This window comes from Clostridium paridis (assembly GCF_016765615.1).
Taxonomy (GTDB): domain Bacteria; phylum Bacillota; class Clostridia; order Clostridiales; family Clostridiaceae; genus Clostridium_T; species Clostridium_T paridis.
On record NZ_JAESWA010000023.1, the window covers coordinates 441,107 to 498,777 of the forward strand.

General features: G+C 29.5%; 67 protein-coding genes (2 of these 67 running past the window's edge). 56 read left to right on the forward strand and 11 right to left on the reverse strand.

Annotated features, from left to right (window positions below; all coding sequences use genetic code 11):
- The 4 genes in view from JK634_RS15265 to JK634_RS15280 are tightly spaced (at most 31 nt apart) and all read left to right on the forward strand, a layout consistent with a single transcriptional unit that may run on beyond the window.
- On the forward strand, positions 1-383 hold the 3' portion of the coding sequence (locus JK634_RS15265; protein ID WP_202768531.1) for a GNAT family N-acetyltransferase. 142 nt of this gene lie to the left of the window's left edge; 383 of the gene's 525 nt are visible here — the last part of the coding sequence; its start codon lies beyond the left edge, outside the window; its stop codon occupies positions 381-383.
- A 7-nt stretch (positions 384-390) separates the two neighbouring features.
- Positions 391-1,053: a B3/B4 domain-containing protein gene (locus JK634_RS15270; protein WP_202768532.1), complete on the forward strand. Its 663-nt coding sequence runs from the start codon at positions 391-393 to the stop codon at positions 1,051-1,053.
- Between the two features lie 14 nt (positions 1,054-1,067).
- Positions 1,068-1,766, forward strand: a complete 699-nt coding sequence (locus JK634_RS15275) for an alpha/beta hydrolase (RefSeq protein ID WP_202768533.1) — start codon at positions 1,068-1,070, stop codon at positions 1,764-1,766.
- A 31-nt stretch (positions 1,767-1,797) separates the two neighbouring features.
- Positions 1,798-2,058 carry a TfoX/Sxy family protein gene (locus JK634_RS15280; RefSeq protein ID WP_202768535.1) on the forward strand — a complete coding sequence of 87 codons (261 nt, stop codon included), beginning with the start codon at positions 1,798-1,800 and terminating at the stop codon, positions 2,056-2,058.
- Positions 2,059-2,065: 7 nt separating this feature from the next.
- On the opposite strand, the gene JK634_RS15285 is transcribed toward JK634_RS15280, so the two are convergent.
- Entirely contained in the window at positions 2,066-2,566 is a 501-nt protein-coding gene (locus tag JK634_RS15285) for a hypothetical protein (protein WP_202768537.1), read from the reverse strand.
- Between the two features lie 185 nt (positions 2,567-2,751).
- Here JK634_RS15285 and JK634_RS15290 point away from each other — a divergent pair, with 185 nt between their 5' ends.
- From JK634_RS15290 to JK634_RS15315, 6 genes are all read left to right on the forward strand, one after another.
- Positions 2,752-3,978, forward strand: a complete 1,227-nt coding sequence (locus tag JK634_RS15290; protein WP_202768538.1) for a WYL domain-containing transcriptional regulator — start codon at positions 2,752-2,754, stop codon at positions 3,976-3,978.
- Positions 3,971-4,912, forward strand: coding sequence for a WYL domain-containing protein (locus tag JK634_RS15295; protein ID WP_202768540.1), 942 nt, complete (start codon positions 3,971-3,973; stop codon positions 4,910-4,912). The genes JK634_RS15290 and JK634_RS15295 overlap by 8 nt, the downstream gene beginning before the upstream one ends.
- Positions 4,905-6,800, forward strand: a complete 1,896-nt coding sequence (locus JK634_RS15300) for a protein kinase domain-containing protein (RefSeq protein WP_202768542.1) — start codon at positions 4,905-4,907, stop codon at positions 6,798-6,800. The genes JK634_RS15295 and JK634_RS15300 overlap by 8 nt, the downstream gene beginning before the upstream one ends.
- 132 nt (positions 6,801-6,932) lie before the next feature.
- Entirely contained in the window at positions 6,933-7,202 is a 270-nt protein-coding gene (locus tag JK634_RS15305; protein ID WP_202768544.1) for a hypothetical protein, read from the forward strand.
- Between the two features lie 30 nt (positions 7,203-7,232).
- Complete coding sequence (locus tag JK634_RS15310) at positions 7,233-7,508, forward strand: hypothetical protein (RefSeq protein WP_202768546.1); 276 nt, start codon at positions 7,233-7,235, stop codon at positions 7,506-7,508.
- Between the two features lie 19 nt (positions 7,509-7,527).
- The gene (locus tag JK634_RS15315) at positions 7,528-8,136 is read left to right on the forward strand and encodes an SLAP domain-containing protein (protein WP_202768548.1); all 609 of its coding nucleotides are present in this window, start codon (positions 7,528-7,530) and stop codon (positions 8,134-8,136) included.
- A gap of 59 nt (positions 8,137-8,195) precedes the next feature.
- On the opposite strand, the gene JK634_RS15320 is transcribed toward JK634_RS15315, so the two are convergent.
- The 3 genes from JK634_RS15320 to JK634_RS15330 form a co-directional block, all read right to left on the reverse strand.
- Complete coding sequence (locus JK634_RS15320) at positions 8,196-8,684, reverse strand: zinc-ribbon domain-containing protein (protein ID WP_202768549.1); 489 nt, start codon at positions 8,682-8,684, stop codon at positions 8,196-8,198.
- Between the two features lie 192 nt (positions 8,685-8,876).
- Positions 8,877-10,373 carry a sialidase family protein gene (locus tag JK634_RS15325; RefSeq protein WP_207753653.1) on the reverse strand — a complete coding sequence of 499 codons (1,497 nt, stop codon included), beginning with the start codon at positions 10,371-10,373 and terminating at the stop codon, positions 8,877-8,879.
- A gap of 222 nt (positions 10,374-10,595) precedes the next feature.
- On the reverse strand, positions 10,596-11,876 hold the full coding sequence (locus JK634_RS15330) for an O-acetylhomoserine aminocarboxypropyltransferase/cysteine synthase family protein (RefSeq protein ID WP_202768551.1): 1,281 nt from the start codon (positions 11,874-11,876) through the stop codon (positions 10,596-10,598).
- Between the two features lie 351 nt (positions 11,877-12,227).
- On the opposite strand from JK634_RS15330, the gene JK634_RS15335 reads away from it, so the two are divergent.
- The 7 genes from JK634_RS15335 to JK634_RS15365 all read left to right on the forward strand — a co-directional run bounded on the left by JK634_RS15335 (position 12,228) and on the right by JK634_RS15365 (position 18,925).
- Positions 12,228-12,503: a CD3324 family protein gene (locus JK634_RS15335; RefSeq protein WP_202768552.1), complete on the forward strand. Its 276-nt coding sequence runs from the start codon at positions 12,228-12,230 to the stop codon at positions 12,501-12,503.
- Between the two features lie 260 nt (positions 12,504-12,763).
- On the forward strand, positions 12,764-14,314 hold the full coding sequence (locus JK634_RS15340) for an ABC-F family ATP-binding cassette domain-containing protein (RefSeq protein ID WP_202768553.1): 1,551 nt from the start codon (positions 12,764-12,766) through the stop codon (positions 14,312-14,314).
- 107 nt (positions 14,315-14,421) lie between these two features.
- Positions 14,422-15,195 carry an MBL fold metallo-hydrolase gene (locus tag JK634_RS15345; RefSeq protein WP_202768554.1) on the forward strand — a complete coding sequence of 258 codons (774 nt, stop codon included), beginning with the start codon at positions 14,422-14,424 and terminating at the stop codon, positions 15,193-15,195.
- A gap of 77 nt (positions 15,196-15,272) precedes the next feature.
- Positions 15,273-16,163, forward strand: a complete 891-nt coding sequence (locus JK634_RS15350) for an AraC family transcriptional regulator (RefSeq protein ID WP_202768555.1) — start codon at positions 15,273-15,275, stop codon at positions 16,161-16,163.
- Positions 16,164-16,259: 96 nt separating this feature from the next.
- On the forward strand, positions 16,260-17,072 hold the full coding sequence (locus JK634_RS15355; protein WP_202768556.1) for a helix-turn-helix domain-containing protein: 813 nt from the start codon (positions 16,260-16,262) through the stop codon (positions 17,070-17,072).
- Positions 17,073-17,090: 18 nt separating this feature from the next.
- Positions 17,091-17,759 carry a methyltransferase family protein gene (locus tag JK634_RS15360; protein ID WP_202768557.1) on the forward strand — a complete coding sequence of 223 codons (669 nt, stop codon included), beginning with the start codon at positions 17,091-17,093 and terminating at the stop codon, positions 17,757-17,759.
- Between the two features lie 68 nt (positions 17,760-17,827).
- Complete coding sequence (locus JK634_RS15365) at positions 17,828-18,925, forward strand: L-dopachrome tautomerase-related protein (RefSeq protein WP_202768563.1); 1,098 nt, start codon at positions 17,828-17,830, stop codon at positions 18,923-18,925.
- Between the two features lie 53 nt (positions 18,926-18,978).
- Here JK634_RS15365 and JK634_RS15370 read toward each other — a convergent pair whose 3' ends face one another.
- Positions 18,979-19,698 (reverse strand): DsbA family oxidoreductase, encoded by a 720-nt coding sequence (locus tag JK634_RS15370; protein WP_202768565.1) that lies wholly within the window; start codon positions 19,696-19,698, stop codon positions 18,979-18,981.
- Positions 19,699-19,828: 130 nt separating this feature from the next.
- On the opposite strand from JK634_RS15370, the gene JK634_RS15375 reads away from it, so the two are divergent.
- Positions 19,829-22,981 (forward strand): alpha-mannosidase, encoded by a 3,153-nt coding sequence (locus tag JK634_RS15375; protein ID WP_202768567.1) that lies wholly within the window; start codon positions 19,829-19,831, stop codon positions 22,979-22,981.
- A 120-nt stretch (positions 22,982-23,101) separates the two neighbouring features.
- Here the strand turns inward: JK634_RS15375 and JK634_RS15380 are convergent, their stop codons facing one another.
- Positions 23,102-23,512 (reverse strand): hypothetical protein, encoded by a 411-nt coding sequence (locus JK634_RS15380; protein ID WP_202768568.1) that lies wholly within the window; start codon positions 23,510-23,512, stop codon positions 23,102-23,104.
- Positions 23,513-23,767: 255 nt separating this feature from the next.
- Here JK634_RS15380 and JK634_RS15385 point away from each other — a divergent pair, with 255 nt between their 5' ends.
- The 16 genes from JK634_RS15385 to JK634_RS15460 all read left to right on the forward strand — a co-directional run bounded on the left by JK634_RS15385 (position 23,768) and on the right by JK634_RS15460 (position 36,559).
- The gene (locus tag JK634_RS15385; RefSeq protein WP_202768570.1) at positions 23,768-24,082 is read left to right on the forward strand and encodes a nucleotide pyrophosphohydrolase; all 315 of its coding nucleotides are present in this window, start codon (positions 23,768-23,770) and stop codon (positions 24,080-24,082) included.
- Between the two features lie 82 nt (positions 24,083-24,164).
- Positions 24,165-24,905, forward strand: coding sequence for a DUF3784 domain-containing protein (locus JK634_RS15390; protein ID WP_202768572.1), 741 nt, complete (start codon positions 24,165-24,167; stop codon positions 24,903-24,905).
- A 146-nt stretch (positions 24,906-25,051) separates the two neighbouring features.
- Entirely contained in the window at positions 25,052-25,855 is an 804-nt protein-coding gene (locus JK634_RS15395; RefSeq protein WP_202768574.1) for a molecular chaperone DnaJ, read from the forward strand.
- A gap of 1 nt (position 25,856) precedes the next feature.
- Positions 25,857-26,252 carry an HIRAN domain-containing protein gene (locus JK634_RS15400; RefSeq protein WP_202768575.1) on the forward strand — a complete coding sequence of 132 codons (396 nt, stop codon included), beginning with the start codon at positions 25,857-25,859 and terminating at the stop codon, positions 26,250-26,252.
- An 86-nt stretch (positions 26,253-26,338) separates the two neighbouring features.
- A complete protein-coding gene (locus tag JK634_RS15405) occupies positions 26,339-26,638 on the forward strand; it encodes a hypothetical protein (protein ID WP_202768576.1) in 300 nt (99 codons plus the stop codon).
- A gap of 62 nt (positions 26,639-26,700) precedes the next feature.
- Entirely contained in the window at positions 26,701-27,000 is a 300-nt protein-coding gene (locus tag JK634_RS15410; RefSeq protein ID WP_202768577.1) for a hypothetical protein, read from the forward strand.
- Positions 27,001-27,040: 40 nt separating this feature from the next.
- On the forward strand, positions 27,041-27,379 hold the full coding sequence (locus JK634_RS15415) for a DUF3784 domain-containing protein (protein WP_202768578.1): 339 nt from the start codon (positions 27,041-27,043) through the stop codon (positions 27,377-27,379).
- Positions 27,380-27,415: 36 nt separating this feature from the next.
- Positions 27,416-27,778, forward strand: a complete 363-nt coding sequence (locus JK634_RS15420) for a PH domain-containing protein (RefSeq protein ID WP_202768580.1) — start codon at positions 27,416-27,418, stop codon at positions 27,776-27,778.
- Between the two features lie 186 nt (positions 27,779-27,964).
- Positions 27,965-28,120, forward strand: a complete 156-nt coding sequence (locus tag JK634_RS15425; protein WP_202768582.1) for a hypothetical protein — start codon at positions 27,965-27,967, stop codon at positions 28,118-28,120.
- A gap of 86 nt (positions 28,121-28,206) precedes the next feature.
- Positions 28,207-28,527, forward strand: a complete 321-nt coding sequence (locus JK634_RS15430) for a hypothetical protein (RefSeq protein ID WP_202768584.1) — start codon at positions 28,207-28,209, stop codon at positions 28,525-28,527.
- 31 nt (positions 28,528-28,558) lie between these two features.
- Positions 28,559-30,631 carry a DUF262 domain-containing protein gene (locus tag JK634_RS15435; RefSeq protein WP_202768586.1) on the forward strand — a complete coding sequence of 691 codons (2,073 nt, stop codon included), beginning with the start codon at positions 28,559-28,561 and terminating at the stop codon, positions 30,629-30,631.
- A 94-nt stretch (positions 30,632-30,725) separates the two neighbouring features.
- Positions 30,726-31,568 (forward strand): DUF1643 domain-containing protein, encoded by an 843-nt coding sequence (locus JK634_RS20670; RefSeq protein ID WP_202768588.1) that lies wholly within the window; start codon positions 30,726-30,728, stop codon positions 31,566-31,568.
- Complete coding sequence (locus JK634_RS15445) at positions 31,565-31,768, forward strand: hypothetical protein (RefSeq protein ID WP_202768590.1); 204 nt, start codon at positions 31,565-31,567, stop codon at positions 31,766-31,768. Before JK634_RS20670 ends, JK634_RS15445 begins: the two co-directional genes overlap by 4 nt.
- Positions 31,769-32,092: 324 nt before the next feature.
- A complete protein-coding gene (locus tag JK634_RS15450) occupies positions 32,093-32,404 on the forward strand; it encodes a nucleoside triphosphate pyrophosphohydrolase (RefSeq protein ID WP_202768592.1) in 312 nt (103 codons plus the stop codon).
- A complete protein-coding gene (locus JK634_RS15455) occupies positions 32,397-33,551 on the forward strand; it encodes an HNH endonuclease domain-containing protein (RefSeq protein WP_202768594.1) in 1,155 nt (384 codons plus the stop codon). Before JK634_RS15450 ends, JK634_RS15455 begins: the two co-directional genes overlap by 8 nt.
- A 110-nt stretch (positions 33,552-33,661) precedes the next feature.
- On the forward strand, positions 33,662-36,559 hold the full coding sequence (locus JK634_RS15460; protein WP_202768596.1) for a DEAD/DEAH box helicase: 2,898 nt from the start codon (positions 33,662-33,664) through the stop codon (positions 36,557-36,559).
- A 47-nt stretch (positions 36,560-36,606) separates the two neighbouring features.
- On the opposite strand, the gene JK634_RS15465 is transcribed toward JK634_RS15460, so the two are convergent.
- Complete coding sequence (locus JK634_RS15465; protein ID WP_202768598.1) at positions 36,607-37,002, reverse strand: (deoxy)nucleoside triphosphate pyrophosphohydrolase; 396 nt, start codon at positions 37,000-37,002, stop codon at positions 36,607-36,609.
- 457 nt (positions 37,003-37,459) lie between these two features.
- Here JK634_RS15465 and JK634_RS15470 point away from each other — a divergent pair, with 457 nt between their 5' ends.
- Entirely contained in the window at positions 37,460-38,914 is a 1,455-nt protein-coding gene (locus JK634_RS15470) for a hypothetical protein (protein ID WP_202768600.1), read from the forward strand.
- A gap of 243 nt (positions 38,915-39,157) precedes the next feature.
- On the opposite strand, the gene JK634_RS15475 is transcribed toward JK634_RS15470, so the two are convergent.
- Positions 39,158-40,783: a DUF2075 domain-containing protein gene (locus JK634_RS15475; protein ID WP_202768602.1), complete on the reverse strand. Its 1,626-nt coding sequence runs from the start codon at positions 40,781-40,783 to the stop codon at positions 39,158-39,160.
- Between the two features lie 177 nt (positions 40,784-40,960).
- Here JK634_RS15475 and JK634_RS15480 point away from each other — a divergent pair, with 177 nt between their 5' ends.
- The 12 genes from JK634_RS15480 to JK634_RS15535 all read left to right on the forward strand — a co-directional run bounded on the left by JK634_RS15480 (position 40,961) and on the right by JK634_RS15535 (position 50,500).
- Positions 40,961-41,275 carry a nucleotide pyrophosphohydrolase gene (locus JK634_RS15480; protein WP_202768604.1) on the forward strand — a complete coding sequence of 105 codons (315 nt, stop codon included), beginning with the start codon at positions 40,961-40,963 and terminating at the stop codon, positions 41,273-41,275.
- A 352-nt stretch (positions 41,276-41,627) separates the two neighbouring features.
- A complete protein-coding gene (locus tag JK634_RS15485) occupies positions 41,628-42,635 on the forward strand; it encodes a ParB/RepB/Spo0J family partition protein (protein ID WP_202768606.1) in 1,008 nt (335 codons plus the stop codon).
- Position 42,636: 1 nt separating this feature from the next.
- A complete protein-coding gene (locus tag JK634_RS15490) occupies positions 42,637-43,050 on the forward strand; it encodes a hypothetical protein (RefSeq protein WP_202768608.1) in 414 nt (137 codons plus the stop codon).
- Positions 43,047-44,534 carry a DEAD/DEAH box helicase gene (locus JK634_RS15495; protein WP_202768610.1) on the forward strand — a complete coding sequence of 496 codons (1,488 nt, stop codon included), beginning with the start codon at positions 43,047-43,049 and terminating at the stop codon, positions 44,532-44,534. Before JK634_RS15490 ends, JK634_RS15495 begins: the two co-directional genes overlap by 4 nt.
- Entirely contained in the window at positions 44,531-45,517 is a 987-nt protein-coding gene (locus JK634_RS15500; RefSeq protein ID WP_202768612.1) for a ParB/RepB/Spo0J family partition protein, read from the forward strand. The genes JK634_RS15495 and JK634_RS15500 overlap by 4 nt, the downstream gene beginning before the upstream one ends.
- Before the next feature lie 54 nt (positions 45,518-45,571).
- A complete protein-coding gene (locus JK634_RS15505) occupies positions 45,572-47,425 on the forward strand; it encodes a radical SAM protein (RefSeq protein WP_202768614.1) in 1,854 nt (617 codons plus the stop codon).
- A 63-nt stretch (positions 47,426-47,488) separates the two neighbouring features.
- Positions 47,489-47,713: a hypothetical protein gene (locus JK634_RS15510; protein ID WP_202768616.1), complete on the forward strand. Its 225-nt coding sequence runs from the start codon at positions 47,489-47,491 to the stop codon at positions 47,711-47,713.
- A 92-nt stretch (positions 47,714-47,805) separates the two neighbouring features.
- Complete coding sequence (locus JK634_RS15515; protein WP_202768618.1) at positions 47,806-48,402, forward strand: TetR/AcrR family transcriptional regulator; 597 nt, start codon at positions 47,806-47,808, stop codon at positions 48,400-48,402.
- A gap of 112 nt (positions 48,403-48,514) precedes the next feature.
- Positions 48,515-49,306, forward strand: coding sequence for an EFR1 family ferrodoxin (locus JK634_RS15520; RefSeq protein ID WP_202768620.1), 792 nt, complete (start codon positions 48,515-48,517; stop codon positions 49,304-49,306).
- 23 nt (positions 49,307-49,329) lie between these two features.
- Positions 49,330-49,812 (forward strand): flavodoxin, encoded by a 483-nt coding sequence (locus JK634_RS15525; protein ID WP_202768622.1) that lies wholly within the window; start codon positions 49,330-49,332, stop codon positions 49,810-49,812.
- Between the two features lie 137 nt (positions 49,813-49,949).
- Positions 49,950-50,144 (forward strand): hypothetical protein, encoded by a 195-nt coding sequence (locus tag JK634_RS15530; protein ID WP_202768623.1) that lies wholly within the window; start codon positions 49,950-49,952, stop codon positions 50,142-50,144.
- A gap of 170 nt (positions 50,145-50,314) precedes the next feature.
- On the forward strand, positions 50,315-50,500 hold the full coding sequence (locus JK634_RS15535; protein ID WP_202768624.1) for a hypothetical protein: 186 nt from the start codon (positions 50,315-50,317) through the stop codon (positions 50,498-50,500).
- A gap of 99 nt (positions 50,501-50,599) precedes the next feature.
- Here the strand turns inward: JK634_RS15535 and JK634_RS15540 are convergent, their stop codons facing one another.
- Positions 50,600-51,121: a GNAT family N-acetyltransferase gene (locus JK634_RS15540; protein WP_202768625.1), complete on the reverse strand. Its 522-nt coding sequence runs from the start codon at positions 51,119-51,121 to the stop codon at positions 50,600-50,602.
- 61 nt (positions 51,122-51,182) lie between these two features.
- The gene (locus tag JK634_RS15545) at positions 51,183-51,737 is read right to left on the reverse strand and encodes a Type 1 glutamine amidotransferase-like domain-containing protein (protein WP_202768626.1); all 555 of its coding nucleotides are present in this window, start codon (positions 51,735-51,737) and stop codon (positions 51,183-51,185) included.
- A gap of 243 nt (positions 51,738-51,980) precedes the next feature.
- On the opposite strand from JK634_RS15545, the gene JK634_RS15550 reads away from it, so the two are divergent.
- From JK634_RS15550 to JK634_RS15590, 9 genes are all read left to right on the forward strand, one after another.
- Positions 51,981-52,208 (forward strand): hypothetical protein, encoded by a 228-nt coding sequence (locus JK634_RS15550; RefSeq protein WP_202768627.1) that lies wholly within the window; start codon positions 51,981-51,983, stop codon positions 52,206-52,208.
- Positions 52,198-52,389 carry a helix-turn-helix transcriptional regulator gene (locus JK634_RS15555; protein ID WP_202768628.1) on the forward strand — a complete coding sequence of 64 codons (192 nt, stop codon included), beginning with the start codon at positions 52,198-52,200 and terminating at the stop codon, positions 52,387-52,389. Before JK634_RS15550 ends, JK634_RS15555 begins: the two co-directional genes overlap by 11 nt.
- Before the next feature lie 268 nt (positions 52,390-52,657).
- Positions 52,658-52,834: a 30S ribosomal protein S21 gene (gene rpsU, locus JK634_RS15560; protein ID WP_202768629.1), complete on the forward strand. Its 177-nt coding sequence runs from the start codon at positions 52,658-52,660 to the stop codon at positions 52,832-52,834.
- Positions 52,835-53,011: 177 nt separating this feature from the next.
- Complete coding sequence (locus tag JK634_RS15565; RefSeq protein WP_202768630.1) at positions 53,012-53,788, forward strand: EFR1 family ferrodoxin; 777 nt, start codon at positions 53,012-53,014, stop codon at positions 53,786-53,788.
- A 21-nt stretch (positions 53,789-53,809) separates the two neighbouring features.
- Positions 53,810-54,253, forward strand: coding sequence for a MarR family winged helix-turn-helix transcriptional regulator (locus JK634_RS15570; protein ID WP_202768632.1), 444 nt, complete (start codon positions 53,810-53,812; stop codon positions 54,251-54,253).
- 113 nt (positions 54,254-54,366) lie between these two features.
- A complete protein-coding gene (locus JK634_RS15575) occupies positions 54,367-55,326 on the forward strand; it encodes an endonuclease/exonuclease/phosphatase family protein (protein ID WP_202768634.1) in 960 nt (319 codons plus the stop codon).
- Between the two features lie 113 nt (positions 55,327-55,439).
- A complete protein-coding gene (locus JK634_RS15580) occupies positions 55,440-56,114 on the forward strand; it encodes a response regulator transcription factor (RefSeq protein ID WP_202768636.1) in 675 nt (224 codons plus the stop codon).
- Positions 56,111-57,145, forward strand: coding sequence for a sensor histidine kinase (locus JK634_RS15585; RefSeq protein WP_202768638.1), 1,035 nt, complete (start codon positions 56,111-56,113; stop codon positions 57,143-57,145). The genes JK634_RS15580 and JK634_RS15585 overlap by 4 nt, the downstream gene beginning before the upstream one ends.
- A gap of 57 nt (positions 57,146-57,202) precedes the next feature.
- The gene (locus tag JK634_RS15590; protein ID WP_202768640.1) at positions 57,203-57,394 is read left to right on the forward strand and encodes a hypothetical protein; all 192 of its coding nucleotides are present in this window, start codon (positions 57,203-57,205) and stop codon (positions 57,392-57,394) included.
- A 117-nt stretch (positions 57,395-57,511) separates the two neighbouring features.
- Here the strand turns inward: JK634_RS15590 and JK634_RS15595 are convergent, their stop codons facing one another.
- A protein-coding gene (locus JK634_RS15595; protein ID WP_202768774.1) for a hypothetical protein crosses the window boundary here: on the reverse strand, positions 57,512-57,671 show its 3' end. Its footprint extends 290 nt past the window's final position; the window shows 160 of its 450 coding nt (coding positions 291-450); its start codon lies beyond the right edge, outside the window — the gene reads right to left on this strand; the stop codon is at positions 57,512-57,514.

A 57,671-nucleotide genomic window follows, 5' to 3' on the forward strand; every position in this document is an offset into this window, starting at 1 on the left:
TTGAATTCAGAGCACAAAGTGATGAGTTCTACGCAATTGAATTAAAAAAAGAGCATAAGGTTATTGGGAATATTTATTTAGGAAAGAGGGACTTTAATACAAGAGAACTCGGATATGTATTAAATGAGAACTATCAGCATAAGGGTTATGGAAGTGAAGCTAGCAAAGCTGCAATTGAATATATGTTTAAGCAAGGGGTTCATCGAATTTATGCAGAATGTGCACCTCAAAATATACCTTCCTGGAAGCTATTAGAGAAGATTGGAATGAGGCGAGAAGCACATTTTAGAAAAAATGTTTCTTTTCATCAAGATGAGAACAAGAATCCTATATATTGGGACACCTATGTATATGCAATATTAAACCCAGAAGAAGGAGCATGAATATATAATGATAGAGGTTAAAATCAGCGAAGAACTAAAGAAAATTTGTCCTGAAATAAAGCTAGGCTGCATTGAAGCACAAGTGAATGTACAAAGCAGTGATGATGGGTTATGGAAGGAAATTAATTATTATTGTGAAGTACTAAATAAAGAAATAAAAATTGAGGACTTAGCCTCATTATCTAGAATTAAAGATGGGAGAGATACATATAAAAAACTAGGTAAGGTTCCTAGTAAATATAGGCTATCTTCTGAAGCATTGTTAAGAAGAATACTTCAGGGAAAAGGAATGTATAAGGTAAATAATATTGTAGATATAAATAATTTAATATCAATAAAATCAAAATTTCCAGTAGGCTCATACAATATTAAAAATCTTCATTCCCCAATTAACTTAGTAATAGGTAAAGAAGGGGAACAATATAAAGGTATCGGTAAAGAAAATATAAATATTGCAAACCTTCCAGTATTAGCAGACTCTTTAGGTAGTTTTGGAAGCCCTACAAGTGATTCAGAGAGAGCTATGATAACTGATAATGTAAGCGAAATATTAATGTGCATTTTCTGTTTTAGTGGCAAAACTAATATGGAAGAATACTTAGAATATGGCAAAGATCTTTTAGAAAGATATGCAAATGGAAGAGATATTAATACCAAAGTAATTGAATAAAAAGAGGGGAACTTATGGTAGAGAGAAAGAGAGAATTGATAGATGAAATACCAGCATTAATATGGGGACCAGCTTCAGATAAAGTATACATTTATGTTCATGGAAAAATGGGACGTAAAGAAAATGCTGAACATTTTGCGGAAATTGCAATAGAGAGAGGATATCAAGTAATAAGTTTTGATTTGCCTGAGCATGGGGAAAGAAAAAATGAAGATTATCCTATTATGGCATGGAATGCAGTAAAAGATTTGAAATGCATAAGAGAGTATGTATTAAACAAGTGGAAATATGTTAACTTATATGCTTGTAGTTTAGGGGTATATTTTAGTCTTCTAGCTTATAATGATATGGATATAAAAAAGGCTTTATTTCAATGCCCTGTGCTAAATATGGAGAGATTAATTTTTGATATGATGAAGTGGTTTAATATAGAAGAGGAGCGGTTAAAAGCTGAAAAAGAAATTGCTACACCTATGGGAGAAACTTTAAGTTGGGATTACTTAACATATTCAAAGGAACATCCAGTAGATAGGTGGAAGTGTCAAACCTATATTTTATATCCATCAGAAGATAAGTTAACTCCAAAGGAAATTGTAGATGAGTTTAAAAATACACATTCAGTTAATCTAACAGTATTGAATGGAGCTGAACACTATTTTACTGAAAAGGAATACTTGGACAAATTAGAGTTTTGGTTACGGAATAATATATAAACAAATTCCAACTTGAGAGGGAGGCCTCACTATGGGAGAACTATCAAAATTACCTAACATAGGAAAAGAAGTTGAAAGACAGCTAAATGAAATAGGTATATTTACTTATGATGAATTAAAAGATATTGGTGCAAAAAAGGCGTGGGTTAAAATACAAGAGATAGATGAATCAGCATGTATTCACAGATTACTAGCGTTAGAAGGTGCAATTCAAGGTGTTAGAAAAACTGAATTACTACAGGAATCCAAAGCAGAACTAAAAGATTTCTATAACATAAATAAAATCAAATAGAAATTTATCATTTTAGATTATTTTTAATAAATTCTATTTCTGAGACTAGAGAATTAATACGGTTTTCTAGTTCTTTTATTTTACTCATTTCATCATTAGAAGTGGGGGGACTAGGATTATTTGAAGTGGTATTTTGAGGTGTATTACAATTGTTGTTATTTACATTATAATTTTTAGGGTTAAAGTATAATCCAGGACCAGCTTGAAAATATTGTTGTTGTGCATTATATGTTAATATCACTTGACCGAGTAATTCAAACCAATTGCCTAGGGCATTTTGAACGTTAAAGGGAATATTTCCAGCCAATATGTCTCCGAGAATTGTTCCTATAATAACAAATAGCTGGGGGTCTAAGCTTTGAAAACCGTTTGGTATATCATCACAGCCCATGCTTGTAGAGCCACCTTGGCTGCTAGTATTGCTTGATTTATTATTAGTATTATTTGAATTGGTATATCCACAAGCTTTCGCGAAATCTTCAAAATTACTCCAACCGTTAAAATTCACAGTGCCCTCTCTATAAAATTACTATAATTCATGATATTCCTTGCAATTAATAGGTGATACTTTATATTGATTATGCTTAGTAAAATAAGTTTCAATTAAATTTCCCAAGAAACTGGAAATAAAGGAGATTAAACTTAATTTGAAAATTATGTACAATCTGTAAGCCTCTAAGTATAATTATATTGATGATGATTAATAGCATTAATGATATGGAAGAAAGGGAATACTTAACATTGGGGATTAAGGAGAGAAGAATTAATAAACTTATTGCACTTTTTAATGAAAGAGAAGTCCTTACAGTTGAAGAAATTAAAGAAGAGCTTGAAATAAATGATAGAAGTGTAAAAAGCTATATTGGATTTCTTAGAGAATATGGGATTGAAATTATACCTATGAACAAAAGGTATAAGGCTATAAAAGAAGAAAAACTAACGGGAAATCTTATAAATAAACAAGAACTTAGAATGATGAAAATTATGCTTACTGTTTCAGAAAACAGTGGATGTTTTGATAGAAAAAGTTTAGTTGATAATGTAAATAAAAGTTTATTTGATGAGGAAAGCGTTAGCAGAAAAACTATAGAAAGAGCAATAAAGAGCTGTGAAGAGAAAAAATATATTTACTTAGATGAAAATAATAAATATAGAACATCTATTGTAACAGATAGTTTTTATTTTACTAATGATGAAGATATATTTAAATTTATAGAGCTATGTGAAATATATAAAGTAAGCATGCCTTTTTATAAGGAAGTTAATAATTTAAAAAATAAAATAGTGACTCAGTTAGACTATGAAGATCCAAGCTATAACATATACTGCATTGGTAGAAAGTATAGTGAGGAAGCTATTTCGAAAGATATAATTAGGCAGTTTGAAAGCTTGAATTATAGGAAGAAGGCCATAACAATTTCATATAATTCAAAAATAGGTGAGCTTACTGAAAGTATTCAAGTTGTTACTTTTTTATATAATTGGGAAAAAGATAAGAGCTATGTTATAGGAATGGTAAAAGATAAGCTCTATTTTATTGATGTTAAAACCATAATATCAATTGTTCCTTCTGATTTAGAAAATGAATTTTTTAATCATAAGGAAACCTTAGACAAACTCGATTTAATGTTTGGAGCATCATTAGATGAGTTTTATGAAGTAAAGGTTGAATTTGTAAATACTTTTAACATAAAGGAAAAAGTAACAAGACTACATAAACATAGAAAAAGTAGCAAGCTAATTAAAGATGGAGACAAGCTTATATATAGTGATAAATTATATGGCATATATGACTTCGCTAGATATCTTAGAAGTTTTGGTTCATATTGTAAAGTTCTAGAACCAGTAGAGCTTAAAGATATTATGAGGAAAACTTATGAGAAAATACTTTTAAATTATGGGGAGATTAAAAATGAATAATGTAATGAATGATATATTAAAGCTTCTAACCATAATTGCTAATAGTGAAGAGGGTGCTAGTATAAGAGAGCTCCATGAAAAGACTAAAATGCCTCTAGAAGTTATAAAAGATAACTTAGAAAATCTTTGGTATAATGCAGAGTTATATTTAATTGACATAGCACCTGAAGATGAGGAAGAATATGAAGCTCAATTAGATAATTATGAGGATTTAAAATGGACTATTGAAAACTTCTCTGAGGATACTAAAGTTCTAAATCTTAATTATTTTGAAAAATATCTATATAAGAGCATTCTAACTAAGAGTGAAAAAAGAGATGGAGATTTTTTAGGCATTATAAACAAATCTACTTATGATATAGAAGATTATAAATACAAGCTATTTCAAATCAGTATTGCTGCTGAAAATAAAAGAGCATTGAGTGCAAAATATAAAACTAGAAATAATAAGGTTGAAGAATTTGTTATAGAGCCATTAGGTATCGTTTTTTATGAATTTGAAAATCTGTTTTATGTAGTAGGGCAGTACAATAATACAATTGTAAATTATAGAATAGATAGAATTCTTAGTATTAAAGAAACAAAAAATAATTTTGTGCCATTAGAAGATTTTGATTTAGAACAATATTTAGCTAATATATGGGGTATGGAACAAGGGGAATCTATAAAGGTTAAAATCAAATTTATGAAAGAAGCAAATGTAATCTATAGAGTTAAAAGAGACTTAGAATATAGGATTAATAAGAAGCTTACTGAGTATGATGGTTATTTTATTTATGAAGATATTATAATAGGGGTAAATAGTTTTAAAAGCTGGCTTAGATCTTTTGGTAGTTCAGTTATAGTACTAGAACCAAAAGAACTTAGAGAAGAGATGATAGAGTCAGCAAGACGAAGTTTTGAATATTATGCAGGGGGAATGACAAATGAATAGAAGTAATAAGGGACCAACTACCAAAGAAATTAAAGCACAATCTTTAGAAAGATACAACAATAAGCATGAAGTAACAAGAAAGTGGATATCGCTTAATAAAAAGTTAAATCCAAATAGAGATAATAGGGCTTATAATGGATTAATTATTGAAGCTATAAGCATTATGGAATATGTTATTGAAAATATATTAAAAGATGAATTGGAACAAAATAATTTTCCAGGAAATGTCCGAAAGCTTAAAGAAAAAGGTTATAAAATTGAGCAAAATGAAGAGTATAAATTGGGAAGAATAAAGTGGTATAGAAATATGGGAGCTCATAATACTGAAACCTCCCTGCAAGAAGTTATAAATTATGAGGCAGCTAAAGACGTATATTGGGGAATAGGAACATTATTAAGTAAACTTGGAATGCTAGAAAAAGATGATATTGAACCTTCTTCAGAAAAATTACATGCAAATGTAGGGGAAGTAATTGGTGAGACATGCCTTCTTCAAGAATTTGTTGGAGGAGGGGGAAGTTGTAGAGTGTTCAAAGCTCATCATCAACGTCTTGATTTAACTGTTGCAGTTAAAGAAATAAAACATGAAATTATTGATAGGCTAGATGTGGCAAATGAGAAGAACATGCTACTATCCTTAAGACATATAGGCATACCAAGAATATATGACATCATCCAAGATAATCATACATACTACTTAGTTATGGATTACATTGAAGGAAAAACCTTAGAAGAAAATATTAAAGAAATGGGACCAATGAATGAATCTCAGGTTATAAAAGTAGGAATAGAGCTTTGTGAAATTATTAAATACCTACATAACTTCAAGGGTGGAATAATATATAAAGATTTAAAGCCAAGTAACATAATGATAGATTATGAAAGAAATATTCATTTAATTGATTTTGGAATTTCAGAAAGAGCTGAGAATAATAAAGAAGATAAAAAAATATATGCAGCATCTCCTCATTATGCTTCTCCAGAGCAATTAAGAGGAGAAACTTGCGATAGGACAAGCGATATTTACTCATTAGGTGCAACTCTTTATTATATAACTGAAGGTATGAATCCAGATTCAAATGGAGAACTAAGATTCAAAAGAAGCACTAATGAAGTTCTAGTAAATATTATTGAAAAAGCTATGGATTATAAAAAAGAAAATAGATATAGTTCTGTAGATGAATTAATTAGAGTTTTAGAGGAATACAAAAGCAACTTAAATAAGAATCAAGCAAGAAATAATACAGTTAAAGTAGAAACAAATCAGAAGATTAATAAAAAGGCTCCAATATCAAAAAACAAATTAATAATTCCAGTTGTAGCAGTAGTAGTGGTTATAGCACTAGCTATAGGAGGAACACTAATTTATAATTTAGGTAAGAAGAATGATAGCATAAACACTAACACAAGTACTAAGCAGGACACACCTACAACAAGTACTAATAATAATCAAGATTCTAATACAAATAGTGATACAACTTCAAAGCAAACTCAAACACCAGCTAATACAAACACAAACAGCGAAGCAACAGTTGGAACACAAACAACAGCTTTTGATGGTAAAGCTGTGCTAACAGTTAATTCATATAATGTTGATGGTAATAATCTTATAGTAAAGGGAACAATACAGAATAATTATGGTAAAGATTTCGATATTTCCTTATATGACATTTATGTAATGGGAGATGATGGCACAAAGTTCCCACTAGATATGCAGACAATGCTATCAAGTGGTGTTAATGGATATAAGATAGTTTCAGGAGAAAAGGCTGAATTTAAGTGCTATTTTAGTAACTATAAAGCAGCTAACTCATTAACATTTAAAATATCTAAGATCTTTTGCTTTGGAGGACCAAACAATGAGTCCTTTACTCTAAAAATTAAATAAATTTGAAATTAAAAACTCTGTCTAGAAAATAGACAGAGTTTTTTTATTTTATCAGAATAGCAGAAGTGCAAATTTTTGTCCAAGAGGGTATTTATAATAAAACCATAGTAAAGATTGAAGGAGAGATGTAATATGTTTAAAAAGTTTTTTGATATGATAGGTTCTTTGATGGATGGTGATTCAAGTGGATATGAAGGGCAAGATCAATTGCTTCAAGATCATATGGATTGGATGCAGCAAGAAGAACAGAGGAGGTTTATGGAACAAATGGATGAAGATATGAGGATGCAAAATGAACAACTAATGAATGATATGCAGGAACACATGAACATGCAGGAGCAGTTTAATAATGACATGTTTCAGAATGATTTTGATAATTTTATGAATGACAGCATGTTTTAAGAGGGGCATAACAATTTGAGGTGATGGAATTTGAAATATAAGTATATAAAGAAAGTATCCAAGCTGCTATATAAGTATGATTTGATGGATTTAGTGGAGCTAACAGGTCTAGAGGATGAATATGACCTGGAGGCAGAACTTATTCTTAAAAAATGCAGAATAGATTCTATTTATAACGCAGAAAGAGATATAGAAAAGATATTTAAAGATTGCTTCTTTAGTAGCACAAAGCTTGATGAAGAGAAGCTTGAGGCATTAAGTATTGAAGTAATTAAAACTATAAAAGAAATAAACAAAAATAAATAAATTTATGGAGGAATGTAAAATGAAAAAAGGAATAATGTTAATTTTAATGATAGGTGCAATAATGATTTCTATGGTAGGATGTAGCTCAGCTAAAACCAATGCTACAAAAAATGGTACAAAGGAAGCGGCTACAAATGTTGATAGTACTAAAGATACAAAAGATGGGGTGATAACAGATGTAGCACCAAAAGAAGGCACTGAACCAAAAACACCAGAAACACCTGCAAAAAGTCCTGAACAAAAACCAAGCACTGAAACCCAAGCAAATCCTAAAGCTAGCACACCTACAGCAGCATCTCAATTTGTAAATGGTGCAATGGTTACTGCGGTAGATAACGTTCAGATAAGTCCTAAGAACGTATATTACAAAGATTCCAAACTATATATGGATGCTTATGTTTATAATGGGTTTAGCCATAACGTATTTGACGTTAGAAATATAAATATTAAGCTATCAAACCATAGTGGAGTAATTGCCCAAGCAAAATTTGATGGCATGGGAAATACAAATATAGGTGCTAATAGCCCTGTTATATGGACCTTTGTGTTTGAGAATGATGCTATTAAAATGCAAAATGCAGATTTAGGGACTTTAAATACAGTATACAGCTGTGATTACTCCTTTTAGTTAGGTAATTAAAAAAGTAAGGCCTCTTAAGAGATTATATTTAAGAGGCTTTAGAAAAATTATTTTAATACAGTAAACAAAATATAAAGCTGAGTAGGCACTCCTTTATGAGTTATAACTCTGCTGCTTATAACTCTCTTATTTGGGTTTCGTTTAATCCAGTCATTAAGGGCTGCATCTGCATTCCAAGCATTTAAAAGTGAGAACAATGCACCAAAAGTTCTAGCACCAGTAGGACTTATCATTTCCATTTGAAATACATATGGAACAGGATTCTCCAGTATTTCACAAGTAAAAGTTATACCTCTAACTTGCCCTGGAGCCATATTGAAATTCCAAAATACCTTTCCAAAGTGATGGGATTTTAAAAACTCATTTGCAGAAAATAAATCTGCCTCATTGAAATTACCAATGAGCTTTCCACCAATAGTTTGAGATATGGTTTCTTTAATAGAATTTTGAGGTCTAGAGGCTCCTAACTTAGCCCCACAGTTTGAACAAAAGTTTGAATTACCATTTACCTTACTACCACACATTTTACAAAACATTTAATTTTCCCCCTTTTGTAGTCGCGAGTTATTTTGAGAATACAATTAACTTATCGTTTGTTTATACTATTTTATTAACACATCTTGCCAATGAATGTTGATAAAATTAAATGTAATTAATGAGAAGCTTAATTAATCAAACAAAAGAAAGCACTATTCTCAAGTTTGAGAATAGCACTTTCACATTATATTTTATCTTCCAGTTTGAATAAAGAATACATCAGGGTTATTTCCATTATAGATATCGTTACGGTTATCTCCCCATCCATGATATAATGCACATCCAGGTCCTCTAATAATTTGGTTATAGTCGCCCATATAACAATTAGCTACGCCAGGATCAAAGTTAGGATTAGTGTCTGGAACTAAAGAAAATACTGTGCTAACCATTCCTTCAGCACCTAAGCCTCTCCTAATATTGAAGGTTCTCATGAATAGTGCAAATCTACCATTTCCAACACCACTTGTTCCGTTAAAACGACTATATTGAATATGAGCTCCTCTATTATCAGCTATAACTGAAGGCATAAATGCATAAGCAGTATTACCAGTTATTTGTCTTACATTCCATGTGGCACCTTTATCTATGCTATATGCTAGATAGATATTAATTGCTGGCTGAGGTAGAGTATTGCCGGTTCCACTATTGAAAACTACATACAAAGTTCCATCTGGTCCTATTGCTGCATGAGGGAATTCATTTGATCTAATAGTTTTAGTAGGAGTTACTTGAATTGCTGGTCTTCCGCAGCCTAAAATATTATTTGCAGCAATTTTAAGGTTTGAAACAGTTATAGGAGAACTGAAAGTTGTTCCACCATCAGTTGATTTAACCATACGGATTGCTCTGTTTACGCCACTTGTAATTTGTTCATAGAATACATAGATAGTGCCGTCTGGGCCAATTACAGGGAATGAACCAGAGACGTTATTATCTGGAGATATTGTTTTACTAGATATTAAAACAGTTGGAGTTACTCCAACTACCCATTTAGAAAATCTAATAGCTGTGCCATTATTAGAAAAATCTGTCCAAGTAAGGTATATGGCTTCAGCAAATTTACCTCTTGATGGGTCAGGTCCTACTGCCATCCATTCCTTATCTTCAAAGTTAGTTGGTAAAGTACCTTCTCCAGCTACAAAAGGAGTGTTCATAGTTATTCTTTTAGTTTGGGGATTAACTACTCCAGTTGAAATTAAGATAACCCCAGCATCAGTATTTGGTGATCCACCAAGCTCTGCGTAGTAGAATATTCCATGAGAATCTACTGCTATTACTGGGTCTCCACCATTTTGCCAATTAGGATTTTGAGGAAGGTTACCACCGTCAGTCCAGTTAATACCACAATCACTAGAGAATGCAAAACCTGAAAAGTTATTAGGAATATTAGAATCATTGAAACCAAATAGAATAAAGTTTCTAAATCTTGCAAGACTTGTCTCACTTTGAGTTACACGAGGTTTTCTGTTTATATCTTCATTTGTGCTATTAACTTGTCTTTCCCCTGGAGCACCACAAGGTTCATGTTCACAACCACATTTATGAAAAGGATATGGTGGTTCATGAAAAATAATTAGTTCAGGTGAAGGATCATTAGTAGCTGAAGAATTAAGAAGTCGAATAAACCCACTTGAAGGGAAAATAGTATAAGGATCTTCTGGTAAATTAATATTATTTAAATCACTCATCTTAATACCTCCGTATATTATTTTTTTATCATTTGTAACGCTTATAATTATTTATATGTAAATAGGCATCAGCTTTCCACGCAGTTATTGGGAGTGATTACATAATTTAGGATAAGTTATATAATTTTAGTCTAAAAAAAGCACATAGCATAATTATTTAAAATTAAGCTATGTGCTTCTTTATATTGAATGAAAATGCGTTAACATATTTGTGAAATTATATTATGCCTTAGAAAGTGCTTGATCAAGATCATATATTAAATCATCTACACCTTCAATTCCAATTGAAAGTCTTATAAGATCTGGAGTAACTCCTGCAGCTTTTTGTTCATCTTCAGTAAGCTCCGCATGAGTAGTGCTTGAAGGATGAATTACAAGAGATTTAGCATCTGCAACATTTGCAAGAAGAGAGAATAATTCAAGATTATTAATGAAATTCTTCCCTGCCTCAAGTCCGCCTTTTATTCCAAAGGTAAATATTGAACCTGCTCCCTTTGGTAAATATTTTTCAGCTAAAATCTTATATGGACTTTCTTCTAATTCAGGATAGTTTACCCATGATACTTTTGGATGCTTGCTTAAGAAATCAACTATCTTTCTTGTGTTTGATACGTGTCTTTCAACTCTTAAAGATAAGGTTTCTAATCCTTGAAGGAAGTAGAAAGCATTTTGAGGACTTAATGCTGCTCCAGTATTTCTTAAAAGTTGAACTCTAGCTTTAAGTGCAAACGCAGGCGCACCTAAATCAGCATATACTAAATTATTATAGCTTTTATCAGGTGTAGTAAAGTCAGGGAATTTACCACTTGCTGCCCAGTCAAAATTTCCACCGTCAACTATTATTCCACCTATTGAAGTACCATGGCCACCTATGAATTTAGTAGCTGAATGAACAACTACATCTGCTCCATATTCTATTGGTCTTACAAGGTATGGAGTACCAAAGGTGTTATCGATTATAAGTGGTATTTTATTCTCATGAGCAATATTAGCTACAGCCTCTATATCGAATATATTAATTCTTGGATTTCCAATAGTTTCACCATATAGTGCTTTTGTTTTAGATGTGATAGCATTTCTAAAGTTTTCAGGATCATCAGGATTTACAAATATAACGTTAATTCCAAGCTTCTTTAAGGTTACAGAAAGCAATTCATATGTTCCGCCGTATAATGTAGATGCTGCAACTATTTCATCCCCAGAGTTAGCAACATTAAGTATAGAGTATAGAATTGCAGATTGTCCTGATGCAGTTGCAAGAGCAGCAACCCCACCTTCAAGCTCAGCAACTCTCTTTTCAAAAACATCTGTTGTTGGATTCATTATTCTTGAGTATACATTACCAGGTTCCTTTAATTGAAATAAATTAGCAGCATGGTCTGCATTCTTAAATACATAAGAAGTTGTCTGGTAAATTGGAACCGCCCTAGCTCCTGTAGTTGGATCTGGAACTTGTCCAGCGTGTACTTGTAGTGTTTCGAAACTTAATTTTCTTTCACTCATTTTTTATAGCCCCCTCATTTTAAATTCATATATTTCATATATGTTTAATAGGTATTATGATAAAATTTTACAACTGTAGAAATTTATTGTCAATAGAGATGAGAAATATTGTATAAATTATTTAAAAGATAAACTGAAATTGACATTTTCAGATTAATCAGTATATTATAATATTAAAAAAGGAAGTGAATATACGATGTATTTAACAATAGTAGTAAGCTCCATGCAAAGATAACAAAATGTGAAAAACTTTTGCTTGGAGCCAATATAAAAAAATATTGAGTTTTTCATGTTTTAATGAATCTTTGCATCTTCATTTAATTATTAAATGTTGATAGGGGCGAAGAAATTATGAAATATGAAAAAGCACAAAATATACTGCCGCACGGTATAATTGAATTAATACAAAAGTATATGGATGGCGGATATATCTATATACCTAGAAAAGATGAAAACAAAAGATCCTGGGGAGAAAATACTGAAACTAAGAGCTATCTTAAAGAAAGAGATAGAGAAATTTTTAATAAGTATTCCGCTGGAATATCAGTTAAATGCTTAGCTGAAGAGTATTTCTTAACAGAAGGAAGTATAAGAAGAATTATAAGGAATCAAAAAATATATGATTAAAAAATACAATGCAAAAATCATATTACATCTCATGGTCCAACTCTTAGTTGAGACGTCTAAGAGTTGGACAGTGACATGTAAATTCTTTAATGCATTATATTTAAGGCATATTTTTCACAGTTAATACTATGAAAAATATGCCTTAAATTTTTATATATAATCTTAAGCGGTTATAAATAAAGCAGATTTATTTATGAACTATGTCTTCATGCATGGATGGTGTTACATTTATTATAGGAACACAGGGAGGTGGATAACTTATGAGTATTCTTACCATTGAAAACATGAGTCATTCATTTGGAGACAGAATATTATTTAGAAAAGTATCCTTTAGATTATTAAAAGGTGAACACATTGGGCTTATTGGAGCTAACGGCGAGGGAAAATCAACTTTCATGAAAATAATCACCAATCAAATTTTAGCTGATGAAGGTGAAATTGAGTGGAATAGTAAATATAGCATTGGTTATATGGATCAACAGGTTGACTTAAAGGAGGGGGTTACTGCATTAAATTTTCTTAAAGAGGCATTTAAAGATTTATATCATATAGAAAATAAAATTAATGATTTATATAGTAAGCTTGGGGAGCTTAATGAAGAGGAAATGAATAAAGCCTTAAATAGGATTGCAGTAATGCAGGAATCTTTAGATAAGAATGATTTTTATAGTATTAATTCAAGGATTCAAGCAACCTCCTCAGGTCTTGGAATTAAAGAACTTTTAGATAGAGATGTTTCAGCCTTAAGCGGGGGACAGAGGACCAAAGTTTTACTAGCAAAACTACTTTTAGAGAAGCCAGATATTCTACTTTTAGACGAGCCAACCAATCACTTAGATGAAGAGCATATAGAATGGCTTAAAAGTTTTTTAATAAGCTATCAAAATGCATTTATATTAATATCTCATGATAATAGCTTTTTAAATAGTGTAGTTAATGTAGTCTATCACCTTGAGCATAAGGTTTTAACTAGATACCAAGGAAACTATGATTATTTTGTTAGGCTTTATGATATAAGAAAAGAGCAGAGGCTAATTGAATATAAGGAGCAACAAACTGAAATAGCAAAGCTTGAAGATTATATAAGAAAGAATAAAGTAAGAACAGCAACTGCAAAACAAGCAAAGTCAAGGGAGAAAAAGCTTAATAAGATTGAAAGAATAGAAATTAAAAAGGAAATTATAAAACCAAAGTTTAATTTTAAAAGCACAAATATGCCAGAAAGCACTGTCTTTAAGGCAAGAGATTTAATTATTGGCTATAATAAACCACTAAGTAAACCTCTAAATCTAAAGATGAAAAGAGGGCAAAAGATTGCAATAATAGGGGCTAATGGTTTGGGAAAGACTACACTTTTAAAAACCTTATTAGGATTGCAAAAGCCTATAAATGGGGAAATAGACTTAAGCTATTATAAAAAGATAGGATATTTTGAGCAGGAGCTTATAGAAGATAATTCTAACTCAGTTTTATATGATGTATGGAATACTTTCCCTGATTTAACTCAAACAGAGGTAAGAACTAATCTTGCTAGGTGTGGACTTACAAGGCAGCATATTGATAGCCCTATTAATATATTAAGTGGAGGAGAGCAGGCTAAAGTTAGACTATGTAAGTTAATCAATGAGCCTAGTAATGTTTTAGTTTTAGATGAACCTACCAATCACTTAGATATTTATGCAAAGGATGAACTTAAGCGTGCATTAAAAGAATATGAAGGCAGCATAATATTAGTATGCCATGAGCCAGAGTTTTATAAGGATATTGCAACAGATATATGGAACTGTGAAGATTGGGTATTTAGTAATTAGTGATAATATGCAGAAAATCCTTGTAAATAAGCTATGTTTTAAAGGTCAAACCATTTGTAAAATAAAATCATAAATAAGCAGAAGCTTATACAAATGGAGGGGTTAAAATGAAAAAAGGTATTAAGAGATGGAAAGTATTCTTTTTAAGTTTAGTTGTATCCATAGGAATGATGGGTATGGCGGCATTTGCAGCTGACGCAAATAAGAATACAGGGAAAAAGCATGCTTCTATTGAATGGAGTGGACATTCCTGTTTTACAATTACTAATGAGAAAGGAACTAAGGTTGTAACAGATCCATTTCCAGATGGTATTGGATACAAGGTTCCTGAATTATATGCTGACATAGCAACAGTTAGCCATGATCACTTTGACCATAATAACCTAGCTGCAATTAAAAGTAATTTTACAGCAGTAAGAGAGCGTGGACAGTTTAATGTTGATGGTATAAAAATTAAAGGAACAAAAACTTATCATGATACTGAATTAGGAGCTTTAAGGGGAGAAAATACAGTATACACCTATGATATTGATGGCGTTAATGTATGTCATTTAGGTGATTTAGGACATGAATTAACAAAAGATCAACTTAAAAGTATAGGTAAAGTAGATATATTAATAATTCCAGTAGGAGGCTTATATACAATTGATCCAGAGGTAGCAGCTAAAGTTGTTAATCAGTTAGATCCTAAGGTTGTTATACCTATGCACTATCAAACAGAAGTACTTTCTCCTGACTTTGGAACATTATCAAAAGTAGATAGCTTTGTAGAACAAATGAAAGGTTGGAAAGTAGTTAAAGAAGATACTTTTAGCTTCAATCAATCAGAAATTAAAGCTTCAAAGGATAAGCAGTTAGTTATATTAAATTATAATAAATAAAGTTATATACAAAAAAAGGAAAATCTCCAGTTGTCTAGAATATAGTAATTAAATTTTAGATGATTGGAGATTTTTCTATGGAGTTATTTACTGTGGATACGGAAAGGGAGATAAAGCTACCAGTGCATGTTGAAACTAAAGAGCCATTTTCTTCAGAAAGTCATAGGATGTTTAGATTAATACTTGTTGAAAACGGCGGAGGTATTGTAAGTGTAAATGACACTAAAACTATATTTACAGCCCCTACAATTTTTTGCTTCAACGTTAACGATAAAATTAAGCTTAATAAGAGCAGTAATTTGAGCGGTAGAGCTATCTTTTTTAGTCCTACCTTGGTTAATGATGTATTAACTTTAGAAAGAATGGAAAACTTTAAAGAAGATATATCCGAATCAGAATATAGGGATTACTATTCCCTTAAGCCTTTTATTGATAGAAATGGACTAATATCTGGACAGTTTGAAGTAGGCCCAGCAACTGCTAAGAGAATAGCAAAATTAATAGATTCCTTACAAGAGGAATTAAAGCTATTAAACAATGATTTTTGGAGATGCCGCAGTAGATCTTTCTTTTTGGAAATCCTATTTTTACTTCAGTATATCTATACAGATGCAGAGCAAATAACTAAACCTGAAACCATAAGGCATTCAGATGAAATTAATGAAATTATTTTATATTTGCATACAAACTATGAAAGAAAAATTTCTATAGAAGATTTAACTGAAGAATTCCATATTAATAGAACAACCTTGGCAGATAAGTTTACTAAGTCTGTTGGAATGTCAGTTATAGAATATTTAATTAGATTAAGAGTTAAAATGGCGTCTACAATGCTTAAGGATACCTTGTTACCTATATCAGAAATAGGCTATAGAGTAGGCTTTAATGATATAACTCACTTTGGAAGAATGTTTCGAAAGTACACGGGGGAGTCACCATCTATATATAGAAAAAAGAGAAATCTATAATTAAAAAATAAATCATAAAATGATAAATTTTATGATTTATTTTTCATTTGACTCCTCCCTTAGGGTGGAGTTTATAATAGCCTCAAGGAGGGGAAAATGGATAATAAGATTTTAATAGGTGATTTTGTTAAACTAACTGGAAGTACATTAAAAACAGTTTTATATTATCATAAAATTGGCTTACTAAATGAGCCTAAGCGTTCAATGAGTGGCTATAGATTATACGGTGCAGAAGAGCTTGAACGTATGCGAATGATAAAGCATTTAAAAAATTTAGGACTAGATTTAAAGCAAATAAAAGAAATATTAGGGCATACAGAAAATAATAGAAATTTAAGAGAAGTACTTAAATCTCTGCAAAAAGAGCTCCAAAGAGAAAAGCATAATATAGATGAACAATTATCTAAGATAGAAATACTATTAAGCCAAGAAAATGATGAACTTGAAGAACCCGCTTTTGCATCTGAATCCTTTAATAGCATTGTTGAAACCTTACAACCTGAGCAAGTTGAAGCTTATAAAGAGTCTCCAATTTTGTTTAAGCAGCAACGTAATATCTTAGGTGTTATGGATGATTTTAAGTGGGGAGAAGATTATAAAGAAAATCTTAGAAAAATAGCAGAATATTTTAAGGAGAATCCAGAAGATCATAAAAAAGCTCTAGAACTAGGTAAGCGTCTAGCTAAATTAAAAGAAATGGCTGAAGATGATCCAGAGATAGAAAAGCTAGCTAAGGAAGGTGCTGAATTTATAAAGAATAAACCTTTCTTAAAGGAAATGTTATATGGGAAGGAAGGGCTAGATGATAAGAATGAGAATTTATTAAATGAGATGACTAATAAATTTCTATCCCCAGCCCAAATAAAACATAAGAAACTTATACAAAAATATCTTAATTATAAACAATAGATGAAGGAGGTAAGATTAATGGATAAAAACGCATCAAAATCAAAATTATTTATAGTTCCAATTGTACTAACTATTATTATGTGGGTTATTTTATTTCTTCCAGCAGGAACAATAAAATTCTTACCAGGATGGATCTTTTGGTCAGGGTTTACATTGATAACTTTCTTTATTACTTTTTATTTCCTACCAAGGAATTCTGAATTTTTATCAAGAAGAACTAAGGTTAAGCAAGAGAAACAAAATAAGAAAACTCCAGCGATTTTTAAAGTATATTACTTAGGATTTATTTTACCAGGAATAGATTTTAGGTTTCATTGGTCAAATGAGCCATTGTGGCTAGTGATTTTATCAAATATTATTGCTTTATCAGCCTATATTTTTATATTTTACGTATTTAAAGAAAATGCCTACGCATCAACAGTTATACAAGTAGAGGAAGAGCAACAGGTTATTTCCTCAGGTCCATACTCAATAGTTCGTCACCCTATGTATTTAGGAATGATAGGAATGGCACTATTTATGCCCCTTGCACTTGGATCATATTTTTCACTAATACCTATGCTATTTATAATACCTATAACAGTAATCAGAATAAAAAATGAAGAAGAAAAACTTTTAAATGAACTTAAAGGTTATAAGGAATATTGCTTAAAAAGACCTTATCGCTTAATTCCTTTTGTTTGGTGATAAATTTTAATACACGTTACAAAAAGATACTCTAGAGGCATATTATAAAAATAAAAAAGGAGAAATGAATGAAACATAATGAATTACCTAGTGAAAGGTATTTTGGTGATTTAGAACAGGTCTTTACTTTTTATGGAGCTATGCCTACTGGAGTTACAATTTCAGAAAATGGACGTATATTTGTAAACTTCCCTAAATGGGGAGATGATGTTAAGTTTACTGTAGGGGAAATAGTTAAAAATAAATTAGTTCCTTATCCAGATTTAAATACAAATAAGGTAGACTACAATAATCTAGATAAATGCTTTATAAGTGTACAAAGTGTTGTAGCTGATGGTTCGGGGACTCTTTGGGTATTAGATACAGCGTCGCCAAATTTTTCAGAACCCATAAAAGATGGGGCAAAGCTTGTCAGTGTAGACTTAGCAACTAATAAGATTAAGAGAAGCTATGTTTTTTCAGAGGATGTTGTTTTACCTACAACTTATTTAAATGATGTTCGAATAGATTATCGTGTTGGAGATGCAGGATATGCATATATTACAGATTCTTCAGATAAGGGACCGGGGGCAATTATTGTACTAGACTTAAGTACTGGAAAAGCCTTTAGAAGATTAAATGGTGATGAATCTACTTCAAGTGATCCAAACTTTCTTCCAAAGGTTGAAGGGAAAATACTACTTAATAGAAATAAGGATGGCTCAACATCTAGGATAACAACAGCCTCAGATGGAATTGCCATATCACCAGATGGAGAAGTTTTATATTTCTGCCCTATGGCAAGTAGAAATTTATATTTTATCCAAACAAAGCTTTTAAGAGATAGAAACATAACTGAAGCAGAACTATCTGCTAAAGTTAAATATTTAGGGGAGAAGGGTGCATCCGATGGTATGATTACAGACGCAAAAGGAGTAGTATATGCTGGAGATTATGAAAATAACAGTATTAGAACGATTATGCCAGATGGAACCATGAAAACCTTAGTTCATGATCCAAGGATATTATGGCCAGATACACTTACTATTGGCAGGGATAAATATTTGTATTTTACAGCTAATCAACTTCATAGACAAGCAAGATATAACTATGGAAAAGATCAAAGGCAAAAGCCCTATGTATTATTTAGAATTAAGATTAGTGAGTTGCCAGCTCCTACAAAGTAGTACTTATATTAAAGAAACAATGCTACTGCATTTTTGCAGTAGCATATTTTTATTTAAATATTACATTTACCATCAGAACAGTTATCAGAGTCAGAAGTTTCATCTTCTTTTGATAAAAATTCTATTGTAGGGGATTCAAGTTCTTCATTACGTACTTTATTAAGTACATCTAAGAATGTTTCAGATGGCTGTGCACCAGATACTGCATATTTGCTGTTAAATACAAAGAATGGTACACCATTTACTCTTAGTCTTGCAGCCTTTTCTTCATCTTTTCTTACATCTACATCATACTCATTTGATTCAAGAACACTTAAGGCTTTATCATAATCTAAACCTACTTCACCCGCAAGTGATGCTAATACCTTGTGATCAGATATATTTAATGAATCTACAAAGTATGCTTTAAGTAATCTTTCTGATAATTCTTTCATATTACCTTCTGTTTTAGCATAATGAGATAATCTGTGAGCATCAAAGGTATTTGTAGGGATTAAATCATCAAAATTAAAATCAAGTCCAAGAGCTTTAGCTTGAGCTACTAGATTATCATTTGATGCTTTAGCTTGCTCAACTGGAATTCCATATTTATTAGCTATAAGCTCATGAATATTTTCCTCATAGTGCTTTTTAGCTGATGGATCAAGTTCGAAACTTCTAAATATTAATTCAACCTCATCCTTATGCTCAAAATTTTCTAAGGCATTTTCAAGCCTTCTCTTTCCTATATAACAAAATGGACATACAAAATCAGACCATATTTCTATTTGCATAAACTATTCCTCCTTATATACCCATATGGGGTATGTTGCTATTTAATATATAGTATATTCCACTAATCTTAAATGTTCAATGGTATAATTAAACTTATGGGATAATTTTATAAGGAAAGTGGTGGGATTTTTGTATTTTGATATTGAGAGAATTGAGAAGATCCTTAAAGAGCTTCAGGCACGTATTTATAATAAAAGGACAAGGATAGAAGAAGTCTATATTAAAGAGGGTGACTATAAAAGTTATGAAGAAGCAGAGGCTTCAAGTGAACCTTGGGTTAAATTTGGAGAATACGATGTTTGGGGAGATAAATATAAAAGATTTTGGTTTGAAACTGAATTTAATATTCCAAAAGAACTCGCAAATGAATATGTAGTTTTAGAATTAACTACAGGTAAAGAAGGTCAGTGGGATGCGATAAATCCACAGTTTTTAAGCTATTTAAATGGAAAGATAGTACAAGGGTTAGATACAAATCATAGAGAAATCATAGTAAGTAAGGACGCTACAGAAGGAGACCACTTTAGAGCAGATTTTCATGGCTATGGCGGAATGAATGATGGCAAGGCTAACTTTAATGTATATATAAAATCCTTTAATGAAGTTATAGAAAAGTTATTTTATGATATAAAAGTTCCTTTAGAGGTAGCAAAACTACTAAAGGAAGAAGATAAAAAGAGAGTAGATATTTTAAATCACTTAATTAAGGCTTTAGAAATCTTAGATTTAAGAAAGCCTTATTCAGAGAAATATTATAAATCGATTAAAGAAGCCATAGAGTACTTAAAAGTTAATTTTTATGAAGGTGAATGTGGAAAAATAAATGAAGGAACTGTAGTTTGTTTAGGACATACTCATTTAGATGTGGCTTGGCTTTGGGATTTAAAACAAACTAGAGAAAAAGCAGTTAGAAGTTTTTCTACTGCTCTAAGTTTAATGAAAGAATATCCTGATTATACTTTCATGGCATCTCAGCCTATTTTATATAAATTTGTAAAGGAAGAAGCACCAGAAATTTATGCCGAGATAAAAGAAAGAATTAAAGAAGGAAGATGGGAAGCAGAAGGAGCTATGTATCTTGAAGCAGACTGTAACCTAACTTCAGGAGAATCTTTAGTTAGGCAACTACTACATGGAAAGAAGTTTTTTAGAGAAGAATTTGGTGTAGAAAATAAGATTCTTTGGCTTCCAGATGTATTTGGATATTCAGCAGCGCTTCCACAAATATTAAAAGGTTTTGGGATAGATTATTTTGTAACTTCAAAAATAAGTTGGAATGAATATAATAGACTTCCTTATGATACCTTCATGTGGGAAGGGTTAGATGGAACAGAAATCTTGTCTTATTTTATAACTGCAAATGATTATGAAAAGGTCATAAGTGGAGTTCATAGAACCATATATGAGGCATCTATAAATCCATCTCAAATTAAAGGTTCGTATGAAAGATATAAACCAAAGCAAATGAATGATGAAGTTATTATATCCTACGGATATGGTGATGGAGGCGGTGGCCCAACTAAGGATATGCTTGAAAATTATTCAAGACTTAATTATGGGATACCTGGCTCACCTAAAACTACAACTAAGTTTGCCTTAGATTATTTTAAGGATTTAGAGAAGAGAGTAGAAGATTATAAAAGACTTCCAAAGTGGAAGGGTGAACTATATCTTGAATTCCATAGAGGAACATATACAACCATAGCTAAGAATAAAAAATATAACAGAATGAGTGAATACTTATATCAAGATCTAGAGTTATTTAGCTCTATTGCTAAAACTGTGGACAAGAACTTTAAATATGATAAGAAGAGAATAAATGATAATTGGGAGTTAATTTTATTAAATCAATTCCATGATATTATTCCAGGAACATCAATTAAGGAAGTATATGATGAGTCATGGAGACAATACGAAAGTGTATTAGAAAATGGCAAGGATTTATTAAATAATGCTTTAAAATCAATAAGCAGTAAAATAAGTCTTAAAGAAAAAGCTTTAGTAGTATTTAACCAATTATCCTTTGAAAGAAATGAGTATATTGAATTACCAAGAGAGTTAAAAGGTAAAACTTTAGTATATGGGGACGGGGTAGAAGTTTTAGTTCAGAATATTGATGATAGTAAGGATATTGCCTACTTAACTAATATACCAGCTAAAGGCTATAGGGTTCTTTATATTAAGGAAGCAAAAGAAAAAGCTCAGATAGAAAACATGGTAAAAGTAGGGAAGATTAATAATGGATTTATACTTGAAAATAAATTTTTAAAAGTAAATATAGATTCAAGAGGAGAATTAACATCTGTATTTGATAAAAGAGCAGATAGAGAAGTTATTAAAGAAGGAGCTAAAGGCAACTCTTTAGTAATTTACGAAGATAAACCACATAATCCTTGGGAAGCCTGGGATACAGATATTTATTACAGTGAAAAGTCCTGGGAAATAACTGATATTATAGCTATTGAAGTTATAAGTAAAGGACCACTAAAAGCAACAATTAGAGTAGAAAAGAAATATGAAGATTCAACAATTGAGCAATTTATTAGTTTATATCATGATAGCCCAAGAATTGATTTTGAAACTAAGGTTAATTGGCATGAAGAGCATGTACTACTTAAAGCTAACTTCCCTGTAAATGTTAAAGGAAATAGAGCTACCTTTGATATACAATATGGAAATATTGAAAGAGATACTCACTTTAATACTAGCTGGGATATAGCTAAGTTTGAAGTGTGCGCACATAAATGGGGAGATATAAGTGAATATGGTTATGGAGTAGCCTTATTAAATGATTGTAAATATGGATACAGCGTAAAAGATGGTGTCTTAAGCTTAACATTATTAAAGTCACCTAAATGGCCAAATCCAGAAGCAGATATGGGATATCATGAATTTACTTACTCATTATATCCACATGAATGTAGATGGCAAGAAGGTAAGGTTCAAGAAGAGGCTTATAAGCTAAACTTAAAACCATATGTAACCTTAGAAGAACCTCATACAGGATTACTTGAAGAAAAGATGTCCTTTATAACTGTTGATGCTGAAAATGTAATAGTCGAAGTTATTAAAGAAAAAGAAGAAGGAAATGAAACAATAGTAAGGGTTTTTGAAAGCTTCAATAAGAGAACCAATGTAAAATTATCTAGCTTCATTAAACCTAAGAGAATATGGGAAGTAAATCTTGAAGAAAAAGAAATAAAGGAACTTGTGATTAATGAAAATGAAGTAGAATTTATGATAAATCCTTATGAGATAAAAACCTTTAAGATTGAATATTAATAAATAAAGGATTATTCTTATTTAAACTAAATAGGAATAATCCTTTATTTTATTTAAATTTAATGAATTTAAAGATGATATATTTGAGTAAATTTTTATCTGAGTAACTTCCTTTTCACATTAAAATAGAATTCTAACTTTAAAATCCTTATGACACACAGGACAGTTTACTGTATGATTTCCAGCTTTTCTTGGTAATCTAAGTACCTTTTTACAATGAGGACATTTGCGATAACGATGGGTTTTAAATTCTTTCAGTCTGCGAATTGGTAAAGAACTTTTTGCTTTTATAGGACTCCATATCTTTAAAAACATTTGGTTTTCTCTACGTCTTTTATAAATATTTTTAGAAAAACTCCTATAAAAGGTGAAAATCAGAACAACCCATATAAAAATACTAAGTATATTTGAATGAATAAATGAATTAATAAGCATCAGAACAAAAGATGCAATAACTAAAGCAATATAAAGCTGGTCAGTACCATATCTACCATACATAAAACGTATTAGTTTATTTTTAAAATCGCCCATTTTTAATCCTCCTAATTAATATGATCTGAAACAGAAGTAACACATAAAAGGATGAGTAATACATCTTTCATCTTTGTGACATTTAATAAAAATATAAGCTTAATTTTACCACAATGGCGCAAAAAAAGGAATGTGATAGGTTTGTATTTACATAGCGTAAAAATATATGAGAAGTTTCTAGATCTTGTTACTTCTATGAATAAAAATTGGTAAAATAGATATAGATTAAAAAAATTGCTTTTAGGAGAATTTGATATGAAAGATACAATTGAAAGAGTAAGGAAATTCAGAAACGATAGAGATTGGTCACAGTTCCACACTCCAGAGAATTTGGCTAAAGCTATAAATATAGAAGCTGGTGAACTTTTAGAGCACTTTCTTTGGGATAATAATTTTAATAAGGAAGATGTTTGTGATGAATTAGCAGATGTATTTGTTTATTGCATGCATATGGCAGATGCGTTAGATGTAAATATTGAAGAAATAATAAATAGAAAAATGGACAAGAATGAAAAGAAATATCCAGTAGAAAAAGCAAAAGGAAACAGCAAAAAATATACTGAGCTTTAATTATAGGGATGGTTTTTATAGTTTAAATATAAAGAAAGATATTAATTAATTTGAGAATTAATGTTTTAGGGGGAATATATAAATGTGGTTTATAGTAGCTTTATTTTTAGTACTTACCATTACTTTTCTTTCAGGAAAAGGTAGATTCTTAATAGCTGGATATAATACTGCAAGTAAAGAAGAGAAAGCAAAATATGATGAGAAAAAACTATGCCGTGTTATGGGAAGCGGTATGGGGGTAATCACCATCGTTTTAGCAATACCTGCAATTTTAAATGACAATACTCCTAACTTTTACATTGGACTAATGATAGCAGTGATTATGATAACAATCATAGGAATATTAGTATTAACTAATACTATATGCAAATCTAATAATCCAGAAGTGATTCACGAAAGTAAAGAAGATGAGGCAAGGTCACGAAAGCTTACCAAATTTTCATTGATATTTACTCTTGTGGTCTTTGCAGTTGTAGGAGTAATTCTTGTAACTGGGGACATAAAGGTTAGTTTAAATGATAAGGAGATTAGTATTGAAGCAACTTACTGGAAAGATCAAACCATATCCTATAAAGACATTCAATCAGTAACTTATTCAGAAGATCTAAGCATAGGAAGTAGAACAAATGGAGTTGGAAGCTTAAGACTTAATGAAGGACATTTTAAAAACAACCTATTTGGAGATTATACTTTATACTCTTATACTAAGTGCAAGAGCTATGTAGTAATTAAGACAAATTCAGGTATCTTTGTTGTAAATGGGAAGAGTAGTGAGGATACTAAGAAGCTTTATGAGGAGATAAATGAGAGAATAAAGGGATAAGATGATTAAAAGTAAATAATGAAGAAAGTGAAATAACCCTAGACTGGATGTAAGTTTAGGGTTTGTTTTTTATTTTTAAACTAAACGACAAGAATCCCCTTATTAATACAATTGTAGAGTGTTAGAATTAAAATGAGGTGGGACAAATGGGGAATGAATTAATTGAAATTGAAGAATATAGAGATTTAAAAGATAAATTTGATTCTATGACAAAGTATTACTTAAGTCTTATTGAAGAAAAAGAAGACCTTCTTTTTAAAGAAAAAGTTTTTTTAGAAGCAAAATACTTATCTATTTTTGGATATTTAATAAAACAGAAATTACAGCGGGAGATTGATCTTAGAAGGATAAAGAAAAAAATATCCCTTATACAATTTTATTTAAATAAAGGAGAAAAAGTTGATAAAGAACGCGTAGAAGAAAAGTTAGAAGAAGAGATGAAGTTATTCAAATTTCAGATGGAGGATTTCAAGGAAAGACTATCTGATAGTAAAAAACTTATAGAGAGTCCTACCTTAACTGATGAAGAGTATAATGAAGTAAAAAGTATATTTAGAAAACTAGCTAAAAAATTACATCCAGATTTGAATAAAACATTAACTGAAAGAGAAATGAATCTTTGGAATAGAACTCTTGAAGCCTATAATTGTAATGATTTAGAAACTTTAAGATTATTAGCTAATATCTTAATAGAAGAGATTGAAGTAGAAAGAATTTCATCATTGGAATTATTAAAAAATAAAATACAGGATTTAAGTAGTAAAATAGATTGCATACTTGAGGAGATAACTAATAACAAAGAACAGTTTCCTCTAAATATTAAAGATAAAATATTAGATAATGAGTGGGTATCAGAAGAAATTGATAGTTATAAAAAAGTTATTACTCAACTTGAAGAGGCAATAAAGTCTTACTCAGCTTTTTTAAAGGGCATAGAGGAGGAGAGTTAATGTGAAGGATTCTGAAATAATTTTAGGTAATGTAGATGGAAGCTTATTAGTAGGAATGAATAATGGAAGGCTAGAGTTACCTTTTAATAATAATATATACCTACTAACTGTTCCGATTGCTGGAATTAATTATTATATTAGATATAAAGACTTAATTATATCTAATGGAGATAAGCTAATACTAAAAAGGGAACCAAACAATAATTTTGATACATATGCAATAGAAGTTTTCACCCAAAATGAAATTAAACTAGGGTATATTCCTCGTAGAAATAATAAAGTTTTTGCTAGGCTTATGGATGGTGGAAAAAGGCTGTATGCTGAAGTCAGGGAAGTTCAGTACTACTTTGATGAAATAAATGAAATTGTAATTAGGATTTTTATGAATGACATTTAAAAGGACAAGCGTAAGTTTTGATGGCATTTCAACATTTTCATAATAACAAATTAATAAAATAATTAATTTAAAGAAGGCGAAAGCAAGTGAATAATGATGAAACGGAAAGAATAAATAAGTATATAGTTTCAGTAAGATGGCAAAATGCAAAAAGCTATGAAAAGACAGCTCCTCACGAGTATACAATCAGACAATGGAAGCCAGATCTTGAAGAAGAATTCATATGGTTTGTAAATTATATAAGAGCTAATGGAGTTAAGGAATGGTTTTATAAAAAGCAAAATATATATTTCTATTATAAAGGACTTAAATACTGGACTATGGGTGATGCAATGGAGAATACATGGGTTATTAATAGAACTGATGATATGAAAGCATATAGATAATGTTAATAGTATAAATATGGAGTTGGTTATATTTAAACTGTTTTAAGGGGAGTAGATAAATTATGATAAGAATATCAAGACAATCAAGATATTTTGACTCTTTAAGGAATTATAAAATTTATATTGATGATATATATTGTGGTGATATAAAAGATAATGAAGTCAAAGAATTAAATATTGAAAATGGAGAACATTCAATTTTATTGAAAATAGATTGGTGTACAAGTAATAAAGTAACCTTCATTGCAAAAGATAATGAATTAAAAGAATTTAATTGTGGTAACTCAATGGAAGGATTAAAATGTCTGTTAGTCTTTGTTTATATTACATTTTTGAAAAATAATTATTTATTTATAAATTAAAGGAACTACAATCTTCATATTTTTAGGGGGAATATATAAAATGTGGTTTATAGTAGCTTTGTTTTTAGTACTAACCATTACTTTTCTTTCAGGAAAAGGTGGATTTTTAATAGCAGGATATAATACTTCAAGCAAAGAAGAAAAAGCAAAATATGATGAGAAAAAGCTATGCCGTGTTATGGGAATAGGAATGGGAATAATCACTATCGTTTTAGCAATACCAGCAATTTTAAAGGATAATACTCCTAATTTTTATATTGAACTAATGATAGCAGTGATTATGATAACAATTATTGGATTATTAGTATTAACTAATACCATATGCAAATCTAGTATTCCAGAAGCGATTCACGAAAGGATAGAAGATGAGGTAAGGTAGCAGAAGATTACAAGATTTTCTTTGATATTTACTCTTGTGGTATTTTGTATTGTTGGAATAATTCTTGTAACTGGGGAAGTAAAGGTTAAATTAAATGATAATAAGATTAAGATTGCAGCATCTTATTGGAAAGATCAAACCATTGCCTATAAAGATATTCAATCAGTAACTTATTCAGAAGATTTAAGCATAGGAAGAAGAACAAATGGAGTTGGAAGCTTAAGACTAAATGAAGGACATTTTAATAATAACTTATTTGGAGATTATATTTTATACTCTTATACTAAGTGCAAGAGTTATATAGTAATTAAGACAAATTCAGGTATCTTTGTAGTAAATGGAAAGAGTAGTGAGGATACAAAGAAGCTTTATGAGGAGATTATAGAGAAGTTGAAGTAAATAAATGATTAAAAGTGAATAGTGAAGAGAGCCAAATAACCCTAGACTGTCTGTAAGTCTAGGGTTTGTTTTTATAAGAAGAAAATTATTATGGAGTATTATTGAGTCACTTCCTTTTATGTACAAAAGTGGTAAAATGATAATGGATGAAATATTGAAGAATACAAGCTAATTCGGAGAAATGAAATGAGAGATAAAACTTGTATAATACTGGAATCCTGTAGATTATTATTGAATGATGAAAAAGATAAAGAGTTATTAAAAGATAGGTATATTAAGCGTTGGTATGAAGTTGCAAAATCTTTCAGAGCTAGTTTTGTTATTGCAGATGTACTGGATTGAGCAGAAATTTGAAATAATAAGTGAAGATATTTGACTATTTATACAAGCATTATTTGTAAGTTAAAATAAATTGTTGAGGTGAGTAAATGAATCAGCTAGAGAAAGTTTTTAATGAAGATATGAAGAATATTTATCTGATTGCAAAGAAAGAACTGAAATATAATGCTACACGTTTTCTACAGCTTCTTTCTGAAAAAGGTGGAGTTCAGACTGCTAAAATATTGATAGCCAAGAATGGTGGTACGTATGGATTTGAAGTTCTTTGCGAGTATGGTAGGCATGAACTTTCCGTTGAAGCACATGTTATAAAGCCAGAATATATGGAACTATTCACTGATGAGGAAAGAAAAATGTGCAAGGATAGATTAGAGAGTCTTGGATTTAAACAGGACTTCAATAAAAAATAAAATAAATCATTTTAAAGGAGACGGTATTTAAATGCAGACATTAGAGTCGTTAAAAAGTATTTTTAAAGATAGGATTTTTAAAATACCAGACTATCAGAGAGGTTATGCATGGCAGAAAAGGCAATTGAAAGATTTCTGGGAGGATATCGTTAATCTTCCAAGTGATCGATTACATTACACAGGGTTGCTATCATTGAAGCAGGTTTCAAAAAAAGACTATGAAAGTGCAAATTGGATAGCTGAACGCTGGCTGATTAAAGAACGGGCTTTCAGACCATTTCATATTGTTGATGGACAACAAAGGTTAACTACATTTGTTATCTTTATTAATGAAATTCTGAACTTAATAAAAGCTCTTCCAGGAAACAAAGAAAAGGCAGAATCAGATATTTATATCGGGACATTCAGTTTAAAACAGATAAAAGAGGAATACCTTGTGGTTCAGATGCCACCAAAGTTTATTGTTAACACATATAAGTTTGGATATGAAAAGGATAATCCAAGTTTTAAATATTTAAGACATAGAATACTTGGAGAGCCTGATGGTGGCAGTATAATTGAAACGTTCTATACTCTGAATCTAGAAAATGCAAAGCAATTTTTCAAGGATAATTTAGAAAACTATTATAAAGCATATGGAATTTCGGAAATTGAAAGTTTATTTAAAAAAATAACTCAAAATCTTATGTTTAACTTGCACGAAATAGAAGATGATTTTGATGTATTCGTAGCTTTCGAAACGATGAATAACAGAGGAAAAAAACTTTCCAACTTGGAACTTCTTAAAAACCGTCTGATTTACCTGACTACTCTTTATGAACCTTATGAGATTACCGAAGATGAAAGAACAATTCTACGAGAAGAAATAAATGAAGCCTGGAAAGATGTTTATTATCAGCTTGGAAGAAATAAGAAAAATCCATTATCTGATGACGATTTCTTGACAGCCCATTGGATTATGTATTTTCAGTATACTAGGCAAAAGGGAGACGACTACATTAAGTTTTTACTAGAAGAAAAATTCACACCACAGAATGTGTTTAAAAAAATTGAAATCAAATTAGATTCAATCATTGATGTTACTGAAGTAAGGGATCAGGACGTAGAAGAAGAACCGGATGAAAATGGAATAGAAGAAAAGGTTGTAAAGAGAGCTAAATTAGCACCAAATGAAATTGCTGATTATGTTAAAAGCTTACAGGCTACAGCAGTACATTGGTATAACTCATTTAATCCTTTGAATAATTCAGATTTAACTGCTGAAGAGCAACTATGGCTGGATAGACTAAATAGAATTGGAATTGCATATTTTAGACCACTGGTCGTTGTTTCATATGTTAGAAATGATATTACCATTGAAAGTCGTATTAAACTTTTTAAAGAAATTGAGAGGTTTATATTTATTGCCTTTAGGATGGGCAGAGCATTTTCTACTTACAGAAACAGCGAATACTATAGGCTAACGAAGCAATTGCGTAATGGTGATGTTTCGGTAGATGAAATATGCAACACATTAAAAGAACGTGTTGAAGAATGGTTGAGTCCAGCTACTGCTTTTGACATTCAACCTTTCAAATCTTATATAGGTAAACACTTCAAGAATGGTGGAGGTTTCTACTGGTGGAATGGGCTTCATTACTTCCTATATGAATACGAACAAAGAAAAGTTATTCAAAACGGTAACCAGAAAATTGATTGGACTCTATTTGTTAAGAGTGAAAAAGACAAGGTTTCTATAGAACATATATATCCTCAAACAGCGGATAATGACTATTGGAAGAATGCTTTTGCAAACTACTCAGATGAGCAGAAGAAGTTTTTAACTGGATCACTTGGCAATTTGCTTCCGTTATCGAGAAGCAAGAATTCTAGCTTGCAAAATGATAGTTTTCCAGAAAAGAAATCACCAGTGGGAAAATCTCATAAGGGCTATTCAGATGGATCTCATAGTGAAATCGAAGTAGCAACATATAATGATTGGAATGCGATTAATATCCTTGAACGAGGAAAAAAGTTATTAGATTTTATGGAAATGCGATGGAACATAAAATTTGCGAGTGATGAAAGTAAAAAGGAAATGCTCTTCTTAGATTTCCTGCCATAATATATGGGTGTGAAAAGTTATCATAGTGTGAGTAGTTAGTGATTTGATTAACTGGCATTAAGAAACTATATTTAGGTTATAGGAGTTGAAATAGGTGAGTTGGATTTATGAAAAAAATGATGATAATACAGGCAGATATGTGCTTGGTACTGTAGGTGAAAAACCACTGATATGCATTGGAGTTAATCCAAGTACTGCAGAACCAGATATGCTAGATAATACTCTGGAATCAGTTGTAAGAATAAGTGAAGCAAATGGATTTGACAGCTGGATTATGCTGAATGTATATCCACAAAGAGCGACAGATCCAGAGGATATGCATGATAAACGAGATAATGAGCTGGTGTGCGAAAATTTACTGCATATCGAAAATATAATGAAAAATAAACAACCCGCAATTTGGGCAGCATGGGGAACAGTAATTACAAAGCGACCATATCTACTGAACTGCCTATATCAGATTGTTGATATATCAAAAAAATATGATTGTAAATGGTATAATGCAGGACAAGTTTCGAAACTTGGACATCCGCATCATCCGCTATACTTAAAGAAAACAGAAAAACTGAAAGAATTTGATATTGAGGAATATATAAAAAAGGCTAGTGCAGAATTGGTATTTTCCTATATTAAAGGCCTAAAAAACAACTCATTGAGTAATAAGGCAGATCTTCGTGAATCACTTTATAAAGCGAATTTTATGGACAAGAATCACGATAAATACTCGAATACAAGGCCAATTGATGTTGATGCAGAATTGAGAACTTTAAAAAAAGCTGACTACAAAAGCACACGAGCATTGCTTACAGCTTTTATGAGAGAAGAAGATTTTGTTAATGGAGCAATAAATAGAAGAATAGAAAACGGAGACCTTTTATCAGTTCTGAAACAACTTAAAAAGCTCTACAAAGAACCTATCGGGGAGATTTATAGATGAGAGTTATTTATAAACAGTGTCCAAAGTGTGGTTCAAAGAATACGCTAAAAATTATATACGGATTTCCTAGTCATGAACTTCTTCTTGAGGTTGAAGCTGGTGAAGTTAAGCTGGGTGGTTGCTGTATTTTTGAAGGTAACCCGGAATATTACTGTAAAGATTGCAAGTGCGAATGGAGCAGGGAACAGGCTATAGAATGAGACTAAAAATGTAAGCTCCTTAAAATAGGTTATGCTTTATTATAGTGTTGAAAAATAACCCAATAATAAAGATCTAAATGCTTATTTGTATCAATAGGTTTAAGAGTGAATATTGAAGTTAGACAAATAAACCCTAGACTGTATGTAAGTTTAGGGTTTGTTTTTATAAGGAGAAAATAAGTGTTGAATATTATTAAATCAACTTCCTTTTATATGCAAAGGTGGTAAAATGGTAATAGATAAGATATTAAAAATACAATTTAATTTGGACAAATAAAATGAAGTTTGGAAAGATATATTTTATAGCAGATTATAGGGGGAATTATGAAAGATTACAATAAATTAGTTCGTGATAAGATACCAGAAATAATAAAAGAATCTGGAAGACAATGTGATTACATAATAGCTGATAAAAAAGAACAATTAGAGTTATTAATAAATAAACTTGATGAAGAGGTTTTAGAGTTTAAAGAAGATAGAAACCTAGAAGAACTTGCAGATATTATGGAAGTTTTATTTGCGCTTGCAAATAATCTAGGGTTTAAAGAAGAGGAACTTATAAAGAAGAGGGAAGAGAAGAAGGGGGAAAGAGGAGGATTTGAAGATGGGATAGTTCTCCAGAAGGTGTATGAGTAATATAACGGATTTATCTATAGGAGCTATAGAGATTAAAAACATAGTTCCAACAAGTAGTAAGGTTGATTATAGAATTTTTTCAAGACTCTTGGATGAGGACAGGGTTGTTGCTAGTTATAAAATGTATTGGTTACTAGGTATTTTAGATGAGGTTAGCATAGGAAATAGAGAAATTGAGTTTAATAAAATAATATCTAGAATGATTGTATATGCATGGTATCCAACTATGCAATATAGATTAAGCTTTGGAAGCTTTGATAATTTAAAGAAGCCTATTAATTACATAGCATTTAAATATGGATATGCAGCAAATTGTGATGAAAGAAAGTTATTAGAGTTTATATATAGTAGTGATGATAGTGAACTAAATAAAATGATTAAAGAATTAGCGTATAAAGTTCCTTATAGATTATTGTCACCATTCTTCACAGAGGAGCTTAAAGGGCAGAAGGACAACTTGAAAAATAATATGATTACTGAGCTTTCTGTGGAAGAATGTAATTGTCTTTATAAGATTATTAAAGGAGATAAAGATAAAATTATAATCAATGAAGGTTGGGTAGATTACTTGAAGGAAAACTACGGAGTAATAAAATATTGGATATATTATAAGTTAATTAGTTTTCTTCAAAAAAGAAATCCTAATGTACCTGCAATAGCATTTAAACTGGAAGTTCCAAAGAGTAGAAATTTAACTACAGCTACAAATCTTTGGAAAAAGATAATTAATGATAAGAAAATAAAAGACATTTATACTGGTAAGGACTTTGTGGTTGAAAACTATAATTTTTATGGTGTACTAAGCATAGACCATTTTATACCATGGAGTTTTGTACTACATGATGAGATGTGGAACTTAATACCTACATTTAAAAATATTAATAGCAAAAAAAGTGATAAGCTTCTTTCACTTGATAAATATTTAGGAGATTTTTGTGACGTTCAATATGCAGCCTTTACATATCTATGTGATAAGAGAATTGGCAAAGATTTAGAAAGCTATGTAGAAGGACTTAAAATAGATGAGCCGTATAAATTAAATAATTATAAGAGGAAACAAGAATTTGATAAAAAGCTTAGAGAGTGCATAAATCCATTGTATCAGATTGCTAGGAATCAAGGGTTTGAAGTGATGGAGAAAATCTAGTATTGCTCAATTGTAACTTTATTACGAGTAGATAAACTTTTTTGCAGAGTCACGTTATATTGAGAAAAATGAAAATAATATAGCAAGAGAAGACTGGAAAGGGATAAAGAATGATAGATAGTACAAATCTTATCGAAGAGAATGAAATTGATATACAGGAAATAAAACATAAAGAAATAAAAAATGAACGCTATTTGGTAGATAATAAGTTAATTGTTAATTCAGATAAAGGTAATCTTTTAGATGAGCTTAAAAGATGTTTAAGTGAATGTGAGAAATTCTATTTCAGCGTAGCATTCATTAACTTCAGTGGACTTCAACTTCTTTTAGATAGTTTTAAAGATCTTGAAGAAAGAGGGATTAAGGGGAAAATTCTTACTTCAACATATTTATATTTTACAGATCCTAATGCGCTAGAAAGAATAAAGAAGTTTTCTAATATTGATTTAAAGATTTTTGTAGCTGATAAGGAGAATGGTTTTCACACAAAAGCCTATATTTTTGAAAATAAAGACGATTATAAAATAATTATTGGTTCATCAAATATAACTCAAAGAGCATTAAAAAGTAATATGGAATGGAATGTACAAGCTGTTTCTAAGAAGGAAGATAGTTTTACTAAAGATGTAATAGAAGAATATATAAAACTCTGGAATTCAGAACATTCAAATGAAGTTGACAGGAATTTTTTAGATAGTTATGGGGATTTTATCAAGAAACTTAAATCAGAAGAGAAATCTAAAAAAATTGAGTTTGATGATTATAAATTAATTACTCCTAATTCCATGCAAAAAAGAGCAATAGAAAATTTAAATAGGTTAAGAGAATCAGGTGAAACTAAGGCATTAGTAATAGCTGCAACTGGTACAGGAAAAACGTATATGTCAGCATTTGATGTCATTAACTATAAGCCTAATAAACTACTCTTTTTAGTTCATAGAGAGGAAATATTAAATACTGCAGAGAAGACTTTTAAGAAACTAGTTAAAAATAAAAAAGTGACAACAGGCTTAATTACTGGAAGCAAAAAGAATTTTAAAGCGGACTATATTTTTTCAACTATACAGTCTATGAATAATTGCCTTGATGAATTTAAAAGAGATCATTTTGATTATATAGTTGTAGATGAGGCTCATCATTCATCAAGTGATACCTATAAAAAAGTTATGGACTATTTTAGACCAAAGTTTGTTTTAGGAATGACAGCAACTCCAGAAAGATGCGATACTGAAAATATATTTGATATTTATGACAATAACGTTGCTTTAGAAGTTAGATTAAGAGAGGCTCTAGAATTAGAATTAGTAATTCCATTTCACTATTTCGGGATAACTGATATTGAGGATGTAGATCTAAGTGATATTAAAGCAGATGACATCTCAGAAATATCAAAAAGATTGCAAGTTAATAAAAGAGTTGATTTTATAATAGAAAAGATGGATTTCTATGGATACGATGGATTAAAACTAAAATGTCTTGGGTTTTGTGTAAATATAGAACATGCAAAGTATATGGCAAATGAATTTAATATAAGAGGCATAAAGAGTATATATTTGTCGAGTGATAATAAACCTGAAGAAAGACAGAAAGTTATAAATAGATTAGAGAATGATGAGGATGAGCTAGAAGTAATTTTTACAGTTGATATTTTTAATGAAGGTGTTGATATACCATCAGTAAATACTGTATTAATGTTAAGGCCAACTAATTCTCCTATAGTATTTATTCAACAATTAGGTAGAGGGCTTAGAAAATATCAAGATAAGAGTTTTTTAACCGTATTAGATTTTATAGGAAATCATAATAAAGCATTTTTAATAGCATTAGCACTAAATGGGTCAAGATATTATGATAAAGATAGTTTAAAGGTTGCTGTAGCAACTCAGTTTTCTAATATACCTGGATGCACAAATATTCAAATGGATAGAATTTCTCAGGAGAGAATATTAGAGCAGCTTAATACTGAGAATTTTAATTCTATGAAATATTTAAAGGAAGAGTATTTAGAATTCAAGAAGATGAATAGTGGTAAGGTTCCATATTTAATGATGGATTATGAAAAATATGATGGAGCCCCCAATCCACTTAAGTTTTTAAATAAAGAGAAAACATATTTGGGTTTTGTTGCAAAAATTGAAAAGGATGAAGCTCTAGATAAACTATTAGAAAATGAAGTCTTTTCAAAAATACTTAAGGAACTTACTGATAAATTACCTGTTAAAAGAATCTATGAATTTAGTATAATAAAATATTTAATTCAGCATGAAGAAATAGATTTTAATAAGGCAAAACGTGAAATATTAAAATATATAGATAATGTTGATGATGAAAGTATTGAACATGCATTGAATACATTAAATCAAAATTACTATGATTCAGCTCAACTTAAAAATTATGTCCGTTGCTTTGATTATAAGGATGGAATTTTAAGTACAACTTGGGATTTTAAAAAAATTATACAAAATAAAAAGTATAAAATTTATATTGAAGATGTTCTAAACTATGGGATTGTATTATATGAAAAGAGTTTTGAAAATAAATACTATGGAAATCCATTCTTGAAATTATATGAGCAATATCAAATGGTAGACGCAGCTTTATTATCAAACTACACTAAAATCCATAGTTCTTTTAGGGGAAGTGGTCTAATAACAAACGGAAAAGAATATTTCTTATTTGTTGATTTACATAAGGATGAAGATATAAAAGAAAGCATTAATTATAAGGACAAGTTTATAGGTCAAAATTATTTTCAATGGCAGACACCTAATAATACAGCGCAAAATTCTGAAAGAGGAAAGAATATTATAGATAATAGAATTAGAGGGATTAATCTTCATATCTTTGTTAGAAAATACAAAGAAATAGATGGAGTAGTTCAGCAATATATCTATATAGGTAAAGGGGATACAGTAGAATACAATGGAGAAAGACCTATTACAGTTAAAATAAAGTTGCAAAACAAAATGCCAGTTAGTTTATACACAGAATTTATAAAGAAAGTTTAAAAAAAGACGTTTGTTTGCTATTTGTGGCAAACAAACGTCTTTTTCGTCTATATGTCAGTAACTAATTGTTTTACTGCAGGAATATCTGCTGGTGCCCAATTAAGAGAAAGAAGATCTTCTCTATTTAACCACCTAAGCTCAGCATGTTCACTTGCAGTAGGAGACCCAGAAACCAATTTACATTTGACAGTAACTAAATTTATAATAAATGCATCATATTCATGAGTATTGTCATTAAACACATCTATAAATTCAACAGAACAATCTAATTCTTCCATGATTTCTCTTTCAATTGCTTCTTTATATCCTTCTCCTTTTTCTAATTTTCCACCAGGAAATTCCCAAAAGTTTGGGAGAGACATATTAGGAGAGCGAAGTGCGCAAAGAATTTCATTATTCTCATTTTGAATAATTGCACCAACTACCTTAACTAATTTCTTCATATAATTCACCTCTATATAATATTGTAAAATGAATTAATAAAAAAGCAAATATTTATTTTAAAGGGCTTGTATAGTATAAAAGATTATAAAAGGACTAAAGCGTATGACATTACAGGTAAGTTCTATAATATAGAAGAGTTGATATAGTATAATTATATTTAAACTTTCAATTTACTAAAGGGTTCGTGGGATTCAGAAGTTTAATATAAAGGGGAATAGATATGTACGTATAATGTTAAGAGGAGAATTTTAATTGTAAATGATTTAAGTAAAAACAGGCAGAACAGACAAAAGAGAATTAATATTATAAAACAATATGGCAGTATAAACTAAATATAATTTAAATAGTTAAATACAGAAAATTTTACATAAACCGATATATAGATTAGAAATATTAATATTGAATGGGGAGATTATTATAGAGACTAAAAATTTTATTAAATCTATTATTAATATAATGATATTTATTGACACGTTTGTTAAAACATTTAGAGATGAAGGTAAAAGCTATGAAAAAAAAGGAGTGTTACAAAAATATTATAAACCAATTTCAAATTTAATTTATATTTATGGATTTATAGTTATATTATTTTCATCAGTTTTAGTTATAGGATTATTAGATAGCTCTTTATTATTATTGCTAAAAATAAGTGATATAGTGAGGGATTTTATTTACAATAAAAATTTAGTGAGTAGTAATATAGGTAATATAATAAATAATACTATTAATAATAGTTATTTTATGTATTGTATTAAGGTTATATTATATATAAGTAGAAACGTAGTATATATAATAATACCAGTAATAATAATATCAATTGCTAGTGTATGGATTGCAACTAAAAAAAATATGAAATTTGATTATCAAGGAAAGTTTTTGATAACAATTTCAATATTAAATTCTATATATGAAAAAAGTAATGTTAAGCTTTTACCATTATTACTTGTAAATATATGTATATATTCTATAAGTAGGTTTTTCATATATGATAATTCAAAAAGTTATGGAGTGTTTATATTAATAAGTAGTATTTACTTGATACTGATAATTTATAAAAAGATAGATAAAGAGATAATAAATATAAATAAAACTTTTATTTTAGTTTTAATAACACCTATTCTTATATTTAATACAATTAATGTATCAGAGATATCAAGTTATGGAATAATAGCAACAGTTATAGCAAGCTTCTTTATTATAGATAGAGTAATATCATTAATAATGGATTATAATCATAAAATATTAAATGGAGGAGATTTATTCTTTATAGAAAACTGCCTAGATTATAATTATATAGATAAAATCTATAAAAACTTAAATATCTCATCATTAGAATCAGCTGAGAATATGGGTAAATTAAAAGAGATTGGAATATTGAACCTATATAAAGGAGAAATTGAAAATATTAACTTAGCAAGAAATTGCTTGTTAAAATACGTAAAAACAAATGCTGATGATGTTGGGGCTAAACAGTATTTAGCTATAGCTTATTATAAAAGTGGTGAAGAATTTAAATCTGAAACAATAAGTTTATGTGAAGAAATTCGAAATATAAATACAATTAATCGTATAGAGAATCTAGTTTTGATTCAAGCACTTATAGATATGGAAAGTTCAGACTATGAGTATATGAATTTATTGTTAGAAGAAGTAAATGAAAAAAAGAATATATATTTTAGATACATAAAGTGTAAAGTTGAAATATTAAGTTGTAAATATGATTATTATGAAATTATAAAAGAAATTAATAAGCTAAAAATGTTTGAAGAGTTTGAAGATATATACATATATTTAATTAGATTGGAAATGTCACAAACAAATATAGATAAAGAAAAAGTAAGAATTGCTATTGAATATTGTGAAAAGAAAGGCTTAGATTATAGTATATTAGTTGAAAATATTGATATATAATCAATATTAATAGTAAACTAAATGTCTGTGATATCTTAATTAATAATGAATAAAAGATTTAAAAAGAAATAGAGGCTTACTTCTATATGTTTATTATTAAACTTTTTGTTTAAAGATACATTTAAGGTAAGTGATAATTTGGGCTTTTAAACAAATTATGTGATATGTGTAAAAATCCATCACTTCATAAGAAGTTGATGGATTTTTTATGATTTAGATATTTTTTATTTCAAAATTAATTTACTAGTTTTTAAGTAATTGTTTATCAATAATTTCTTTAGAGTCAATGCTAAAATGAGAGTTATATGTATCAATATACTTTTTAAAATAATTTCTTAAGTTAATATCACAAATATAAATATACGTTCCTCTTATCCCTCTAGTTAAAATAGTTTTATATATATTTAATATATAATTTTTAAGCTCTTCAGGATCACTAACAGTTCTCTTGCCATTTTTGTCAAAATAATTGGCAGGATTAATTTCTATCTTACCATTGTTAAAGGTTATTTCATTTCCTATAATTATACCCGCATAATTTATATCATATCCTTGAGTTGTATGAATACAACCTACCTCTTCTAAAGCATTGGGAGAGTTAATCCAATCTCTTGGTTTAGAATTCCATCTGAATTTAGAGTTTTCAATAATAATATCATATGCATTTGAATCTTTTTGAGATTTCCATTGCCAAGCGTAGCCGGCTATCATACGACTTAATCCAAACTTTTTATCACGTTCTTTTATCTTCTTATGCATTTCATCGATATCATCAAATATAAATAATTCATATTCACCAAATTTTTTTGCTTCTTGTTGGGTTTGATGAAGAATATTATGAATATATTCAATGTAATCTTCACCGGCAAGAACCCTCATTTGAGATTGTATTATATGCTTTTGAAAGTCTATGTTTTGGAATTTTTCAGGTCTAACATCAGATGGCCTTATTGATTGATTTTTATCATAACACAATATCATATGTTTACATGATAATTTAATCCAATCTAATTGATCACCTTCCTTGATATCTAATCCTAATTTGCGGTTGCAATTATCAAATGACTTCATATTTGTTATGTTGATTCTTCTGCTTAATCGATGAGCTTCATCTACTATGAGAATATCGTAATCATTGCCTACAACATCAGATGGACCAAGAACCATACTTGCTTTAAGATTTTTAATATTAGTAAAAACTTTTTTTAATGTTCCCCTGAGGGATGTCATAGGAACAACAAGTCCAATCCTAAGGTTCTTTGTGCTTTCTTGTTCCATTAAATATTTTATTAGGTAAATTGCAACGATAGTTTTTCCTGTTCCAGGTTCACCTTGTATTAGATGATTACTTCTATCATTATTTTTTATGCTATCAAAAATTTCATTTACGACTAAAGACTGTTCACTATTAAGGGCTTTGTATGGAGAATACTTAAATAAATCACTATTCTTTATTTCAAATAACCCGTTAATAACTACGCCATTGTCTTTTAATTCATTCCAAATTTGATTAAACTTTTCTTTGTAATGCTCTCTTTTATAGTAATTATGATTACTAAGACCGCCGTTGCCATTTTGGAGAAGATATTTTTTATCAGCAGACATATACTCTATAAGAAGTGATTCAATTTCTAATGTGACAGATTTATTAAAATCATCATCAGAGATAATATCTATTAATTTAAGTTTTTTTCTACCATCTCTTTTATAGTGCTCTTGGCTACGAAGATAAACTCTTGTGGATTCCCCTATGTAAGCTTCATTCTCATTCCTAAGAATATATACTACAGGCCAGTTAAGTCCATATCTATAATTTTTTATATCATCAAGAAATTCTTGTTTATAATTAAATGTTTTTATTAATCCCATGGCTCCCCCTAAAATATAGTATATTTTTTATTATATAACTATTACCTAAATTTTTCTAATAGTAACTGTAAAAATATAGCTTAAAAATGAAAAATTTGTAGACATATTATACTAATAAAGGAAATTGTAAGATATAATTAGAGTATTATATTAAGTGATAAGAAAGAAGGAAGAAAATTGGAGAATATCAAAAATAGAGTAAGAAAATTTAGAGATGATAGAGATTGGGCACAGTTTCATACTCCAGAGAATTTAGCTAAGGCAATCAACATAGAAGCAGCTGAACTTTTAGAACATTTTCTTTGGGATAATAATTTTGATAAAGAAGAAGTTTGTGATGAATTAGCTGATGTTTTAGTTTATAGTATGCATTTAGCTGATGCACTTGATGTAACTATCGAAGATGTTATTAATAAGAAGATGGATAAGAATGAAAAGAAATATCCTATTGAAAAAGCAAAAGGGAATAGTAAGAAATATACTGAACTTTAATTATATAAATAATATTGTTAGAAGTGTCTGTTAAATATCTATTTTTTGAATGTTATTTATGCTAAAAAATAAATGATAATTGCGAATATAATTTGAGTTTGATATAATTTATGTATGGTAAGTTAAAAAATGTTAATTGATAAAGAATATACATAATATAGTAAAATATGCATAACATTACTTGTCATAAATAAAGTATATAATAAATGACGAATTGAATTATCTACTTTAAGGGATTAAGCTGTTTAGTTTAATCCCCTTTTAAGATGAAGTATATAATAAATTTTTTTGAAAAACTTTAGTTTTTTATTGGTTTAAATATATAATTAATTATTTATTAAAGGAGAAAGAAATGGAATCTCAATATCAGGAAATTAGTATAGATGAAATACAATTAGATTTCGAAAATCCGCGAATTTCCAAGTTTCTAGAACAATATAGCAAAGATCAATTAACAAGTGAAGCTATTTCATTAGCTCTAGGTGGAGGTAGTGATGATAAAAATGGCACATCATATGGTAGCTTAAAAGAGTCTATAAAATCCAATCAAGGAATCATTCATCCTATAATTGTAAATAAGACTCATGATGAAAAATATATTGTAATTGAGGGAAATACAAGAGTACAAATATATAAGGAGTTTAATGAAAGTCATGTTCCAGGTTCTTGGAATAAAATACGTTCAATTGTATATAATGATTTGTCTGATAGTCAAATACATGCAATTAGACTTCAAGCTCATTTAGTAGGGCCAAGAGAATGGGACCCATATTCAAAAGCAAAGTATCTGAATTATTTAAGTAACCAAGAAAAACTTCCTATTCAACAAATTATTTCATTTTGTGGAGGAAGAGTTAATGAAATAAAAAAATTCATAGATGCATTCAATGATATGGAGAAATATTATAGAGGAATTCTTAGTTATGATAGTGAATTTGATCAAAGAGAGTTTTCAAAATTTATGGAATTACAGAATAGAAGTGTAAAGGATGCATTGGTTATAAATAAATATAATAGAAATGATTTTGCAAAGTGGGTTATAAATGGAAATGTTGATACAGCACAAAATGTTCGTAAGTTACCAGCAATAATAAAAAATGATGAGGCTATGAAGGTGTTTCTAAAATCAAATATTACTGAAGCTGTAAAGGTTTTAGCAATTGAGGAATTTGATACAAATTCATTAAGTGAAGTTCCATACGAACACTTGGCAGTAGAACTAACTAAAAGGTTAAGGAATATTAAATATCAGGAAGTTAAAAATTTAAAATATGATCCAAGATATGAAGAAAAAAAAGAGATTCTTTTTGATGTTTTGGAGGAGCTTGACGCTATAATAAAGGAGATAAAAGAGGAGTGAAATGGGAGAATCAATAAATCATATAAGCTTAGTTAATACTATGTATTCTATAGTGAAGGATACTATTCCAGAAAGTAATTTATGTTTGGTTATTATGGATAGTCCAGATTGCAATGAAAAAATACCCAAAATGATGGAAGGATTTAAGCCGGATCTCTATTATTGCTATGATAATGTACTGATTATTGGTGAGGCTAAGACATCTAAGGATTTTAATAGAAAGCATAGTTTAGAGCAATATAAGTCATATTTAAGAGCATGCAATTGTTATTCAGGAACTTCAATCATGATACTATCAGTTCCTTGGACGGAGTATGTATCAGCTAAAAACCTTATTAAAAAGATGAAAAATCAATATAGCTATAATGTAACAGTAAAAATAGTTAATGATTTAGGGCGGGTCGAGATAATATGAGAAAAATAGTATTAGAATATGAACCTTCATTAATTGCTAAATTAAATGCATTTTCATATCAAAAAGAAGCATTCGAGGCAGTGAAGGATTTGGAGTATTCAGCAATATTTCATGAACAAGGTTTAGGAAAAACTAAAATAGCAATAGACTTATTGTTATACTGGCTTAAATTTAAAGATGTAGATACTGTTCTTATTGTAACCAAAAAGCAGCTAGTTCAGAATTGGAAGAATGAATTTATAACTCATACATTTATCAAACCAGCAATTCTGACGAGTAATAGGAATGATAACTTCTATGTTTTTAACGGGCCATCAAGAGTTGTAATTGCAAATTTTGAAATTATTTCTTCAGAAAAAGAGAGATTTCATTTATATCTAAAAGCAAGAAATGTTGCAATTATTATAGATGAGTCTGCAAAAATAAAGAACCCCAATTCCAAGATTACAAGAGATTTTTTTGAATTATCTTCAAAGTTTATTATAAAGACAATAATGACAGGAACTCCTGTAGCGAACAGGCCATATGATATATGGGCTCAGATATATTTTCTGGATGAAGGCAAGAGCTTAGGTAAAGATTTTAATGAATTTAAGAAGAAAACCGATTTATCTAATAGCTTAGAAAATAATACGCATAAAAAAGAATTATTTGAGGATGTAGTTTCAAGTATTTTCTTGAAAATAAAATCATTTTCAGTTAGAGAGACTAAAAAAAGCGGAGTAATCGATTTGCCTAAGAAGCAATATGTCACTGTATGGGCGGAATTTGAAGAAGAACAAAAGCAAATTTATGATCGAATAAGGGAGGAAATGAGTTTATTAGTTAAAAAAGGGGATAAAACAATTCTAGATGATTCAAGTTCAACATTAAAAAGATTACTAAGGCTTGTACAAGTAACCTCTAATCCTAAGCTAATTGATGAAATGTATTTTGGAAATTCTGCTAAAGAGAGTGTATTAAATATATTAATTGATGATATTATTTCTAAAGGCGAAAAGTGTATCGTTTGGTCATCCTTTATTGAGAATATTGACTATTTTACAAAAAAATACTCAAGATATAATGCTGTAAAAATTCATGGTGGAATGAAGATAATAGATAGAAATAGATCGGTAGAGAAATTTACTAAAGAAGAATGTAAGATATTGTTTGCTACACCACAATCCTCTAAGGAAGGGCTAACATTAACGATGGCTAATCATGTGATATTTTATGATAGAGGCTTTAGTTTAGACGACTATCTTCAAGCTCAAGATAGAATACACCGCATATCTCAGAAAAAAACATGTTATATCTATAATATCTTGATCAAAGATAGTATTGATATATGGATAGATTTTTTGTTAAAAGCAAAGCAAAATGCAGCTTTTTTAGCACAGGGAGATGTTACAAAGGATGAATATAGAGATGTAGCTGATTATAGATTTTCAAGTATCATAAAAAAGATTCTAAATATTGACAACACGGAGGAATATTTATGAGTGAAAAGTTAACTATTGGTAAAAAAGAATATGTCATATTAGAGAAAGAAATAAGACAGTCAGATTTAAGGTTTTATCCTGAAAACCCTAGAGTATATTCAATTTTGAATGTGTCTGACGGAATACCAGAACAAGATGAAATAGAAGAAATAATCACTAATATGGAGCATGTAAAGCAATTGAAATTATCGATTGAGGCAAATGGAGGATTAATAGATCCATTAATTGTTAGGGATGGAGATAATGTTGTGTTGGAGGGAAATAGCCGATTGGCCGCATATAGGCTTTTGGCAAGAAAAGATCCAACGAAGTGGGGAAAAGTTAAGTGTAAGATACTACCAGGAGATATATCTGAAAGCGCAATATTTACGCTCTTAGGTCAATATCATATTATTGGTAGAAAAGACTGGAGTCCGTTTGAGCAAGCCGGATATTTGTATAGAAGACTCAAGTCATCAGAAGTGCCAATTGAATATATAGCCCAAGAATTGGGAATTACAGAATCATCTGCTAAAAACTATATAAAAGTATATAGCTTTATGGTAGATAACGGTGATTTAAGATCTGAACATTGGAGCTACTATGATGAGTATTTGAAAAATATGTCAATAAAAAAATATAGAGAAACAAATGCTAATTTGGATAGTAAAATTGTGGAGGAAGTTAAAAAGGGAAATATAGCACAAGCAGCAGATATAAGAAATAAATTAGGTGGAATTGCAAAAGTTACTGGAAAAACTGCGAATAGAATAATGGCTGAGATAAGTGAAGGGAAAATAGATATATACACCGGTTTTGAGAGAATTGAGGATACTGGGAAGACAGGAAACATATATCAAATGTTGTACAAGTTTAGAAATAAAATAAATGAAAATGATTTTAGAAATAAAATTAAATATGAGGATCAAAAGCAAGTTCATTTCGAGCTAAGTAAAATTAAAAAAGCAATAGAAAAACTATTGAATGAACTAGATAAAAAATAAGAATACTTAAATATATCATATAACTTATGATGGGTGAAGGGATGGGTACTTATAATGAAAATAGGTATTATTGATGCTGACTTGATGGACAATGGGACAAGGCATCCTAATTTAGCATTAATGAAAATAGCAGGATATCACATCGAATTAGGTAATGAAGTAAAGTTAATTTATAAATCATATGATTATATAAGAGAATACGATAAAGTATATATATCATGTGTGTTTAGTTTTACATATATTCCAGAGTGGGTTATTAATGAACCAAATGTAGTCATAGGAGGAACTGGATTTTATGAAGATGGTGGAGCTCCACTTCCATATGATATAGAGCATCATAAGCCTTATTATGACTTATATAAAGAATATATTGAAGCTATGACTAATGATGGTAAAAATCCTAAAAGATATTCTGATTATTTAAATTATTCAATAGGTTTCACCACTAGAGGTTGTTTTAGAAAATGTGATTTTTGCGTAAATAAAAAATACGATAAAGTTCAAAGACATTCTAAAGTCAATGAATTTTTAGATAATGATAGACCAATGATTTATTTATGGGATGATAATATTCTTGCGTATTCTAGATGGGAAGAAGTATTAGATGAATTAGTCGAGACAGGGAAACCATTTCAATTTCGTCAAGGTATGGATATAAGGTTAATGACCCAGAGAAAGGCATTTAGGTTTAATAATGTAAAATATCATGGAGATTTTATTTTTGCATTTGATCATTTAAGTGATAGAGAATTGATTATAGATAAAATACAGATGTGGAAAAGGTATACTAATAAGCAACCTAAGATGTATGTACTAAGTGGATTTGAATCTCAGGACGAATTTGATATTGAAAATGTTTTTGAGCGAATTAGTATATTAATGAGATATGGATGTTTGCCATATATAATGAGACATAAGAATTATAAAAAGAGTAAATATAGTGGAATGTATATACAAATAGCCAGGTGGTGTAATCAGCCACAGTTTTATAAAAAGATGTCATTTAGAGAATTCTGTGAAAGAAATCAATTTTATCATTCCAATTCTAATACATATTGTGCATCTTATCGAGCTATGCTTGAATTTGAAAAAGATAATCCTGAAATTGCAAGCAAATATTTTGACAAGAAATTTAATGATGAAAACATATATCTAATGAGCTATGGCTATGGGCGTAGATATTGCAATAAACAAGAATGTAGGCAATGCAAGCTAAGTTTGAAATGTTGGGATGATATTGTAAATGGAAAAGTAAGAAATGATGAGATAATTAAGCTATACTATAGTAGTGAATTAGATTCGACTTGCCTTGAGTATAAAAATGCAGAATGTAGTACAAAACCAGTAATAGCTGGACAATTCCTAAGTAAGTTTATAATTAATGTTAATACTAATGAAATTTATAATTTTATAAAGAATAGTGAAAATGAACTACCCAAAAAAGAATTGTGTATTCTTCCTGAACAGGATGATAAATATTATATTAACTTATTAAATGAGATATTTAAAAGTGATATGTCAAAAGAAGTCAGAATAAATAGAATTATTGAAGAATTAAATATTGAAGTTGAGAAAGATAAGAAAGTTTTAATTAAAAGTTTAAAATTATTAGCAATTATGGATTTTATAATACTTAGCAAAGGGAATAAAGATGGGAAGATCAAATTATCACCACTTGGTAAGGAATTAATGAGTTTGAATAGAAGTAAACAAAGAATAATATGGCAAAATAACACATATAGAATACCAATTTTTCAGCATTATATTTCTATTAATGGAATTGAAAGAGATTTCGAAAATAGCTTAAATAAAATTGGAATAAATGATAAAGAAAAATATATTTCAGACTGTAAGAAGATCAATCAAATGATGAAGAAATCATTTGATATCTCAGTTCAATCTGTATGATGAATACTAAAATTTTAGCTATATATTTAGTATACTTGATTATACGTTAATTTAGAAAAAATAGTGTCAATTAAACAAATATTATATTTTGGAGACTCCAATGAAACCAAAACTCCCTCTAGAAAAATAATCACAAACCTCATAATCTTTGATGGTGCGTTTATACTAACATCAGTATTGCTTAAACGCTCATTTGCTGGCATTCAGTGGGATCTAATGTTAGTTGGTAGTGCAGCATATTTCTTAGGTGCTATGTTTTTAAATTCTAAGGATTCAAGAAATAGATAAATTAAATAACTATATTACTTACCAAAGGAGTCTTTATGAGACTCCTTTAAATTTTCCTATTTTATCTCAAAAATAAAATTCACAATAATCGAATGAACGTTTATTATAGAACCATGAGATATAAAGATGAAAACAAAAGTGAATCAATTTTCCAAGCAACAATCCAACTTCTAAATGAAATTGGATTCTCAGAAATATCTATGTCTAAAATTGCAAAGAGGGCAGGGGTATCACCATCAACTATCTACGTTTACTTCGAGAACAAGGAGGATATGTTAAAAAAGATTTACCTTAATGTTAAAGAAAAACTAAGTTACGGAATGATCGGGGATATTGATACAGAAGCTGATCCAACAAAGGAAACATTTGAAGCTATAATGAGAAATTTGATGGATTTTATAAAGAACAACAAGGAAGAATTTCTGTTTATAGAGCAGTTTGCAAATTCACCTTTAGTTGAGAAGCTATGCTCTGAGGCAAGTTTAAAGTTCTTTAAACCTTTTTATGACATGGTAGAGAGAGGTAAAAAGCAAAATTTATTAAAGAATGCACACCCAGATATACTATTAACTTTTTGTTATTTCCCAGTTACTCAATTAGCAAAAGAGAATTTTAAAGGTACCTTTGAGTTTAGCGAAGAAGTTTTTAGTCAGATTATAGAAATAAGTTGGGATGCAATAAAAAAATAAAAATTTTTTTAGGGCAAAATTAAACGAACATTCGATTAAAGGGAAAATATGGACACTATTTTTAAAAAAATATATAAAGCAATAAACAATGAAATTTGGGAGGATGATTTAAATGAAAGGTGCAATTTTATATTTTTCATTAACAGGTAATACAAAACTTGCTTGTGAGTACATAAAGGGAAAGGTTCAAAATGTAGACTTTGATTTATTAGATATGAGAGGCGGAGTTTATGATTTAAATAAGTATGACATAGTAGGCTTTGCAAGCTTTGCTGATGAATATAATATCGCTAGATTTGTAAGGAGCTATATTGAGAATATGTCCTTAGTAAATAAACCAGCTTTTGTATTTAGTACCTTTGGACAAGAAAATGGAGCAACTACAAAAAACATGGCTGAAGAAATAAGCAAGAAAGGCTTTAAAGTTGTTATAGACCATTCTCTACATACCCCAGAAAACTATCCCCCTGTAATTAAACATTCACATGGATTTATAAATCATCCAAATACCATAGAGATAGATGAATTTAATATGTTTATTAATGATTTAACTGAAATTTGCAAGAAGATAAAAAATAAAGAAACAGTAAATGAAAAAAGGGTAGAAGCTAGTTTTAAATATAATATTTTAACTAAGCTTACTGGTCCTAAGATGATGAGAACTATTATGGGACGTAAAAAGATTAATGATGAGCTTTGTGTTCAATGTAAGAAATGTGTTAGTAATTGCCCATATAATGCAATAAAGATGGACAGCTTTCCTGTATTTGATGAATCTAAATGTCATGGATGCTTTGCTTGCTACAATTTATGCCCTACAAAGGCAATTTACACGAAGGGTTATAATCAGAACTTCCATTATCCAAAGCCTAATAAAGCAGTAATTCAAAAATTAAAATTATAGAAAATTTAGAGAGGTGCTTAAAAATGAATAAAAAAGCATTAGTTGTTTATTATTCCTTACAAGGACATACTAAAGAAGTTTCAAATTTGATAAAAGATGCTATAGGAGCAGATACCTTTGAACTAGAACTTGAAAAACCATATAATTTAGTAACTGCAACTACCTTAGGATCAAGGCATACAAAAAAGGACTATACGCCTACATTAAAAAAACATGTTGATAATATTAAAGACTATGATGTTATATTTGTAGGATCACCAATATGGTGGTATACACTTACACCACCTGTTTTAACCTTCCTTAAAGAGCACAACTTAGAAAATAAAACAGTAGTTCCATTTTGCACTCATGCTGGAAATCATGGAAGCTTCTTTGAGAAATTTAAAAATAATTGCCATGGTGCAAATATTAAAGAAGCAAAAGATTTTCATAGTTCTAAGCTAAAAGATAAAGTTTTAATAAAAAACGAAATAGAAGAGTGGGTACAAACCATCTTTAAAAGCTAATAATAAATTATAAAATAACAGACATGCATATATTGCGTATTCTGTTATTTTTGTTTCTCTAATAGATTTAATGAAGTATAATAGTTATTATTAAGTAAATACAAATTAAATAAGTATTATTAAGTAAGGAGATTCACATGAACCCAAAAGAGAAAATCCCTTTCAAGAAAATCATAACAAATCTTATATTTTTTGATGTAACATTTATATTTACATCATTAATACTTAGAAAATCATTAGCGAATGTTAATTGGAGCATAATGTTATTTGGAAGTGCAGCATATGTTCTTACTGCTTTATATTTAAACTCAAAAGCTCCTAAAAAAGAGTAATAAGTACAAGAAATCTTTAAAACTAATAAAAAATTATAAGATAACAGACCTACATATAATGTGTACTCTGTTATTTTTTGTTTCTATATAAAGTTTAATAAAGTATAATAGCATTGTAAAATATATACAAAATTAATAAGTATTATTAACTTATTAAGTGGGGAGAGGCTATGAAATCCAAAAGTAAAATTCTAACTAGAAAAACTTTAATATGCCTTATTAGCATGAATTTAACTTATATAATTTTTACAGTCATACGCAAAGGTTCATTTGCGAGTATTGAGTGGGATATTATGCTAGTTATGAGCTTAAGCTTTTTAGCAAGTTCAATGTTTATAAATTATATAGATTCATAAAAAGAATAAATTAAAGCCTTAAAATTACTGTTGTAATTTTTAAGGCTTCAATGCTCCATATAAGAAAAATGCTTTTTAACTGTTTCTAACAGTATATAATTAATCAAGAATTCTCTCAAAAAAAATGCTATCGCACCATTCTCCGTTTTTGTAAATATATTTATTGTAACGTCCAACAAATTGAAAGCCATTCTTAATTAATGCTATTTGGGAACCTATGTTATTAGGTGAAGTTCCTGCTTCTAATCTATGTAGTCCATGCTTATTGGCCGCTTCATCTAAAATAAGTTTTACTGCACTTGTTACATATCCCTTTCCTTGATGTTCCTCACCAACTCTATAACCCAGTTCAGCCTTATTAAAACATCCTCTTTCAATTGATACTAAATTTATTCTTCCAAGAATCATTCCAGCATGATCCTTTATTAAATACATATATACTAATCCATTATCTTGTTCCTGAACTAACTCCTTTATTATTGTATTGAAGCTATTTAATTCATAATAGTTATCTCCTCTTGGGAAACCAACTCTCTCAAAAAAAGCTCTATTTTTAAGTTCAAATTTAAAAAGTTCTTGTGCATCTGATTCCTTAAGTAAATCTATTATAATATCTGGCATAAAAAATCTCCTTAATATCGTAGTATTTTACTATTGTCCATTAGATAATAATCTAATAAAATTATTCAATAATTTCCGCCCAATCATCAGTTAAAAGAATAGCTTGGTTATTTGTAAGCTTTATCTTAGGGCAATTGCTTGTATCTATTTTACCTAACTTTGAACCTTCTTCACAATGAACAGAAAGCAAACAATTAATAAATCCTAAGTTATTAGGGCGATTTTGCACTGCTATCATGCTTCCCGCGCTGACACCAACAAAAACTCCTCCCTTTTGAACATATTCCTTTAGTACAACATTGAATTTTATTTCATTGATCCTGTCTAGCAAATAACTAGTACTTCCTCCACAAAAGTAAATAGCATCATATTCCATAAGTTTTTCTAGTGCCATTTCTTTATGTAAATCATATACATGTACATTTTCTTTTGGAATCTTTGCATCAAGCAAATCATTCATACATTTAGGTAGCATAGCAATAGCATCAGCATTAATTGCAGCAGTAGGAATAAATAAAACCATAATTTCATTACTAGGCTTATTAATAAGTTCTAAAAATTTATCCTGAATTTTTTTATTTTCAAATCCAGCAGAGGTTAATATTATTTTTTTCATTTTCTAAGTATCCTTTCATATGCAAAATTTCAGGCATTATTCTGCCAAATTCATCTGAAAGTAGTTGTTTTATATAATATTTATTATACTATTTTATTTACCATTTTTGTTATAAATTCATGGTGAAAAGAAGGAATATCAGATTAGGAATGTAAAAACATCTTGACACTTTCAAGAAAAGTTTGGTATTCTTAATATATAGAAATGTAAAGAGTGTTTTACATTTTAAAGGAGGTATGCTTTATGAGTTTTTTTAGACAAGAAGATGAAATGGATAAATTTATTGCACTAAAAAGCTTAAAAATTGCATATTGGTTTACAGTTTCATTCTTATTGGTATGGACTATTATAGACCTTGCAAGAGGTAATAGACATAGTGTAGCATTAGTATTGTTTTGTATTCAAAACACGTTACTTATATTCTTTGACAGATATTATAGAAGGAAACTAAGCGAAGGAAATGAAGAGTAGAGTCAGAGAGTTTAGAAAGCAGTTAAAATTAACTCAAGATCAATTAGCACAAGAACTTGGAGTAACGAGACAAACAATTAATGCTATTGAAAATAACAAATATAACCCTACACTTGAATTGGCAATAAAAACAGCAAGATTTTTAGGTATACCAGTAGAACAATTATTTATACTTGATTAATAATAAAGTAATTTTAAAAATAATTTTAATTTATGACTAAGATTTCCTGTTATAGGTTATATTATCTAATGTGGAATCTCAAATTTGTATATATCATTGATATTTAGACAAACTATTATTATAATGAAAGTATGAGATATATTAGCTTAAAATAAAAAAATATATAAAATATTTAGTTAAAGTAAAATATTTCATTGTCGTTTTGACAAATTCGATATATAATATATTTCGGTAGTATTATGATTTGAACTGAAGGGAGGCGGGAATTATGTCAGAAATCAGAGTGAGAGAAAATGAATCATTAGAGCAAGCGTTATCAAGATTTAAACGTAGCTGTGCTAAATCTGGAGTCCTTTCAGAGGTTAGAAAAAGAGAACACTATGAAAAACCTAGCGTTAAGAGAAAGAAAAAGTCAGAAGCAGCTAGAAAAAGAAAGTTTAAATAACCGATTATGATATTATTTAATAAAATCCTTAGGAATTAATAATTCCTAAGGATTTTTTAATTCTACTATTTTTTGTTCTTATATTGACTCCAGAAGAATATAATAGTATTGTTTAATAATGAACAGTTCCAAATGGAACAATTTAAACGGAATTATTAATAATTTATGGAGGACAATATGAGTACTACAATTTATTATTTCAGCGGAACAGGTAATTCTTTAAAGGTATCAAAAGCCGTAAAGGAAGGATTAGGAGATGCAAATCTTATACAAATAACTAAAGATAACCTATCAATAACTAAAGATATTTCATCAGATAAGATTGGCTTTGTATTCCCTATATATTTTACAGGAGTACCTTTAATGGTTAAAAAGTTTGTAGAAAATCTTGAAGTGAATAAATCAGCCTATATTTTTGCCATTGCAACCTTTGGTGGAACTACGACAATAGCATTAAATCAAATTGAAGACATACTAAATAAAAAAGGAGCTTCTCTTTCAGCAGGCTTTACAGTAAGAATGCCAGGTAATTATCAAGTTATGTATGATGCATATTCAAAAGAAGTTCAAGAAGAGCGTTTTAAAGTAGCTGATGAACAAATAATAAACATAGTAGACAGTATAAAGAAAAATGAACAGACTAAAGTAAAGGTTAATGGAGTAAAGATAGCTTTTGGAAGATTAGCATATAAGACTTTTAAGCCTAACAATATGGATAAAAATTTTTGGGTAACAGAAAAATGTAATGGATGTAGTACTTGCTCAAAGGTTTGTCCTGCTAATAATATAAAAATGGTAGAAGGAAAACCAGAGTGGCAGCATAATTGTGAAGTATGTTTAGCATGCATGCAATGGTGTCCACAAAAATCTATTCAATATAAGAAAAATACTTTGAAAAGAGGAAGATATCATCATCCAGATATAAAGGTAAATGAATTAATTCAAAACCGTTAGGATAAAAAGGGTGTGTACTTAATGTGTAAAGGAACTAATTGTATTCATAAAATAATGAACTTACTTAGAGTAATTCAGGGAAGTTTAAACGGTCATATTGAGTCAAGTGCAGAAAACTTGGGAATAACAACTTCTCAATTTATGGTCATGTTTGAGATATATAATAATAAAGATATTTCTTTAATAGAACTAAGTGAAAAGCTTGATTTGCCAAAAAGCTCAGTTTCTAGGCTAGTTGATCAACTCGTTAATAAAGAAATTGTAATAAGGGAGATACCTAAAGAGAATAGGAGAACAGTTAAGTTATCTATTTCACCTGAATTTTTAAAAAGTACAGATGTATGCAATATTACGAGTGAACTTAATGAGTCAATAATTGGGGACTTAGAACCTCAAAAAACAGAGGCAATTATTTCAGCCTTAGAAGATCTTATTTTGGTATTAAAAAAGAAAAGTACAAATTAATATATTTTAGTAAAGAAGGGCTTAATTGCCCTTTTTTATTTTCCCTAATTTAATTCACATAATATAAGGCACATGCATATAAAGATAATAAAGGGAGTAAAGGAGGTAGAACTATGTATCCAAGGAGCAATATAGGACTTTCAGTTATGACTTGGTATATTTATGATGGCACTGATTTAACACCTTTATTTTCAACTACACCTCAAGAGGTTCCACAAAGAGTTACAGAAGTTTATCGTCAGTTCCTTGCTACTAATATGCATGAAAGAGCAAAGGCAATAGCTCGCCAAATAGCCCTAAAGAAACCAGATATAGTTGGTTTACAGGAGGCGGTTATTGTAGAGCTTATTCCTCCAAATGCGCATAAAGTTGTTTATAATTTTGTTGATATTCTTTTATGTGAATTAGCTAGGCTTGGCATAAGATATAGAGCTGCAGCACAAAATGTCAACTCTACTATTACACTTCCTGCAAGCACTGGGAATTTGGTGCGGTTAATAGATAGAAATGTAATTTTAGTTCGAAGAGAAAGTGATGTAGAGATTATTAGTACGAAGGCAGCTAATTATGCAACAAATTATCAAGTTCAGATAGGTGGACGAGTTTTTACAATATTGAGAGGGTGGGTAGCAGTTGATGCATTAATCAGAGGTAAAAAGTTTAGATTGGTTAATACCCAACTTGAACCTCTTTCATCCCAGGTGCAAGTTTCTCAAGCTAATGAGTTAATAGCAGGACCTGCAAATACAAAGCTTCCTCTTATCCTTTTAGGTGATTTTAATTCTAATGCAAGTGTTCCGGGGTCTCAAGTCTATGCACTTTTAACATTACTAGGCTTTAAGGATACTTGGGTAGTAGGCGGTATAGGGAATGGCTTTACAGCTTTCCAAGATAGTGATGTTTTAAATGCGTTATCCAGCTTAAGTAAAAGAATTGATTTCATTTTTACAAGGAATGGATTTGATGCAATAAAAGATGAACTAGTTGGAGAATCCCAAGAAGATAGAACTTGCACTAGGTTGTGGCCATCAACTCATGCTGGAGTATTTTCTAGATTACAATTAGGGTGTTAGGTTTAGTTTAATAATAAGGAGTGCATAGGTGATTACCAATGCACTTCTTTGTGCTTTAATTTTTATTAGTATATAATATTCTTGTTAGTATTAGGAAAGAAAGAGGTTTTCTCATGTTTAAAATATTGATTGTAGAAGATGATAAAAAAATGAGTGAAATAATCTTAGAAAATATAGTAAGATGGGGATTTGAAGGACATAGAGTTGAAAACTTTAATGATACCTTTAATGATTTTGTAAAATATGATCCTCAGCTTGTTTTGATGGATATAAATCTTCCCTCTCATGATGGCTTTTATTGGTGCGGCAAGATTAGAGAAGTGTCAAAGGTTCCAATAATCTTTATATCCTCTAGAAATACTAATATGGATATAATAATGGCTGTAAATATGGGTGGAGATGACTTTATTCAAAAGCCTTTTTCGTTAGATGTACTTATGGCAAAGGTAAATGCCCTTTTAAGAAGGACTTATGATTATATAAATGCTTTTTCTAGTGTTATTGAACATCAAGGAGTGGTTCTTAACCTTAAGGACAGTTCGGTTATATATAATGATAATAAATTAGAACTTACTAAAAATGAATTCAAAATTCTTTATACCCTTATGCAGGATAAAGGGGAAATAGTAAGTAGAGATGAAATAATGAGAGCTCTATGGGAAGATGAGAGCTTTGTTGATGATAATACCCTAACAGTAAATATTAATAGACTTAGAAAAAAACTCGAGGATATAGGTCTTAAAAATTATATCCAAACTAAGAAAGGTCAAGGGTATGTTATTCTATGAAATTCACTAAATATTTAGCTGATAGAAAATTTACGCTTCTTTTTTATGCTCTGCTTATGTTATTTATATCCTTAGTAATTTTTTTAGATGGTTCTAAGAAAGTAAATATTGAAAATGTACTATATATTAATTTAGTTTCCCTAACCTTTTTCATTATTTATTTAATAGCGGGATATCTTAGGCTCAGAGATTATTATAAAAATTTAAATAACATTGTTGAGAATAACAGTGATGAAATTATGGATAGACTTATGACGCCTATAACTCATGAACAAATTCTTCATCATGAGGTGCTTAAAGCTTTATTTAATGAACAAAGCTCAAAAATATTAAGTCTTCAAGAACATAAAAAAGATTATGAAGAGTTTATAACATCTTGGGTACATCAAGTAAAAACTCCTATATCTGCAAGCAGATTATTAATTGAAAACAATGCTAAAAATCCAAGTAAAGAAATCTTATATAGTCTTGAAGAAGAATTAGATAAAATTGAAAATTATATTGAGCAGGCACTTTATTATTCAAAAACAGATGATTTCTCTAAGGACTACCTAATAAATGAACTTGAACTAGATAGATTAGTTAAAGAAGGGGTTAAAAAACAGGCAAAGACCTTTATTAATAAGAAAATAAATATAGAGATAGATAATACAGAACTTATAGTTACAACAGATAAAAAGTGGCTAGCATTTATTGTAGATCAAATCCTAGCTAATTCCCTAAAGTATACTTCTATTGGTGGAAAGATTAAGGTATATGGAGTCGTAGAAGAGAAGGCTCAAAAACTAGTTATAGAGGATAATGGAATTGGTATAAAAGAAGAAGATCTTCATAGAGTCTTTGATAAAGGCTTTACAGGCTATAACGGAAGAGAGAACTATAAATCTACTGGTATGGGTCTATATCTCTCTAAAAAGCTTGCAAGAAAGCTGGGACACGATATAACTATTGAATCAAAGTATGGAGAGTATACTAGGGTTACAATTGTGTTTCCGAAACTAATAGACTATTATGAGATTTCAGATAAGTAAATTGTGATATAATGGTATAAGTTGATAAAAGTGGTATATAAAAGGGGAATTGTTTGTATGGAAGGTTTACTTAGATTGGTTGCAATGATAGGGATGGTCACAATCTTTATAACACCATTAACTTTGATTGTTGGAATAGTTAATGCAATAAAAAAACCAGAGGGGCAGTCTAGACCATATATGATTATGGCTATAATAAGCGCATACTTGATTGTTATGCCGATATTTGGAGCTATGATGCTTAACTAAAAGGTATTATAAAATCTAGATTAGTAACAGGTAGTTCAATTGAACTACCTGTTTTAGTATATTTTCATGGTGTTCTCAAAAAAAGTTATCCTATAAATTTTTCAGAAATTCCGTAAATTATTTTTGAACTCTCATTTTCCTTAATTCCTTGTTAAATTCTTTTATGGTATTTTCATCATTTAAATTTTTCGATATTTCTTTCAGTTTAGGTCGTATCTTATTAATATTCTCAGTAACGTATTGGTTTGAGTTTAGTACAAAAAATTGACTTAAATAA

Bases quoted from the DNA above. Each gene is read 5' to 3' on its own strand.
- JK634_RS15270 (WP_202768532.1), top strand. From the start codon at position 391: ATGATAGAGGTTAAAATCAGCGAAGAACTAAAGAAAATTTGTCCTGAA.
- JK634_RS15275 (WP_202768533.1), top strand. From the start codon at position 1,068: ATGGTAGAGAGAAAGAGAGAATTGATAGATGAAATACCAGCATTAATA.
- JK634_RS15280 (WP_202768535.1), top strand. From the start codon at position 1,798: ATGGGAGAACTATCAAAATTACCTAACATAGGAAAAGAAGTTGAAAGA.
- JK634_RS15290 (WP_202768538.1), top strand. From the start codon at position 2,752: ATGATGATTAATAGCATTAATGATATGGAAGAAAGGGAATACTTAACA.
- JK634_RS15295 (WP_202768540.1), top strand. From the start codon at position 3,971: ATGAATAATGTAATGAATGATATATTAAAGCTTCTAACCATAATTGCT.
- JK634_RS15300 (WP_202768542.1), top strand. From the start codon at position 4,905: ATGAATAGAAGTAATAAGGGACCAACTACCAAAGAAATTAAAGCACAA.
- JK634_RS15305 (WP_202768544.1), top strand. From the start codon at position 6,933: ATGTTTAAAAAGTTTTTTGATATGATAGGTTCTTTGATGGATGGTGAT.
- JK634_RS15315 (WP_202768548.1), top strand. From the start codon at position 7,528: ATGAAAAAAGGAATAATGTTAATTTTAATGATAGGTGCAATAATGATT.
- JK634_RS15320 (WP_202768549.1), bottom strand. From the start codon at position 8,684: ATGTTTTGTAAAATGTGTGGTAGTAAGGTAAATGGTAATTCAAACTTT.
- JK634_RS15325 (WP_207753653.1), bottom strand. From the start codon at position 10,373: ATGAGTGATTTAAATAATATTAATTTACCAGAAGATCCTTATACTATT.
- JK634_RS15330 (WP_202768551.1), bottom strand. From the start codon at position 11,876: ATGAGTGAAAGAAAATTAAGTTTCGAAACACTACAAGTACACGCTGGA.
- JK634_RS15335 (WP_202768552.1), top strand. From the start codon at position 12,228: ATGAAATATGAAAAAGCACAAAATATACTGCCGCACGGTATAATTGAA.
- JK634_RS15340 (WP_202768553.1), top strand. From the start codon at position 12,764: ATGAGTATTCTTACCATTGAAAACATGAGTCATTCATTTGGAGACAGA.
- JK634_RS15345 (WP_202768554.1), top strand. From the start codon at position 14,422: ATGAAAAAAGGTATTAAGAGATGGAAAGTATTCTTTTTAAGTTTAGTT.
- JK634_RS15350 (WP_202768555.1), top strand. From the start codon at position 15,273: ATGGAGTTATTTACTGTGGATACGGAAAGGGAGATAAAGCTACCAGTG.
- JK634_RS15355 (WP_202768556.1), top strand. From the start codon at position 16,260: ATGGATAATAAGATTTTAATAGGTGATTTTGTTAAACTAACTGGAAGT.
- JK634_RS15360 (WP_202768557.1), top strand. From the start codon at position 17,091: ATGGATAAAAACGCATCAAAATCAAAATTATTTATAGTTCCAATTGTA.
- JK634_RS15365 (WP_202768563.1), top strand. From the start codon at position 17,828: ATGAAACATAATGAATTACCTAGTGAAAGGTATTTTGGTGATTTAGAA.
- JK634_RS15370 (WP_202768565.1), bottom strand. From the start codon at position 19,698: ATGCAAATAGAAATATGGTCTGATTTTGTATGTCCATTTTGTTATATA.
- JK634_RS15380 (WP_202768568.1), bottom strand. From the start codon at position 23,512: ATGGGCGATTTTAAAAATAAACTAATACGTTTTATGTATGGTAGATAT.
- JK634_RS15385 (WP_202768570.1), top strand. From the start codon at position 23,768: ATGAAAGATACAATTGAAAGAGTAAGGAAATTCAGAAACGATAGAGAT.
- JK634_RS15390 (WP_202768572.1), top strand. From the start codon at position 24,165: ATGTGGTTTATAGTAGCTTTATTTTTAGTACTTACCATTACTTTTCTT.
- JK634_RS15395 (WP_202768574.1), top strand. From the start codon at position 25,052: ATGGGGAATGAATTAATTGAAATTGAAGAATATAGAGATTTAAAAGAT.
- JK634_RS15410 (WP_202768577.1), top strand. From the start codon at position 26,701: ATGATAAGAATATCAAGACAATCAAGATATTTTGACTCTTTAAGGAAT.
- JK634_RS15415 (WP_202768578.1), top strand. From the start codon at position 27,041: ATGTGGTTTATAGTAGCTTTGTTTTTAGTACTAACCATTACTTTTCTT.
- JK634_RS15425 (WP_202768582.1), top strand. From the start codon at position 27,965: ATGAGAGATAAAACTTGTATAATACTGGAATCCTGTAGATTATTATTG.
- JK634_RS15430 (WP_202768584.1), top strand. From the start codon at position 28,207: ATGAATCAGCTAGAGAAAGTTTTTAATGAAGATATGAAGAATATTTAT.
- JK634_RS15435 (WP_202768586.1), top strand. From the start codon at position 28,559: ATGCAGACATTAGAGTCGTTAAAAAGTATTTTTAAAGATAGGATTTTT.
- JK634_RS15445 (WP_202768590.1), top strand. From the start codon at position 31,565: ATGAGAGTTATTTATAAACAGTGTCCAAAGTGTGGTTCAAAGAATACG.
- JK634_RS15450 (WP_202768592.1), top strand. From the start codon at position 32,093: ATGAAAGATTACAATAAATTAGTTCGTGATAAGATACCAGAAATAATA.
- JK634_RS15455 (WP_202768594.1), top strand. From the start codon at position 32,397: ATGAGTAATATAACGGATTTATCTATAGGAGCTATAGAGATTAAAAAC.
- JK634_RS15460 (WP_202768596.1), top strand. From the start codon at position 33,662: ATGATAGATAGTACAAATCTTATCGAAGAGAATGAAATTGATATACAG.
- JK634_RS15465 (WP_202768598.1), bottom strand. From the start codon at position 37,002: ATGAAGAAATTAGTTAAGGTAGTTGGTGCAATTATTCAAAATGAGAAT.
- JK634_RS15470 (WP_202768600.1), top strand. From the start codon at position 37,460: ATGATATTTATTGACACGTTTGTTAAAACATTTAGAGATGAAGGTAAA.
- JK634_RS15475 (WP_202768602.1), bottom strand. From the start codon at position 40,783: ATGGGATTAATAAAAACATTTAATTATAAACAAGAATTTCTTGATGAT.
- JK634_RS15485 (WP_202768606.1), top strand. From the start codon at position 41,628: ATGGAATCTCAATATCAGGAAATTAGTATAGATGAAATACAATTAGAT.
- JK634_RS15490 (WP_202768608.1), top strand. From the start codon at position 42,637: ATGGGAGAATCAATAAATCATATAAGCTTAGTTAATACTATGTATTCT.
- JK634_RS15495 (WP_202768610.1), top strand. From the start codon at position 43,047: ATGAGAAAAATAGTATTAGAATATGAACCTTCATTAATTGCTAAATTA.
- JK634_RS15500 (WP_202768612.1), top strand. From the start codon at position 44,531: ATGAGTGAAAAGTTAACTATTGGTAAAAAAGAATATGTCATATTAGAG.
- JK634_RS15505 (WP_202768614.1), top strand. From the start codon at position 45,572: ATGAAAATAGGTATTATTGATGCTGACTTGATGGACAATGGGACAAGG.
- JK634_RS15515 (WP_202768618.1), top strand. From the start codon at position 47,806: ATGAACGTTTATTATAGAACCATGAGATATAAAGATGAAAACAAAAGT.
- JK634_RS15520 (WP_202768620.1), top strand. From the start codon at position 48,515: ATGAAAGGTGCAATTTTATATTTTTCATTAACAGGTAATACAAAACTT.
- JK634_RS15525 (WP_202768622.1), top strand. From the start codon at position 49,330: ATGAATAAAAAAGCATTAGTTGTTTATTATTCCTTACAAGGACATACT.
- JK634_RS15530 (WP_202768623.1), top strand. From the start codon at position 49,950: ATGAACCCAAAAGAGAAAATCCCTTTCAAGAAAATCATAACAAATCTT.
- JK634_RS15535 (WP_202768624.1), top strand. From the start codon at position 50,315: ATGAAATCCAAAAGTAAAATTCTAACTAGAAAAACTTTAATATGCCTT.
- JK634_RS15540 (WP_202768625.1), bottom strand. From the start codon at position 51,121: ATGCCAGATATTATAATAGATTTACTTAAGGAATCAGATGCACAAGAA.
- JK634_RS15545 (WP_202768626.1), bottom strand. From the start codon at position 51,737: ATGAAAAAAATAATATTAACCTCTGCTGGATTTGAAAATAAAAAAATT.
- JK634_RS15550 (WP_202768627.1), top strand. From the start codon at position 51,981: ATGAGTTTTTTTAGACAAGAAGATGAAATGGATAAATTTATTGCACTA.
- JK634_RS15555 (WP_202768628.1), top strand. From the start codon at position 52,198: ATGAAGAGTAGAGTCAGAGAGTTTAGAAAGCAGTTAAAATTAACTCAA.
- rpsU (WP_202768629.1), top strand. From the start codon at position 52,658: ATGTCAGAAATCAGAGTGAGAGAAAATGAATCATTAGAGCAAGCGTTA.
- JK634_RS15565 (WP_202768630.1), top strand. From the start codon at position 53,012: ATGAGTACTACAATTTATTATTTCAGCGGAACAGGTAATTCTTTAAAG.
- JK634_RS15570 (WP_202768632.1), top strand. From the start codon at position 53,810: ATGTGTAAAGGAACTAATTGTATTCATAAAATAATGAACTTACTTAGA.
- JK634_RS15575 (WP_202768634.1), top strand. From the start codon at position 54,367: ATGTATCCAAGGAGCAATATAGGACTTTCAGTTATGACTTGGTATATT.
- JK634_RS15580 (WP_202768636.1), top strand. From the start codon at position 55,440: ATGTTTAAAATATTGATTGTAGAAGATGATAAAAAAATGAGTGAAATA.
- JK634_RS15585 (WP_202768638.1), top strand. From the start codon at position 56,111: ATGAAATTCACTAAATATTTAGCTGATAGAAAATTTACGCTTCTTTTT.
- JK634_RS15590 (WP_202768640.1), top strand. From the start codon at position 57,203: ATGGAAGGTTTACTTAGATTGGTTGCAATGATAGGGATGGTCACAATC.